This is a genomic window from Collinsella provencensis, from assembly GCF_900199705.1.
Taxonomy (GTDB): domain Bacteria; phylum Actinomycetota; class Coriobacteriia; order Coriobacteriales; family Coriobacteriaceae; genus Collinsella; species Collinsella provencensis.
The window spans coordinates 958559-1016229 of sequence record NZ_LT904908.1 but is presented as its reverse complement, the minus strand read 5'-3'; the positions used below and the strand labels follow the sequence as shown (position 1 = coordinate 1016229).

The window sequence follows — 57671 nt, the reverse complement described above, 5'->3', positions numbered from 1 at the left end:
ACGGCCGATGTCCAGCCCAATGGCGACTTGATCGTGAGCGAGAAGCGCACCTTCTCCTTCGATGAAGACGTGAACGGTGTGTTCTGGAGCATCCCCTTTGCAGACAATCAACAAGGGAATTCGTCCTCCATCGACATCCAAAGTGTTCAGGTTGAGGGAACGGCATACTGGCTCAACAGCCAGACGCTCGAATTTGACCAGGTGCGGGATGCGTATAACGGTGACACGGGCGTCTACACGGTGGACGAGAACGGCGAAGGTCTCGAGCTCAAGGTGTTCATGCCGCAGGAGGAAGACGACTCGGCTACGGTCACGCTGAGTTACACGTTGCGCGGCGCCGTGATGGCTTGGTCGGACACTGCAGAGTTGTATTGGCAGTTCATCGGCTCTGAGTGGGAAGAGTCTGCGCACGATGTGCAGCTTGAAGTTACCTTTTCCGGAGCGGCTTCAGGTTCACCGGCAATAACCGGCACAGATGACGCCACGCTGCGCGCGTGGGGCCATGGTCCGCTCGACGGCACGGTGGAGGTCAACGCCACCGCGGACGACCTCTCCGTTGTCCTTTCCGCGCCAAAGGTTGCCTTCGGACAGTTTGCCGAGGTACGCGCGTTGTTCCCAACCGATTGGGTTCCTGGGCTCGAAGTTGCCGGCACGTCGCGCATCGAAGATGTGCTTGCAGAAGAGCGTGTCTGGGCAGATGAGGCCAATGCGCGGCGCGAACGTGCGCGCACACTTGCCACCGTGGGTACTGTGGTGCTCGTGGGTGCATCAGCTATTCTGTTCGTGGTGGTCGCGGGCCTGCGCTTCACCAAGTACAAGAAGCCCAAGCCGGTGTTTCAGGAAACCTATTTCCGCGACCTTCCCTCAAGAGATCATCCTGCCGTTCTCTCCGCGCTCATAAACGGAGGTGAGGTACAGGATTGCGCGTTCGTGGCAACGCTCATGAAGCTCACGGACGACCATGTGGTCGAGCTCGTGCGGACCACGCGCAAGGAGAAGAAGTTCCTGCGCGGTGAGCGCGAGGTCACGGATTATGCACTGCGTTTGCTCAACAAGGCGGGCGTGCACAGTCGCATCGACCGAATCGCGCTTGAGCTGTACTTTGGAAAGAATATGCAGGATGGCGACCTGGTTTGCTTCGATGACACGTTCGAGGACGCCGATCCAGAAGACGACAGCTCGGTCGGATCGTTCAAAGAGGAGGTCAAAGCCCGGCTTGAAGCGCGCAACTTGACCAACCAGATTCCCGCGGCGTTGCCGGTGGCGACGACCTTCGCATCGGCGATCATATTCATCGCGGGCGTGTTCTTCCTCATCGCGACCGACGGCATGAATCTCCCGCTTATCCTGGCGAGCATCCTGCTCGCGCTCGCTGCGATTCCCTTGGCGTTTACGGCGAAGAAGTACACGCAGGAGGCCGTCGAGCTGCGCAATCGCTGCGTCGCCCTCAAACGCTGGCTCGAGGATTTCACACGCTTGAATGAGGCGGTTCCAGGCGACTTGATCCTGTGGAACAAGCTGCTCGTGATGGCCGTGGCGTTTGGCGTGAGTGAGGACGTGGTGCGCGAGCTTGCCGACGCGGTGCCTAGGGAGGCGTGCATCGATGACGACGGTAGGTACTATTACCCCAGCTATTACTGGTACTACTCCTATGGCGACCTGCATTCGCCCATGAATAAGCTGTCCGATTCCTATAGCACGTCCATGCGCTCGCTTATGCTGAGCTCCGATAGCTCGGGCGGCGGTTTTGGCGGCGGCTTCTCCGGCGGCGGAGGCGGCGGCGTTGGCGGAGGCGGCGGCGGAACGTTCTAACGCGCTAAAACGTTACGCGGAAAGGTCCAGCCCGTAGACGTACATCTCTTTGGCGAGTAAGCGGCGCTCATCGCGGGTGCTGCGATACGTGCATGCGCGCTTGAAGCCGTGATGCTCGTAAAAATCCCAGGTGCAGTCGGTGTCGGTGTACAAAAACGCCTTATGAGCGCCTATCGAGGCTAAATAGGACGTCGCCGCGTCGATGAGCACACTGCCCAGGCCCATGCCGCGCGTCGAACTGCATACGGCAAGCAGGGAAATCTCTCCGCTTTTGGCAAACCCGCTCTTCTCCAGGAGCTTGCTGTTTTTGGCGTTTTCCAGCTCCATAGTCTCCCAGTATTCCGCGGCGTCCAGCGGGCTCAGCTCGCGCATCTGACGCAGATAGTTTTCGGAAATCTTGCGCCAGCGGCTGCTGGTGACCGTGCGCTTTCCGTCGGGTCGGGCGAGCACGATGCCGCGTGCCGAATCGTCAACAAAAACAACTTGGGAAAATGTGGAGATGGAGAGCATGTAGGCGAGGTCGTTTTTCGCCGCGAGAAGGCCGACTTCAGGAGCGGACAAATGGTCGTACCACTCCCGATGGAGAATCTCAGCGAGATCCTCGAAGTCATCCTCCTCAAAGGGCCTGTACGTGACGCGCGAAACCATGGCCCTCCTTTCGTCTCCCACGTTTGTACCACCGCGGGACGCATATATTGTGGTGTATGCATGGAGCTATCCGCTCTCCGCGGATTCTACGCGCAACCACCATGGATTATCGGCGCGTTTGCTCAAAGTCGAGCGACTTATATGCTCCCGAGTTCGCAAGCTGCGGTACAGTAAGGAGGGTTTTATTCATGGCCGGCGGGCTTTTGCGCTGCGCCGCGTCATCAGGTGAAGGAGGGACCATGGCTTCCGTTGGGAAGATCACCCGCGCGTTGATTTCGGTGACGGATAAGACCGGTGTGGTCGAGTTCGCAAACGCGCTCGTAAACGAGTTTGGTGTTGAGGTTATCTCTACGGGCGGGACGGCGAAGGCGATTGAGTCTGCGGGTATTCCCGTCACCCCCATCGAGGAGTTCACGGGCTTCCCCGAGATGATGGACGGCCGCGTTAAGACGCTGCATCCCAAGGTCCATGGTGGCCTGCTGTGCCGTCGCGATTCCGAGCAGCACATGGCCGAGGCTGCCGAGCATGACATCAAGATGATCGACATGGTCGTGGTCAACCTCTATGAGTTCGAGAAGACCGTTGCCAAGCCTGACGTCACCTTCGCGGATGCCATCGAGCACATCGACATCGGCGGTCCCTCCATGCTGCGCTCTGCCGCCAAGAATGCCGCGGCTGTGACCGTGGTGAGCGATCCTGCCGATTACGACACGGTGCTCGCCGAGATGCGCGCCAATGACGGCGCCACCACGCTTGAGCTGCGCCGCAAGCTGCAGTGCAAGGTGTATGCAACGACCGCCGCGTACGATACCGCCATTTCCACCTGGCTTGCCGCCCAGGCCGAGGACACCGCTGCCGCGCCTGCCGCTGCCGGGCAGTTTGAGCCGCCTGCGGCGTTTGACCTGCACCTTGAGAAGGCTCAGGACCTGCGCTACGGCGAGAACCCGCATCAGACTGCCGCCGTGTATCGCTTTGCCGACGAGTTCGCCGCTCTGGGCAGCTCCTCCGCTCCGCTCGTGGGCGCCAAGCAGATTCAGGGCAAGCCGCTTTCGTACAACAACTTCCTCGACGCCGAGGCCGCTTGGAACGCCGTGCGCGAGTTCGACGAGCCGGCCGTGGTGATCCTCAAGCACCAGAATCCATGCGGTTCCGCTGTTGCGGGCGACGTGACCGAGGCGTACGACCGCGCGTTCACGTGCGACCCCAAGAGCGCCTTCGGAGGCATTGTCGCTGTCAACCGCGAGGTCCCCGCTTCGCTCGTGGAGCACTTCGCCGATCGCGACAAGCTGTTCGTCGAGGTCCTTATCGCCCCGTCCTTCTCCAACGAGGCCCTTATCCGCCTGGCAAAGCGTCCGAACCTGCGCGTTCTCGCCACGGGCGGCGCCGAGGGTCACGCCACGCTCGAGATGCGCACCGTTGACGGCGGTATGCTCGTCCAGTGCGTGGACACGGTCGAGGAAGACCCCGCCACCTTCACGTTCCCTACGGAGCGCAAGCCCACGGATGCCGAGATGCGCGACCTCATGTTTGCTTGGAGGGTCTGCAAGTCGGTGAAGTCCAACGCCATCCTGATTGCCAAGAACGAGATGGGCATCGGCATGGGTCCCGGCCAGCCCAACCGCGTCGACTCTGCGTTGCTGGCTTGCCAGCGCGCCGACGAGGTATGTGAGCGCACGGGTCAGGAGCTGGGCGGATACGCCTGCGCCTCCGACGCGTTCTTCCCGTTCCGCGACAATGTGGACACGCTCGCCGCGCACGGCGTGACGGCCATCATCCAGCCGGGCGGCTCCATCCGCGATGAGGAGTCCATCGACGCCTGTAACGAGTACGGCATCGCGATGGTGTTCACTGGTACGCGCCACTTCCGCCACTAAGCTGGTGGGGGTGCGATAGGCACTCGGTTTTACCTGCTACAATGACTCACTCGGGGCACGCGTTCCGGGTGAGTCGTTTTCTATGGGAGGATTTCGTGGCAAGCGAGCTTGAAGACTATTTCAATTCTGCGGAGGAATGCGCGAAGTACGAGACGTTTTGCGCTGAACAGGAGCGCGGGCTTGAGAAATTCGAGCTTGCCGATCCGGCGCTCGTGTGTCGCTGGCGCATGAGCAAGCGCCAGGTCCCGCTACTCAACCGTCACATCCGCGCGCTTTCCCATCGTGTGGTAAACGGGGCACCGCTCACGCATAACATGCTTTCATGGGCAAAACAGCACGTGGAGTGGTCGCTGTTCGAGGGATCCTACGAGGATCCGAACGGCGTGCTCATGCTGGTTATCGACGTGAACGGCGATGCGCTCATGAGTGTGGGGCCGTATGAGCCGCTGCCCGATTGCTCTCTCGCTGCGCTGGTTGCGCGTGCCGAGGCGAGTCGCACTGAGGCGGCGATGACGGGCGTAGCTCCCGAGTTGCTTGCATGGACGACGTGCGACGGCAGCATTTGCCTTTGCGCTACGCCCGATGAGCCGCTGTGCGGTGTTGCGACGCTGGTCGAACAACTCGCGCAGACCAAGGGATGTGCAGTTGAACGCATGCTTACGGATGACGTCCCGCTTTCCTGTGCACTCGACATGGCGGGTGAGGGTGCCGTGCCATTCCTCATTTCCGACGAGCACGGCGTTGCGCTTGCGAGCGAAATTTCCCTGGCGCAATCCGAGGCAGCAGATGTTGCCCGCGGGTTGTCCGAAGACGTTGCCAAGCTGTTCTCGTAGCTAGCACATAAGGAAATGCGCTCGGCAACATATGCCGAAGAGCGGACTTCTCGCCTTGCGCGTTTATTCAATTAACGGTCGTCGTTTTGCACGGTGAGCGCGAACGTCCTTCTTGTCATGCAGCTTGTCTGCCCATTCAGCTAGCGGCCGTCGTCCTGCTGCAGCTCGGACGTCTTGTGACGTCGCGCCTGTTTGGAGAGCAGACGCGCGGGTTTATCGGGATCGGGCACTGCGGCGGGAAGCGGCTCGTCCACATAACCGCCCCACCAGCCGCCCACAAAATCAAGCGTGTGGAACACGTTGATGACGGCATCGGGGTCGATGTGGGTGACGAGCCGAACGATGTCTTGACTCTCATAGGTTGATACGACGGTGTGGAGTAGGTACATCTTTTCGCGGCTATAACCGCCGATGACCTCGGCGCAGCTGATACCGTGCTGAAAATGGTTGACATACGCCGTCATGACCTCATCCGCTTTTCGCGTGGTGATCTGCAGGGTCACGCGGTCATATCGATGGTAGAAGCTGTCGATGGTTTTGGTGGAGATGAATTGGAACACGATGGAATACGCCGCGTTGTCCCAGCCGAACATCGCACCGAACACGCAAAGCACCGCGCAGTTAAATGCGAAGATCAAACCCCAGATGGTTTTACCGGTGCGGTTTGAAACCCACAGCGCGATAAAGTCGGTTCCGCCCGTCGAAGCGCCCGCCTTTAAGACGATGGCGATGGAGAGCCCTGAGATTACGCCACCAAAAATGAGCAGCATGATCTTGTCGCCCAAAAACGGGCCGAAATTGAAGATGTTGAGCATGATCGAGGACAGAGCGACCTGCAGCATCGAAAAGGCGACGAACCGCTTGCTGATGCCGTTGAGGCACAGGAGCGCAACGGGGATATTGAGCGCGAGCATGCCCAAAGAGACATCGATGTGGATGCCCCCGAGCGAGGTGATGCGGTCGAGCAGCACGGCGACGCCAGTAAAGCCGCTCGGAAGTAGGTTGATGGGATTGACGAACGCCTGGATGAGGAACGTCTGCATCAGCGCCGAGATCACGACGGCGACGGTCGTGATGATGCGGCGGACGATGGTGAGTTGGGCGAGCTCTATGAAGCGACCGAAAACGCGGTCGGTGATGTCGGCGGCGTTTGCCACAGGGGAATCCTTACTGTTTAAGACGATGCAAAAGCCCCTATGCTCGAAAGATGCTCGGGAGCATAGGGGCGAATACGGCCGGAAAGGCAGCTTGCACACGACGAATCGCCTTGTGTGCCCTCTAGGCGCTCGGGCGTCGAGGAGGCTCAACTAATGCGAGCGACGAGTCGTCGGGATGCTGTATTACCAGGTGCGCGAAGCCATGGCGCGGAACTGGGCAACGGTGGGAACGTGAGCGTTGAGTCCGCCGTCGACCGTGAGAATCTGACCCGTGAAGTACTCGCTCTCGTCAGAGCCGAGGTACACGCAGATGGCCGCGATGTCATCGGGGTTGCCATAGCGGTTGACTTCGATGTTGGACAGGAAGATGTCCTTGAGCGGCTGAGGAATCCTGGGCTCATTTTGCGGAGTGACAATCAGGCCGGGGCGCACGCAGTTGCAGCGGATGTTCTGCTTGCCGTATTGAAGAGCGGTGTACTCGGTGAGCTTGTCGACGCCCGCCTTGGCGCAGGCATACGCGGTGGAGCCGAGGTCGCCACTGCAGGCGGCCATGGAACCGATGTTGATGATGGAACCGCCCTCGCGCTCCTGCAGATAGGGCAGAACGGTCTTGATGCAGTAGAACGTCGAGCGGATATCGCTGGCAAACACGGCGTCCCAGTCCTCGAGCGAGAGCTCGTCAACACGGCCATCCTTGAGTGCCATACCGGCGGCGTTGTTCACCAGTACGTCGATGCCGTCCCAACGCTCTTTGGTGTCGGCGAATAGGGCGTCGATGGTCTCGGGTTTGGTGATGTCGACCTTTTGGAAAACAGCCTCGCCGCCGTTGGCGACGATGTCGTCGACTACGGCCTGACCGCGTTCCTCGTTGCGGCCGCACACGACGACCTTGGCGCCCTCAGCGCCGAACATCTTGGCGATGCCCGTACCGATACCGCTGGTTGATCCGGTGACGATTGCGACCTTGTCCTTCAGGCGATCCATAGTGTTCCCTTCTCGTAAGAGAATTGCCTTCATGCACGAATTCTAACAGCGTGCGGTTGCTTTCGATAACGTCGTGCAGGGAAATTTGCGCTTACATTTTATGGGCATCAACCAGGGTGAGCAGTTGCGTTTCGGCTCAAAAGCTCCACACGAGTACGTTTGCGCACGGGGAAAGGTGTCGTACTATGGGATGGCTTGTAACGAAAAAAGGAGCGCGCCATGCCCATCAGGATTCCCGACGCCTTGCCCGCAACAGCGGCGCTTGAGAGCGAGAACATCTTTGTCATGACCGAATATCGGGCTATTCATCAGGATATTCGTCCTCTGCGCGTGCTCATCCTGAACCTGATGCCCACCAAGATCGCCACCGAGACGCAGCTCATGCGCAAACTCTCGAACACGCCGTTGCAAATTGAGGTCGATCTGCTGCGCACGTTGAGCCACGAGGCGAAAAACGTATCGCCCGAGCACCTCAAAACGTTTTATCGCACATTTGAGGACGTGCGCAACGAGCAATACGACGGTCTGATCATCACGGGTGCGCCGGTGGAAAAGCTCGCGTTCGAGGATGTGGACTACTGGGACGAGCTCGTCGACATCATGGATTGGTCGAAGACCAACGTGCACTCGACGCTGCACATTTGCTGGGGAGCTCAGGCGGGGCTGTACCACCACTACGGCATCGACAAGTATGAGATGCCCGTCAAGCTGTCGGGTGTTTACGAGCATCATTTGGTCAAGCCGAGCTCTCCGTTGGTGCGCGGTGTGGACGACCGCTTTTATGCGGTGCACTCGCGCTACACCGGCGTGGATTTGGCCGAGGTCGAGGCGCACCCCGACCTTGAGGTGATCGCCGTTTCCGACGAGGCGGGCCTGTACCTGGCAAAGAGTGTGAACAGCAGGCATTTTTTCGTGTTTGGTCATCCCGAGTACGATGCGGACACGCTGCGTCTCGAGTACGAGCGCGACGTGAAGGCGGGCATCAACCCCGAGGTGCCGGCGAATTACTTCCCCGATGACGATCCCGCGCGCGAGCCTTTGTGCACATGGCGTGCGCAGGCGCAGCTCATCTACACCAACTGGTTGAATTATTACGTGTATCAGACCACACCGTACGATTTGACGCAGTTGTAAGCGAGCAGGGAGCGATGCGCGAAACTCGTTCGGAAAAAAGAAAGCCGCAGCTCGTTTAGGCTGCGGCTTTTGCGTTTGATGACAGGTGTGTTGTTCGTCTACGCCGTGATGAACTGCGGGATAACGCGGTCGTGCGGTTCGCAGGGCACTTCGTTCACCTCTTGCTCGGCGAAGGCGACGCCCAAGAGCTGGCAATCGGAACGTAGCTGCGTTAGATAGCGGTCGTAGGAACCGCGCCCGTAACCTAGGCGGTTGCCGTTTTCGTCGAAAGCGGTGGCCGGCACGATGAGCAGGTCGATCTCTCGAGGAGGAACCACGGGGAAGCGCGTGCTGTCCTTGGGGGGCACGCTGCCCTTCACGCGCGACGGGATGAAGCGGCGGGTGGCACCAGCGGGCGTGCTGGTGCGGGATTGGTGCTCTTCGGTTACCGCGGGACCCCATGCCTTGCGTGGATCCACGATGAACGGCACGTTTCCGCCCAGATAGTTGTTGCACGAAACCGAGCGCATGCAGATTGCCCCGGAGGGGGATTCATTGGGAATCATGCACGGGAACACGATGCGATAACCAAAGGCATAGGCGCCGCGGATGAAGCGGTCGAGGTCGACCTCAAAGCGAAGCGCCGCATACACGGCGACGGTGGGCGGCTGGCCGTTTTTGCCCTTGATGCCGCTGCTCCTCAATGCATTGAGGAGCTGGTTGCAGATGTCACGCGATTTTGCGGAACGCTCGGAGGGACGCAGCTCCTGACGGCGACTCAGCGCTTTGCGGCGAACGGCGTCCTTTTTCGCGCGGATTTCCCGGGCCGCATCGTTCGCATTGCCACTGGGCTGCTTGCCGGCGTCTGTCAGTGTGTCGTCTTTCGGACCGCTCGCGGCGGGGGTTTTATCGGCGCTGGGTCGCTTGCCTGCAAAAGTTGTTGCGCGCTTTTTCGTTGCCATGGCGAATATTCCTCTCAACGAATAATGTTTCTATTTTACGCCAGCAAATCGACGGGGGTGAGCCCGAGCGCGCTTGCCTCGATGAGATCGCGCCCGCCAAAGACACACAGCGGCGCCTCCTGCGCGATGCGCGTGACCTCGTTGCCCAGCGCGCGGAGTTGCTCGGGCGTGGTGGCGAGCATGGTCTCGCGCAGGCGCTCAAGGCGACCTGCGGGCCAATCGCTCAGATACATCATGTCCTGTCTGCGGGCGAGCGCATAGGGCTTGATGGGCGCGTCGTGGTCGGAAACGCAGCTCACGATAAAGCCCTCAAACGTATCTCGTTCGGGTTCAAACGCGCTAAGCCATGTACCAGCGCGGGCAATGCGCTCTTGCGAAGGGTCGATGGCTGGATCGCGGTACGTGTAGAAGCCGAGGCGCCGCGCTAATCCGGCTACGAAGCCGCAGCCGTACGCACCGCCTTTCACGCGGATTTCGTTCCACAGGTAATCGTAGGAAAGTGCGGTGCTGGCCACACCCCACGCGCCGTCCATGGTTATTCCCAAGCGGCGCGGGTCGATGGCGCGGGCGGCGTAGCACACGTCGCTCGGAATGATGAATGCCTCATGTTTGTCCTCAGGCATGGGGACGTAAAGTTCCTTGGAGGGAGCCGTGCGGGGCGTGAGCCCCAGCGTGCCTGCGGCGCTCCAGTAACGCGCGTAGTCCTCGTTCGAGCCGGTAAAGCTTGCAAGGGTGCCCGTGGAGGTGAAGATGCGCTGCTGAAGCTCGCACAGCTTGGCGCAGAGTTCATCTTTGCGCTCGTCGAAGTTGTCGAGCAGGTCGCGCACAAAACGGTAGAAGTCCACGCCTGAAAGCTGTTGTACCACCACCGATGCGGGGGAGACGTAGCTCATCGCGCGCACGAGTGCGGCTTGATGACCCGCCATGAGGAAGGACTGTTCCTGCCCGATGCGGAGCTGCGTGAGGACGTCGCGCATGCGGTCGGTGTCTTCAAAGATGGTTTCGGCCCATACCTCATGCGGAATGGTTGCGAGCGCGTCGATCTTTTCGGAGAGCGCGCCGGCACTTACGAGCAGCATGGGACGAGCGAGACGCCAATCCTGCTCGGGCATGTAGACCTCGGTACGGAAGGAGAGGAAGCCCAGGTTAGAGCCGATGTAGCTGTCGAGTTCGGCGGCGCTGTGGCGCGTGGTGGGGAGCTGCTGCATGAGTTTGGCGAGCACCGTGACGTACGGCAGCTCGGCGTAACTCAGGTGGCTCAAGTCGAAGTACGTGAGCGCGTAGGCGAGGCGATGGGTGGGAATGTCGTGCTTGAGGCAGGGCAGCGGCGTGTCAGTGTCAAGCGTACAGGCGGGCTCGGGACGCGCGGGGCCGATGTCACTCACGTGCAGGCGCGGCAGCGTCGCCTTTGCCTCGGGCGTGTCGTCCGCTTCTTGCGCGGCGCGAAGAGCGGCCACGTTGTCGAGGATTGTCTGGAGATCGGCATCGCTCATCGCAGCTTGGGCGGCAGCGAGCTCCGCAGCCTCGCCGGGGTCGGCGGTGTTGACGTCGAGATTGGCGGGCGCGGGAGCATCTTCGGCGTCGCTCGGTGCTCTGTCCGCAGCACTTTTCTGGTCTTCGGTGACCTCAATCGGCTCTGTTTCTGCGTTCGGCCCAACTGGCTTCAGCTCCACCAGCGCGTAATGGTCGCTTTCAAGCACGAGCTCGCGCAGCAGGTTCTCGAAGTAGGGGCCATCAAGTTCGCGACGCAGGTCGGCGTAGGTGTCACCGTATTTGAGCGCCCGCGTGGCGGCCTCGTCGGTGTCCTCGTAGAGCCACGTGGAGAGTGCATCGCAGCCGAGTGCCACGCCGTCGGCGGTGCCGAAGTCGCGTTGGCGCAGGTCGTACTCGTTGCTGGAAATCACTGCTTCCAGACGGTCACGTGGAATGCCGTGCTCAATGAGCTCGCGGCAGGTGTTTTCAACCGTTTCGCGAAGGCGACGGGCGACTTCGGGTTGGGCGTTCTGCAAGACGATGAATTCATACGGCTGAAGGCAATGCGTGGAGGTGTAGCTCATCACGTTTCCGCCGAGACCGGCGGCGAGGATGGCCTTCTTGACCGGGGCCTCATTGGAGCCCAGCAGTGCGTCGAATAGGATGTCGGCGGAAATGATGCGCTTGCGATCCTGCGCGTCGCCGATCACATAGCCCAGGCCGACGCTGGCGTTCTCGGGCGTCGTCTCCATTTCGATGGGCTTGTATTCGCAGGTGACGGGAGCCTGTTCGACCAAGGGGTTGGGTGCGCCGACGGTCGAGCCTTCTGCAAGGCCGAGCGCCGCGGCACGTGCGGAGGCGTCTTTTTCCCGCGCCGTTTGGCACAGATAGCGCTCGTCCAAAAACGTCAGGACGCGCTCGATGTCTAGGTCGCCGTACAGGGTGAGGTAGCTGTTTGCCAGATTGTAGTGGCGCGCATGCGTGTTGAGGAACTGCTCATAGGTGAGCTGGGGGATGGCGCGCGGGTTGCCACCCGACTCGCACGCGTAGGCGTTATCGGGGAAGAGCGCCTGGTTGATGGCGTTGTCCAGCACATCCATGGGATCGGACAGCGCGCCCTTCATTTCGTTGAAGACCACGCCGTTGTAGCGCAGTGCCCCCTCGCGCGGGGCGGCGCCTTCGGGCACGTCGAGCTCGTAGTGCCAGCCCTCCTGCTCGAAGATGCTACGTTTGGTGTAGATGGCGGGATTGAGCACCGCATCCATGTAGACGTCCATGAGGTTGAGCAGGTCTTGCTCGTTGGTGGTGGCCACCGGGTAGATGGTTTTGTCTGGATAGGTCATGGCGTTGAGGAACGTTTGCATCGAGCTTTTGATGAGGTCGACAAACGGCTCCTTGACCGGGAACTTTGCCGAGCCGCACAAAACCGAGTGCTCCAAGATGTGGAACACGCCCGTGTCGTCTGTGGGCGGTGTTTTGAAGCCGATGGAAAACGCCTTGTTCTCGTCTTCGCAGGCAAGGTAAAGCAGCCGTGCGCCCGATGCCTCGTGATGCAAGACGTAGGCGTCGGCGTCGAGCTCGGCGATTTTTTCGCGGTGAGTGACGGTGAAACCGGCGAGCGAAGTGCCCAGGGGGAGTAGTTGTTTGGCGTGCTCACGCGCGTTAAAGGCGTGGTCGGATGCGTTTGCCGTGGGTGCGTGCGAGGACGTGCCGTTTGCCGCCGTAGTGGGCGCGGGCATACCGTTGGTCGCAACCCCGTTGATCATGGGCTTGGTCGTGCTGTTGGCTGAAAATGCGTTGCTAGCTGCAGATACAATCATGGATACGGCTCCTTTGTGGGGCTGAAGTTGGTTTTGTTTTGCCCTGTTTCTGACGCGCGAGTCGGTTGGTTTTGCGCGAACTGCACACCGCCCGCATACAGGCGGTTTGTAGCATCGGGCTCGTGCGAACGGACGATTTCGTTGCGCCAGCGTAGGCAGTGTTGGGGAACTCGGGGTTTCCGCTGTTGCCCAGTATACCCGCTCAACCTCATGCGCTATGGTTGTAGGGCTTGTTGAAATGGAAAGGATAGAAGTGGCGAGTGAGTTGGAAGCATCTGACGAGCTAACAGAGCAAGAGCGGGATGATATTCCGGCGGATAATCGTACCTTCGAACAGGGTGAACCAAGTGGTGCTGCTGCCAAGACGGCCGAGCGCCAGCAAGGTGGGGCACCTCGCGGTGCTGTTGGACTTGCGTCGTCTATTCGTCCGGGTTCCGATGCAAGCGCCGAAGCGCGTGCCGCCCGTCGCTCGAATCGCAAGCGCCACAACGACGAATCAACGCGTCGTTTTGCACGAGGTGCGCTCGTCACGCTTACCGGCGGAACGTTTTGGGGCTTTTCGGGAACGTCTGCAAGCTACCTGTTTGAGCATTTCCAAGTCGATACGATTTGGCTTCTGTCGGTGCGTCAGCTGTGTGCCGGTGCGCTGTTTATGGCAGTTATTCTTCTGACTGACCGCAAACGCTTCGCGAAGCTACTGCACACGCCAAAGCATCTTGGTCTCATGCTGTTCTTCACTTTTGCAGGCGTGTTTGCGAACTCTCTGTTCTACATGCTGGCGGTACGTTACACCAATGCCGGTACGGCAACTGTTATGCAATGCCTGCAGTTGATACTCATCATGGGGTACACCTGCCTGCGTGCGCATCGCGCTCCGCGTCGCCGCGAGCTTGCGGGTTTGGCGTTGGCGCTTATCGGTGCGTTCCTTATTGCCACGGGCGGTGACCCCACGTCGCTGGTTATTCCTCCCGAGGGCCTGGTAGTGGGGCTGCTTTCCGCGGTAGGCGCCGCTTGCATCACAATTGTCCCTACGAAAATCTTGCCCATTTATGGGTCGTCGATTGTCACGGGCTCGGCAATGTTCACCTCGGGCGTGGTGCTCTCGTGCTTTGTGCGGCCCTGGAATGCCGTTCCGGCGTTTGACGCAGGCGGTTGGATTGCGCTTGCGATTCTCATCGTGGTGGGGTCGTTCTTGGCCTACAACCTCTATATGCAGGGCGTCAAGGAAATCGGCAGCGTGCGCGCGAGCCTGATCGGCACCGTCGAGCCGGTGTCTGCAACCGTGACCAGCGCACTGGTGCTGGGGACGGTGTTCGCTCCCACGGATCTTATCGGTTTTGCCTGCATCATCGCGATGGTGTTCCTGACGGTGTAGGTCTCGCAGGTTCATTGCTGCGCGTATTTGGCATGCCATCCGCCCGGGGGCACTCAGTTTTTCTTCACGATTGCGTTTTTGTGGCAACTTTTGCCAGATTATAAGGTCTGGCACTTGCTTCGAGGGATTTTTTGGGAAGCGCTGCGTCATTTGCCTGATACTGATTTAGCAAAACCGCAGGTCGCGGTGATTTGATGCCTCGCTGGGATTCACGCGCGCCTTGTTTTCCGCGTTCACGCGGTCGAGAGAACCTTACAATCTGGCAAAAGTTGCCATTGCGGGCCTGATTTTGCGAAAAAAGAGGGCGAGCATATGCTCACCCTCTTTTTGAATCGTTCGCACTGCCAGAAAACTACAGCTTGTACAGTTCGCTGAACTTCCTTGCCAGGTAATCGCAGTAGAACGTGGCGTCGAACGGCGCGCCGCAGGCGCCCTCGACGAGTTCCGCGGCATCCTTGCCGCGGCCCCATTGCCAGATGTTGGTGCGCAGCCATTCGAGTGCGCGCGTGAGGTCGCCCGAGGCGCACACATCGTCTAGATTCACGCCGTCACGTTGCATGGCGGGTACGTACTGCGCGTCGTAGGCGCTGCCCAGCGCGTAGGTGGGGAAGTAACCAAAGCTCTCGCTCCAGTGGATATCCTGCAGGCAGCCCTGCGCGTCGTTGGGCACGTCGAGACCCAGATACTGCTTGACCAGCTTGTTCCAGAGCGCTGGGACGTCCTTGGCGGTCGCCTCGCCCGAGAACAGCATGCGCTCGATGTCATAGCGTAGCATGATGTGCAGCGGGTACGTGAGCTCGTCGGCTTCGGTGCGGATAAGCGATGGTGTGGCGATGTTGGCTGCGCGGTACAGCTCGTCCTCGGTCACGTCGCCGTACACCTCGGGCGCGTGCGCGCGCAGCACGCCGAGCAGCGGCCCCATAAAGGCGCGGCTGCGTCCGACGGTGTTCTCAAAGAAGCGGCTCTGGCTCTCGTGGATGCCCATCGAGGTGCCGCCCTCCAGGCACGTGCGCGCGTATGCAGGGTTGACGCCCAGCTCATAGGACGCGTGACCCGACTCGTGGATGATGGAGTACACGTTGGAGAGCACGTTGTCCTCGTAGATATGCGTGGCAACGCGCGCATCGCCCACGGAGAAACCCTCGGAGAAGGGATGCTCGGTAAAGGCGAGCGTGGTATCGGCGGGGGCGAGCCCCATGAGCTTCATGAGATCGTACGAAAGCTCGCGCTGAACGGCGTCGGATACGTGGGCGGTAAGCCACGGCGCATCGGGTTGCTCTCCGCGCTCGCTGATGGCGTGGACGAGTGGGACAACGGTCTCGCGTACCTGGTCAAAGAAGCGATCGTACGCCGCGGCGTTCATGCCACGCTCGTACTGGTCGAGCCACACGTCGTAGGGGTCACGCGTGGAATCGATGTAGCTTGCATGGCGCTTGAGCGTCTCGACAAGGCGGTCGATGTAGGGCTCGAAGCTCACCCAGTCGTTCGTTGTCTTCGCTTTGTGCCACACGGCCTGCGACTCGCAGGTGAGGCGCGTCCACTCTTCGGCTTCCTCCGTGGGGATGACGCAGGCCTCGCGCTGGTCGCGCGCGAGCGTGCGGATTTCGGCAAGGAGCTGCGGATCGGATATATCTCCAGCCTTGACCGCGGCCGTTAGCTCGCCGAGGAGTTCCTGAGCCTCGGTGCCCGTAAGCAGCTCGTGGTGCTCGCCTGAAAGCGTGCCGAGCGCCTCGCCACGGGAGGCAGCGCTGTTCTCGGGTGCCACGGTGGCGCCGTCAAAGCTCGTGATTTTCATGAGGTACTCGCGCGTCCAGAGCTTGTGCTCAAGCTCGCGGAAACGTGTAGTGAGATCGTTGGTTGCCATGGTGGGGGATTCGCCCATGATGAGCCTCCTTCGTTGTTAAGACGGACCGCCTGTAAGTGTACCCGCTTGTTTGCCACGTTTACCGTGGCGGCGTAATGTCGACGGCAGTTTACAAGCCAAGCAAACGCTGCCTGTTTTTAGGTTGCGCTTTTTTCGTTCCTACGCGCGGCGTTACCCAACGACTCCGACTTTGAGGCGATGAAGAAGGTATATGGCTGGTTGCGGTGTGCTATCATACTGACCACTGCGTTGACGGAGAGGTTGCACCCTCACATGTTGCGGCACAGAGAGAGCGGGTCACCGGCTGAAAGCCCGCTTGCGGCGACGAGGATGCGAGTTCACTCCCGAGCTGCGACCTGAACGGTTGCCCCGCGTGCAGATCCGGGCTTCAATGCCCGCAAGGATGTGCAATCGCGCGGCGTCAGAAGCTGAGTAGGGGAGCCGCTTGCCTCGGCGACATGGGGCAAAAGAGGGCATGCTGGGCACGACATCCGGCAGCCAAACAAGGTGGTACCGCGGAATGTTATCCGTCCTTGGGTGTGCACAAGCACAAAAACCCAAGGGCGGATTTTTATTTTGAGAGGAAGGGAACGGATGAGTCTGATCGACGATTTGGAAGCGCTTGAACAGCGTGCAAGGGAGATGATTGAGGCAGCGGAGACACCCGAGAAACTCGAGATGGCTCGCGTTGCGCTCATGGGCCGCAAGGGCGAGATCACGGGCCTGATGCGCATGATGGGTCAGCTCGACCCCGAGGAGCGCCCCATTTTGGGTAAGCGCGCCAACGAGATGCGCCGCATGGCGGAGATGATGCTCGAGAGGCGCAAATCGGAGCTTAGGCGCGCGGCGATTCGCGAGCTCATGGCTATCGAGGCGGTGGACATCACGCTGCCCGGCGCTCGTCCCAAGATCGGTCATGCGCACCTCATCAACCAGATCATCGAGGAGATTGAGGACGTGTTCTGCGGCATCGGCTACACGGTCGAGTCTGGCCCGCAGGTCGAGAGCAGTTGGTATAACTTCACCGCGCTGAATGCCCCGCTCGACCACCCGAGCCGCTCCGCGCGCGACACCTTCTACGTGCAGGACAATGCCCCCGGTACGGCCGCTCACCCCGAGCAGCACGCTCACGGCGAGTCTGACGTGCTGCTGCGCACCCAGACCTCCGGCGTGCAGGTGCACACCATGGAGGCGCAGGAGCCGCCCATCTACATGATCGCCCCGGGCCGCGTGTACCGCCCCGACACCGCCGACGCTTGCCATCTGCCGCAGTTCCATCAGGTCGAGGGCTTGGTCGTTGACCGCGGCATCACGTTCGGCGACCTCAAGGGCACGCTCGACTACTTCGTCAAGTGCATGTTCGGCGAGGACCGCGCCACGCGTTATCGTCCGCACTTCTTCCCCTTCACCGAGCCTTCATGTGAGGTCGACGTGAGCTGCGGCGTGTGCGGCGGCAAGGGCTGCCCGTTCTGCAAGCATTCCGGCTGGATTGAGATTCTGGGCTGCGGCATGGTCGACCCCAACGTGCTCATCAACTGCGGAATCGATCCCAACGAGTACTCCGGCTTCGCATTCGGCGCGGGCGTGGAGCGCATCGCGGCGCTTCGCTACGACCTGCCCGACCTGCGTACGCTGGTCACAGGGGATATGCGATTCCTTGAGCAGTTCTAGGTTTCGGCTTGCCCGAGTACGGAACCTTGGCGCTCAATCGTCGCTTACGTACCTTGGTACGCTGCGTTCCTCTTTCACGCCAATCTTCCGCACTCGAACAACCCGAAGTTTTTGTAGTTCGCCCTTCTCTAAAAGAGGTTTGATATGAAGGTTTCATACGACTGGTTGAAGACCATGGTGGACGTTCCGGAGGACCCGACGGAGCTCGCCACCGAATTCATTCGCACGGGCACCGAGGTTGAGGCGATCGACACGGTGGGCGAGGCATTTGACAACATCGTGACGGCGCAGGTGCTCAGTAAGGAGCCGCACCCTGACTCGGATCACATGTGGGTGTGCATGGTCGACGTGGGCGAGCACAACGTAGACGCCGACGGCAATCCCGCGCCGCTGCAGGTTGTGTGCGGTGCACAGAACTTCGAGGCAGGCGATCACATCGTGACCGCTTTGGTTGGCGCCGAGCTGCCGGGCGACATTCACATCAAGAAGGGCAAGCTTCGCGGTGTGGTGTCGATGGGTATGAATTGCTCCGCTCGTGAGCTGGGGCTTTCGTCCGATCATTCGGGCATCATGATTCTGCCCGCCGACGCTCCGGTGGGCATGCCGATCGCCCAGTATCTGGGAACCTCCGACACGGTGCTCGACTGCGAGATTACGCCCAACCGTCCGGACTGCCTGTCCATGATTGGTATCGCGCGTGAGGTCGGTGCGATTTACGACCGCGATTACTACGTCGAGCTGCCGCAGATCAAGGCGGAGGTGGGACGTCCTACGGCCGACGAGGTGAGCGTCGAGATCGCCGACGCCGAGCTGTGCGACCGCTACGTTGCGCGCATCGTTCGCAACGTCAAGGTCGGCCCCTCGCCCGAGTGGCTGGTCCAGCGTCTGAACGCCTGCGGTGTCCGTCCGCACAACAACATCGTGGACATCACCAACTACGTGATGATGCTCACCGGCCAGCCGCTGCACGCGTTCGACCTTTCCACGTTCGCCGAGCGCGATGGTCGTCGTTCCGTGGTGGTTCGCGCGGCGCACGAGGGCGAGACGTTCCGCACGCTCGACGATGTCGAGCGCACGCTTGCCGAGGGCATGGCGCTGATCACCGACGGTGAGCGCCCCGTTGCGCTTGCCGGCGTTATGGGCGGCATGGATTCCGAGATTGAAGACGATACCGTCGACGTGCTGGTTGAGAGCGCGTGCTTCAACGCGGGTCGCACTTCTCACACGAGCCGCGACCTCGCACTCATTTCCGATGCCTCCATTCGCTTCGAGCGTCAGGTTGACGAGACGGGTTGCGTGAACGTGGCAAACCTCACCTGCGCGCTCATCGAAGAGCTTGCAGAGGGCGAGGTCGCTCCGGGTTATGTGGACGTGTATCCCGCGCCGCACACGATTGAACCCATTGAGCTGCGCCTTTCCCGCGTGCATCAGATGTGCGGTGCCCCCATCGAGGCTGCGTTCATCGAGACCGCGCTCACGCGCCTGGGCTGCACCGTCGTGTCACACGGCGAGGGTGAGGCCATGACCTTCACGGTGACGCCGCCGACTTTCCGCCCCGACCTTCCGCGTGAGATCGACCTCATCGAGGAGACTCTTCGCCTGTGGGGCATGGGTCGCGTTGAGGCCACGATTCCCGCAGCCAAGAATCACATCGGCGGCTTGACGCGCGATCAGCGCCTGACCCGTAAGGTCGGCCAGATTCTGCGCGCGTGCGGCATGAACGAGACGATGAACTTCTCGTTTGCCGCACCGGGCGACCTTGAGAAGATCAACATGACCGCCGAGGGCCGCGGTTGCCCTGTGGTGCTCATGAACCCGTTGGTTGCCGAGCAGACCGAGATGCGCCGCTCGCTCATTCCGGGCCTGCTGCAGTCCGTTGCGTACAACAACGCGCACGGCACCGCCAACGTGCAGCTTTACGAGATCGGCACGCTGTTCTTCGGCCGCGAGAACGCCAGTGCGCCCAAGGAGCGCGAGGCTGTGGCGGGCGTGCTTTCGGGTGCCATGGGCGATGTCTCGTGGAACAGGAAGCCGACGCCGTTGCGCTTCTTCGATGGCAAGGGCATTGTGGAGGAGCTGCTCGACCAGCTGCGCATCCCGAAGGTTCGTTTCCGTGTTGCCGAAGGTGAGAATTATGCGTTCCTGCAGCCCGGACGTTGCGCCGAGGTCATGAGCGGCGGCACCGTGCTCGGTTGGGTGGGCGAGATCCATCCCGATGCGCGCGAGGCCTATGACATCGACATCCCGGTGGTTGCGTTTGAGCTTAACCTCGAGGCGCTGCTCAAGAGCGCCGGCGAGCAGGCTGCCTACCGCGAGCTCTCCCAGTTCCCGAGCGTTGAACACGACCTTGCCATCGTGGTTGACGAGGCTGTGACCTGCGAGGATTTGGAGCGCAGGATTACGAGCGCGGGCGGCAAGCTGCTGTGCGGCGTGCGCCTGTTCGACGTGTATCGCGACCCGGTGCGCGTGGGCTTGGGCAAGAAGTCCATGGCGTTTGCGCTGACGTATCGCGCTGAGGATCACACGCTCACCAGCGAGGAAGTCGAGAAGGCCCATGCCAAGCTGATCGTGAAGGTCTGCAAGGCAACGGGCGGCGAAATTCGCAGCTAGTTTATTTGGACGCGCGGTCGTGATTTGCTGCGGCCGCGCGTTTTCACGCGCGAGTGTTTTGCGCGGGGGCGCGCAGCCTCTTAGCGGACGCGTTGTCTCCGCCGTGAGAGGGACACACGCCGTCTGTTGCGCAGGGGCTCGCTGCCCTTGTGTTCCCGAGCAAATCATTTTGGCGCACGAGTATTTGTCGATGGAGGTCGACTCGATGCCGAGTTGGAATATACATACCGCACATGCGGAACGCCTGCTCGCGGCGGACGGGGCGGTTTCGCGCATCGTGCACGACCGCAACGCCTTCCTGTTCGGCAACCTCATCCCCGACATTTACGTGGGCTACATGGTGCCGAGCATTGAGTGTCCCATCCCGTATCGCATCACGCATTTCGCCAATCCCGAACACATCCCTAAGCCTCGGTACGATGAGTTTTGGGAGCGCTACGTTGCCTCCGCGAATGGTGCTAGTGCCAGCTTATCCATGCGAAATGCTCCGCGTGTCAATCGTCCGTATTGGGAGCCGCTTTCTATCGTCGCCGAAGTTGCACATGTTTCGCCCTCACACGCGGCATCGTTTGAATTTGAAGTCGATCTTCAAGATGTGGCTTCTATACAGCGTGCTGTTTTTGATGAGCTGAACGAGCCGTTTTTGCCCGATGAGCTGGCGGAATCTCTTTTCGACATGTTATTGGGGACATGGGTCCACCTGCTTGCGGATTGCATTTGGAATCAGCGCGTGAGCGATGTGCTCGTTGCTCGCGGCGAGAAGCCCTCCAGCGGATTCAGGGTGAAAAAGCAGGCGGATTTTGACCTTTTTGGAAAATCGCTTTCGATTGATTTGGTCCCACGCGCGACGCCGCAGCTCATTGCAGCGGCGGCGGTATTTCCGCAGTATCCCATCGACGAGCGCTCCGTGTATCGAACCGAGGCGGTTGCACACGAAACCGTGCGCACGAACTTCTTGAGGATTGAGCCGGAATATCAGTTGCTCGACGCCGAGTTCTTTGACCGGACGTTCAACGAGGTCAATGCCACCGCCGATCGTCTGCTGGGAGAACGTCTGGCATAACAAGAGCACCTGCCTTTTGAAGGGGCAGGTGTTTCACACAGATTCAGTGCTTAAAGCTATAGGCCCAGCATCCCGCATCCGGTTTTGCTGAGGCGATAAGAGACGGGCCGCATGTTCGTGCGTTCCAACAGCCCCTTTTCGTCAGCAAGGTATTTCAGCAATCTGCGGGCTGTTGCTTCTGACACATTCAAATACGATGCAAGTTCCATGGGCTTGGTTTCGCCAAATATATCAAATAGCTGCATTTGCCCTGCAAAAAAGAGGGCGTCGATCGAACGTTTTCCAAACTTGGCTTCCAGTTCATTAAGTCTTGCGTTGAGGGTGTCAAGAGCAGAGCGTTTGGTTTCTAGGTCGGCAATGAGCTCTTCCTGAGCCTGTGCAATCAACTCAAGCATCGTAATGACGAAATGCGTTCCCTCGCCGCCGTTCAACTCTTCTTCGGTAATGCTGAAGGCCTTGTAGTATGCATTTTTATTTTCTGCAATTATGCGTGACAACGAGAGAACCGTTGCATCTGAAAGGGGAGCTGTTAGCTGAAGGGCGAGCAGATAGCGTCCGGTACGTCCGTTTCCGTCATAAAAGGGGTGGATGTATTCGAAGAGGAAGTGACAGAGAGCGGCGCTATAGAGTTCAGGAATCTCTTCGCTCGATGCAAGGGTGAGCCATTTGCTGAGTATGTCCTCAACCTGATTCCCCGGCACAGCAGTATGGACGATTTTTCCGCGTTGGTCTTCGATGATGACTGGGCCCGTACGGAACAAAGAATCCTTAGGGACATCGACATCATCGATTCCATCTGCAACTACGGCGTCGTAGATAGTTCGAATATCCTGGAGCTCACGCGGCATCGAAGGTGCTTTTGTCAAGTTGAGGTACAGATTTGCCATTTCATAGAAGGGCGTGTGCTTTAACTTGGATGTTTTGTCGGCTGAAGAGACAACGCGGTTGAGCGCGGCTTCGATTTGGCGGCGTGTGCTGTGGACGCCCTCCATCTCGTTGCTGTAAACCACTTCGTCAAGAATGAGCGAACGTATGAACGCTCCGAGCGCAATGGTGGGCAAGTGCCGCCAGAGGGCGGATACCTTTCTTTCGCGGCGAAGAACCTGCTCGTTGAGGAGGGAAAGTTCTCGAGGCACGGCGAGGAACAGTTCGTGATCATCGAGAAAAATACCCGTGCGAAACGTAGATTCCTGCGTGAGACGTTCTTTAAGGAGCGAATCATGAGCGGAAAATCTATCAGAGCTGACGTCACGATAGAACAGCTTTTGAAGAGTGGGATATGCCATGCGTGCTCCTCTCGCTCGATACTACGAATGGTTTCTTCATTATGTTCGCAAACGGCGTGAAATGGAATCCTAAATGAACAAAAAAGCCGATTTTGAACAATAGCTATCTGATTTAAGGGGTTAATTTTGCAAAAAATCGATATTTACACAATAGATGTTTGACACAGATGTCTTGCGCGCAAAAAGCGCGAATTTGCACAATAGGGTCTCAGCAGAAGTGTTCAGTGTTCAAAAACTCGTTAAACAAAACGTCCGCCAACGAAACTATTGTTCGTCAGCGGACGCTTGAATACGTCTATGTATGAGTGAGCGTGCCTAGCGCACCTGTGCGACGTAGGCAACGTTCGTCGAGGAAATCTTGCCCTCGAGCTGGACACTCATGCGGGGATCGCCAGCGGTGGCAACAGTCAGGTCGCCCTTTTTGACGAAACCGAGCTCCTTAGCGGTTTCGACAGCCTTCACAATCGTGCCGTTGACGGTGCCCTGCGTGATCTCGGCCTGACGGGGGATAACGCCCCAGTACATAAGCATCTGCTGGACTGCCCACTGATGGCGGGAGAACGCGCAGATGGGCATATTCGGACGGAAGTGCGAAATCAGACGCGCGGTGCGGCCCGTGGTGGTGGGCACGGTGATGCACTTGGCGCCAACGGCGGTTGCCATCTGAACGGCGGACATACCCACAACGTTGTTGACGATGCGCGTGCCATGTGCGCCTGCGGGCATCTTGAGGTCGGCGTGATCTGCCATGTGCTTCTCAGTTTCGATGGCGATGGACGCCTGCATCTTGACAGCCTCGACCGGGTACATGCCGGCCGCGGATTCTCCGGAGAGCATGACCGCATCGGTGCCGTCGAGGATGGCGTTCGCGACGTCGGTGACCTCGGCGCGCGTGGGGCGCGGGTTGTGCTGCATGGAGTCGAGCATCTGCGTCGCGGTGATGACGGGCTTGTACGCCGCATTGCACTTGGCGATGATTTCCTTCTGAATATGCGGTACGAGCTCAGGCGCAACCTCAATGCCCAGGTCACCGCGGGCGACCATGATGCCGTCAGACGCCTCGAGGATCTCATCGAACTTCTCGACGCCGAGCGCGCACTCGATCTTGGGGAAAATCGTGACGTGCTCGGCGCCGTTGTTGCGGCAGAGTTCGCGGATTTCCTCGACGGCCTTGCCGTTGCGGATGAAGGACGCGGCGATGTAGTCAATGCCCTGAGTAAGGCCAAAGAGGATGTCGGCGCGGTCGCGCTCGGTGACGGCGGGCAGTGAAATGTCGACGTTCGGGATGTTGACGCCCTTGCGCTCGCCGATAAAGCCGCTGTTCATAACCGTGCAATGCATGTCCTTGCCATCAACGGATTCGACCTCAAGGCCAACAAGGCCGTCGTCGATCAAGATGACGGAGCCCGCGGCAGCCTCGTGCGGGAGCTTTTCATAGTCGAGCGAGATGTGGGAGGCGTTGCCCAGCCAGTCCTCGGACGTGGTCTGAGCGGTTACGATGATCTTGTCACCAGCGTGGACCTCGACCTTTTCGTGGTTCTCGAGCAGACCCGTGCGCACCTCAGGACCCTTGGTGTCGAGCAGGATGCCAATGGGCCTTCCGACCTTCTCTGCACAACGACGGACGCGCGTAATACGCTCGGTGTGCTCCTCGTACGAGCCGTGGGAAAAATTAAAGCGAGCGATATTCATGCCCGCTTTAATCATTTCGCAGATTGTTTCTTCGTCGTCACAGGCAGGGCCCATGGTGCATACAATTTTCGTGCGCTTCTGTTCGTGCTTCATTCAGACCTCCATCTGATCGTTGCTGAGCGCCTTTCTTTCTCCATATTGTAGCGAAATGCAACCCCGTTTGCCGATATTTTTTGACTTTATACCGATGAAACGTTTCATTTGGCTTGATTTATTGCTTGCGTTTTGTATAGCGATGCAATTAATTGAAAGGGGTACTGATAGAAACACGTGCTCTGACCACTCGCTGAGATTAATCCACACCTGACGGGTACGATGGAATTTCCCCTACGGCGGTATGTATAATCGTTTTGAGAAGCGTGTATGTTGTAGCGCTTCAACCGAAGGGGATGATTCCATGATTTGCGACGGACTAAACGTAATTGAACGCTATCGCGGACTCTACAAAGGGCTCGACGCGCTTATCGATTGGCTTGCGGAGCACGATTCCGCGGAGCTGCCCGTTGGGTCAAATGAAATCGATGGCGCTCGTGTCTTTGCCAACGTCATGGAGGCGCACACGCGTCAGCCTGAGGATGCGCAGTTCGAGGCGCATAAAAAGTATATGGACGTGCAGATCGACCTTGAAGGCACGGAGGCGTTCAAGACGATTCCTGGCAAGCTTGCATGGGACGAGCAGGAAGAAGATGACTTCTTGCTCGAGTCGGCAGACATGGCCGATGCTATTGATGGCGTGCTCGGTCGCGGACGCTTTGTGATCTTCACAATCGGCGAGCCGCATATGCCCACGCTTGTTGCTCCTGGTGAGGAAGCCGGTCCGGTCAAGAAGATCTGCTTCAAGGTCGTGGGCGATCAGTTCTGGGATGAGGTCTAGCAGCGAAACACGGTTTAACTTACAACGACACAGCAGGATTGAGTTGCGGCGGCTGCACGGGCCGCCGCGATTTTTTTAAGATCGCGGGACAATGCTGCTGTGGATGGGTCCACAAGTTCGCCCGCATCTGTGACAACCTGTGGATTTCCGCTTGGAAGCAACGACAACTCAAGAGTATCTAGTTAAACGAACGGCCCGTATGGGGTACCATAGATACTTGTTGTTCAACGCTGCCCTGCATGGCAGTCTTGATGAGCCCTTGCCCTGTCTCCTGGGGAATTATTATCGGGCATCAATCTGCGGGGTAGCCTAACCCAGGAGGTAGTGCCAAGTGGAAAAAGAGTACTTAGCTTCGGCTGAGGAGGTGCTCGAGGACCAGTCCACGAGCGCTGAAGAGGGCCTGACTGTTGCCGAGGCGCAAAAGCGTCTGGCGAGCTTCGGCCCCAACAAGCTTGATGAGGAGAAGAAGACGCCGTTGTGGATCCGCTTCTTCCAGCAGATGGCGGACCCCATGGTCATCATGTTGCTCGTTGCGGCAGTCATCTCTGCTGTGACTGGCATGATCCAGGGAGAGTCCGAGTGGGCTGACGTCGTCATCATCATGACGGTCGTTATTATCAACTCCGCGCTCGGCGTGATTCAGGAAGCCAAATCCGAGGAGGCCCTCGAGGCGCTCCAGGAAATGAGCGCCGCACAGTCCAAGGTCATGCGCGGCGGCAAACTCGAGCATCTTGCCAGCTCCGAGCTGGTGCCCGGCGACGTGGTCCTGCTTGAGGCCGGCGACTCCGTTCCTGCGGACTGCCGCGTGCTCGAGAGCGCTTCCATGAAGATTGAAGAGGCCGCCCTCACTGGCGAGTCCGTGCCGGTTGAGAAGCATGCCAATGCAATCGTACTGGCCGACGGCGCAGATGACGTGCCGCTGGGCGACCGCAAGAACATGTGCTACATGGGCTCCACTGTGGTGTACGGCCGCGGCCGCGCCGTGGTTTGCGGCACGGGCATGAACACCGAGATGGGCAAGATCGCCGGCGCTCTCAACGACGCCAAGGAAGAGCTCACGCCGCTTCAGATGAAGCTCGCCGAGCTCTCCAAGATCCTGACCGTCATGGTTATCGTGATCTGCCTGGTTATCTTCGGCGTTGACATCCTGCGCGCGGGCATCGGCAACGTTGCCGCTGAGCCGCAGATGCTGCTCGACACCTTCATGGTCGCCGTGTCCCTGGCCGTTGCCGCCATTCCCGAGGGCCTGGTCGCCGTGGTGACCATCGTTCTTTCCATCGGCGTGACCAAGATGGCCAAGCGCCAGGCGATCATCCGCAACCTGTCCGCCGTCGAGACGCTTGGCTGCACGCAGGTCATTTGCTCCGACAAGACGGGTACCCTTACCCAGAACAAGATGACGGTCGTCAAGCACGAGCTCGCTGCTCCCGAGGACAAGCTCCTCGCCGGCATGGCGCTGTGCTCCGATGCCAAATGGGATGAGGCGGCTGGCGAGGCCATCGGCGAGCCCACCGAGTGCGCGTTGGTAAACGACGCTGCGCAGGCCGGTATGAAGACTCTTGACGCCGAGTACACACGCGTGGGCGAGGCACCGTTCGATTCCGGCCGCAAGATGATGTCCGTCGTGGTCAAGGCTGCCGACGGTACGCTTGTGCAGTACACCAAGGGTGCTCCCGACGTCGTTTTGGGACTTTGCACCAAGATTTACGAGAACGGCGCGGTCGTAGAGCTGACCGCCGAGCGCCGCGAGCAGCTGGTTGCCGCGAACAAGGCCATGGCCGACCAGGCCCTGCGCGTGCTCGCGCTTGCTTGCCGCGACCATGCCGAGCTCCCGGGAGATTTTGCTCCTGAGTCCCTCGAGCATGACCTCGTGTTCTGCGGCCTTTCCGGCATGATTGACCCCGAGCGTCCTGAGGTTGCTCCCGCAATCGTCGAGGCCCACGGCGCCGGCATCCGCACCATCATGATTACGGGCGACCACATCGACACCGCTGTGGCTATTGCCAAAAACCTCGGCATCATTGAGGATCGCAGCCAGGCCATCACCGGCGCTGAGATCGACAAACTCTCCGATGAGGAGCTCGACGCGCAGATTGAGAACTTCGGCGTGTATGCGCGCGTTCAGCCTGAGCACAAGACGCGTATCGTCGAGGCGTGGAAGTCCAAGGACAAGATTGTCGCTATGACTGGCGACGGCGTGAACGACGCTCCGTCCATCAAGCATGCCAACATCGGCATCGGCATGGGTATCACCGGCACCGACGTCACCAAGGGTGTGGCGGACATGGTGCTTGCCGACGACAACTTCGCCACCATCATTCACGCGTGCGAAGAGGGCCGTCGCATCTACGACAACATCCGCAAGGTCATCCAGTTCCTGCTGTCCGCAAACCTTGCCGAGGTGTTCTCGGTGTTTGCGGCCACGCTCATGGGCTTTACTCTGTTCCAGCCTATCCAGCTGCTGTGGGTCAACCTTGTGACCGACTGTTTCCCCGCGCTGGCGCTCGGCATGGAAGAAGCCGAGGGCGACGTGATGAAGCGCAAACCGCGCAACGCCACTGATGGCGTGTTTGCCGACAACATGGGTCTCGACACCGTGATCCAGGGCATCATCATCACCGTGCTGGTGCTTGCGAGCTTCATGTGCGGTGTGTACTTCGACCTGGGTACGATCGACCTCACGGCACTCGGTTCCTCGCTTGCCGACGAAGAGGGCGTCATGATGGCGTTTATCACGCTCAACATGGTCGAGATCTTCCACTGCTTCAACATGCGCAGCCGCCGTGCCTCCATCTTCCACATGAAGAAGCAGAACAAGTGGCTGTGGGCCGCCGCCGTGCTGGCTCTTATCTTGACACTCATTGTGGTCGAGTTCGATCCGCTGGCCGAGATTTTCTTCGGCGTCGAGGCGCTCGAGCCCAAGGGCATGATTACGGCCCTCGTGCTCGGCTTCATGATCATTCCGCTGGTTGAGATCTACAAGGCCATCATGCGCAGCGTTGAGAAGAACCAAGCGTAAGGGATCTCGTGGCTGACGTCTCAGATTACATTCCGAGCTTTGGAGACCTGCGTGCTACGTGCGCGCAGGTCTCTGCGTTTGAAGCGGCGCGTGCCGAGCTTATCGCTGCGGGCGATGTTCCCGCTGAGGATATCGAGCTGGGTTGCGTGGTGCGCCTCGACCGCGGTTTTCCGCTGGTTGCCACTGCTTCGGGGCTGTGTTTTCGTGCTGAGCATGCGGTCGATTTTGCCAAGGGCAAACGCAAGAAGCGTGGCGGTGCTGCCGCTCGCGGTGCCGACTCCGCTTTGAAGCGCAAGGGATCGCGTAAGGGCAAGGGCGTTGTTGCGGCCCGTGACGCGGAGGATGCTGCCTCTGCACGCGCGGCGGTTGATGAGCAGATGCTTCCATGCGTGGGGGACTTCGTTGTTGTGCGCGTGCCGTCAACGCACGATATGGGTGTGATCTTGCGCGTTCTGCCGCGCCGCAGCTCATTTGAGCGTTGGCGGGGCAAAAACCGCGGTGAGCGCCAGGTTTTGGCGGCTAACGTGGACGTGATTTTTATCGTCCAGCCGCTGGGTGCCGATCATGCCGCACTGCCGATTATGCGTGACCGTGTGGCGCGCTCGTTGGTGCTTGCGCGCGATTGTGGCGCTGAGCCCGTGGTGATGCTCACGAAGGCCGACCGCTGCCCCGAAAGCGAGGTTGCCGAGGTCATCGACGACCTGCAACGACTCGTTGGTCCGGGCGTTCGCGTGATTGCCACGTCGTCGCGTGAGGGCCGCGGTATGGATGAGGTGCGCGCCTGCGTTCCGCGCGGTATATGCGCCATGATTTTGGGCGAGTCCGGAGCGGGGAAATCCACGCTGCTCAATACCTTGTTGGGCGTTGAAGCGCTTGAGACGAATGATGTGCGTGAACGTGATGACGCGGGCCGTCATACCACGGTGGCGCGCATTATGGTCGCGCTGCCCGGTCCTTGCGGTGTGATTGCCGATTGCCCCGGCTTGCGCTCACTGCCTTTGGTGGGGCATGAGCGTGGACTTGCGCGTGCATTCCCCGAAATCGTCGAGGCATCGCATGCGTGCCGCTTTAACGACTGCACGCATACACACGAGCCGGGTTGTGCCGTGCTCGAAGGCGTTGAAGAAGGCGAAATCGAGCAGGTGCGCGTGGAGGCATTTCTTGCCCTTGCCCGCGAGATGCGCGTGAGCGCCCAGAGCCTTGATCCAGACATCCATTTGCCATAATCGCTGCTACATAGCTTGTTTTGAAAACCGTTCTCCACCGGAGGGCGGTTTTTTTCTTATCTGAATCCGGGGCGTTCGGACTTCAATCCCCCTTCTATCTAAAACCCGTTTCCAGCCGGTGTTGGGGAGTTGACCAGGTCATGGTCCACTTTCTTGTTTTCATTCCCTTGGCATTCCCGCGCGCCAGCACAATTGAAGTGCGCACCGGTTTGCGATCAAGGGAGGGGCCGTGAAGCGAAGGAAACGATTGGCACTGAGCGCACTTGCTGGCTTTGCTGCCGCGGCGATAGCCCTGATGGCGATCGGGGACGTACGGGCAGAAGCTGCCCGAGTTGAGCAGGAGGTGCTCGCGCGCTACGGGGGAGACTTGACGTCGGTATGCGTTGCGACGCGCGACATCGATCCGGGAGAGAAGATCGACGAGGGAAACGTAGAGGTAGTGGAGTGGGTGTCGAGCATGCTGCCGGTTGACGCGGTGACGTCGCTCAAAGATGCCGTTGGAAAGATCTCGACCTCGCGAATACCAGCGGGAGCGCCTCTCAGCTCGGTTTATTTTGAACGGCGCGAAAGCGCTTTGGAAATACCGCACGGAAAGGTGGCGGTGAGCGTTGCGAGCGATGCCGAGCATGCGGTTGGCGGTGTGCTCGAGCGCGGGGAGATCGTGGATATTTACCTCTCGCGTGACGCGCTTGCCGACAGGTTGACCCAGGCCGAGGTTCTCAATACGAGCGCATTGGCAACCGGAGGAGGCGACGTGAGTTGGGTAGTACTTGCGGTCGATCAAGGGGCGGTAAAGGAGCTCCTTACCGCGGCGTCTCAGGGAATGGTGTGGCTCGTTATCCCAAATGTTGAAAGCGAAACGAGAGATGAAGGGGACACCGAGGAGGGTGTCGAGGGGGATGTCGTCGGTCAAGATGCCAATGAATCTGAGGATGGGCAGGTGGGTTCGAGTTTCCCGGGAGCTAGCGATGCCGATTTGGGTGCGTCGCCTGACGAGAGCGAGTCGGACGTGTCGTGAAGGATTGTTCTGCACATGTGACGAGTGATGAGGGACGAGGGGCATAGACGATGGGCGATATTTGGCTGATTTGGTGTGAGGATGCGGCGTACCGTCGGATACGCCAGGAGGTCAGGGAGCGATATGGTGCGCAACGCATTATTCGACTGCACGACGAAGATCGTGTCGCAGCTCTGCTTGCTGGCTTTTCGGATGAACGTTTGTTTGCGGCAGTGGGCGTACATGCAGGAGTGGATGACTCTTTGCGCACGGACCGTATGTTGAGGGCGCTTTCGAGTTTGGATGGCGTTGTGGAACTACTGGCATGCGTGTCCAAGCTCGATGCGGGCGTTGTGGCACGTTGTTTTGACGCGGGAGCAACAGAAGTCATAGCGGTGGGAGAGGCTGATACCTCAGGAGATAAACGTGCGGGGGCAAGCATAGTCGAAGAGGAATGCGTTTTAGGCGTTCAAAGCGAAGGAACGCATTACAGCCCTTCCACCTGCGAGGACTTTTGGGAGGAAGCAGATATTCCTTGGGAGGAAGTGCCACCTTGGGATGAGTGTATGGGCGAAGAGCGGGAGTCATGCCCGCGGATGCATGAGAAAACAACTGATGTGAACGAGGATGGGGGCGCTTGTTCGGAAGGATGGCAACGTTGGCTCGACTCTGAGAGGGCTGCCGATCAAACGGGGAGTCTGGCCCAAGAAGCACCTGGAGAGCATTCAGGCGCGCCGATGATTACGGTCATTTCGGGCAGGGGAGGAGTGGGCAAAACGACGTTGGTGACTGCCATGGCGGCGTATGCGGCCCATGCCGGACTTCGTGCCGCGGTTCTCGACCTTGATTTGATGTTCGGTAATGCCTGGGAGCTGATGGGAGCAGCGGGATTTCGCGGTATTGAGGGCGTGGGCCTACATGCCGACGAACGGGGCTTGGCAGAGCGCGACATTGAGGATGCTGCCATGCGCATCGGGCCTGGATTGACGTTGTGGGGACCATGCGAGCGCCCTGAACAGGCGGAGTGTTGTGCGGATTCAATTGAACGGCTGGTCGACGTATTGCGGGAGGTTGCCGACGTGATCTTCGTCGACACTTCGGGACAGTGGGGTGATGCGGTTGCGATGGCAGTTGCAAAGTGCGATCGATGCTTGGTTTTGGGTGGGCCAGGGACCTCTTTGGCATCTTCTGGCAAACGCGCGGTTTCTTTGGCGACTCGATTGGGGGTTTCGCATACGCGCATGACGTGTGTGGTCAATCGTTTTGGAGCACATGATTGCAATGAGGAGCGCGCGCTTTCGTTTGAAATGGCGACGGCATTGCACTCGCGTGTTCGCATTGCAGACGGTGGGGATGAAGTGCAAAACATGCTCGCATTTGGCAAGGTGAACAGTTTGATGGAGGGCCCGAGCGCGTTTGCAAAAGACGTCCGTCTCCTCACCGCTTCGCTGCTGCAGGAGTTGGGTTGCCCCAACGCACAATGGCTTCTTGAGGAAGAGCATAAGCGCGCTGGTGGAGATAATCGTTTGCGGTTGCGCTTGCCGTGGAAACGCAGGGCGAGTGATGCCCTATGAGCTTGCATGATCGCATTGCGGAGGCTCAGGTTGAACAGAGGGAGACGGAAGGGTTTTCAGATTTCGGTGGGCCTGTCAACGAACGGAGGATTGCCCAGGTATGTGATCAAGCCAAGCATTCGCTTTTCGAGCGAGTGGGATTTGCAGAAATTGCGCGCATTACCTCGGCATATGACGCTCCACACGCTCGAGAGGAATTGCTCCCCGCATTAGAAGCGGCTCTGAACACCGATGTGCAGGCGCATCTTTCGGCGGAGGAGCGACGGCGTGTTTTTGAGGTGGTGTTGAACGACATTGCAGGGCTGGGACCGCTGCAACCTCTTTTGGAAGATGACAGCGTGACGGAAATCATGGTTAACGGCAAAGATTCGACGTTTGTGGAACGAGAGGGTGTGCTCGAAGGACTCGGGAGTTTGTTCGATACCGATGAGCAGATACGCATTGCGATTGATCGAATCATTTCCCCCTTGGGAAGACGTGTGGACGAGCGCAGCCCTATGGTCAACGCCCGTTTACCAAGCGGATATCGCGTCAATGCGGTGATTCCTCCCATTGCCCTCGATGGCCCGACGCTGACTATTCGCAAGTTTTCCGATCGCATCAGCTCGTTGGACCATTTGGTCCGCTTGGGGTCATTGCCACCGTGGTATGCGACATTGCTCTCGTTTGCGGTTCGGCTCAGACAAGATTTGGCAGTTGCGGGAGGTACTGGCTCGGGCAAGACCACGCTGCTGAACGCGCTCTCATGCGAAATACCTGTTGGTGAGCGCATCGTGACCATCGAGGATTCGGCCGAACTCAAGTTTACGCAGCATCCACATGTGGTTCGTCTTGAGGCACGAGAAGCTTCGATTGAGGGCGAAGGGGCGGTGAGCATCCACGATTTGGTGGTTAACGCGCTGCGAATGCGCCCCGATCGCATCGTGGTGGGCGAGGTTCGCAATCGCGAGGCGATTGACATGATAGACGCCATGAACACGGGACACGACGGGTCGCTCACAACGCTCCATGCAGGAAGTGCCGAAGAGACGATTGTTCGTCTGACGCTTCTTGCTCGGTACGGCGTTGACCTTTCGAGCGATTTGATTGAGGACCAGATTGCCATGGCTCTCGACGGAATCGTGATGTCCGTACGCATGCCAGGCGGTGCGCGATATGTGTCTTCTTATACGGGGGTTACTCGACGCGCTGGAGGCGGTGTTGACTTGGAGGAATACGTTTCATTCGATGCGGCGAGCGCCACGTGGTCGCTCGTTCGGGAACCGCCGTTTATCAGTGAGGCCCTACGGCTTGGTGCACTTGGGGAGGAGGAGGTTGAACAATGGAGGCGCTCGTGTCCGGATGCGTAGGGACGCTTTGCGCGATGAGCGCGAATTTGCTACTTGTCGCGATTGCCGAGGGCGAAATCGCTACCTGGAAAAGTGCGTTGCAAGAGAGGTATGTGCATGCACGCGATGCGGTACTCAATGAGTTTTTGCGTCTAGAGAAGATCGCCTCAGAGCATGGGATCGTTTCACCACGACTGCGTGCTCGTCGAAATCGGATTGAGAGACTTTTGCCCGAGGCGTTTGGGACGTTGGCGATTTCTTTGGGTTCGGGACTCTCGCTGACGCAGGCGATTCGGTATGCGGGAGTTCACGCGGAAGAGCCGATTCGGTCGGAGTTTTTGCATGCGGCTTCGGAGATGGACTGCGGGGTTTCGGCGACAGGGGCATTGAATGGATTGGTTGAGCGCATGCAGGCTCCGGGTCTGGAGCTCGTGGTGCTGGCGCTCAATGTGTCTCGTCGTACGGGTGCGCCATTGGCTGGCTTGTTAGCCGAGGCGGCGCAACTTGCAAGTGACCGTGTCGAATTGTCTCGTAAGTTGGATGTCAAAACTTCGCAAGCTCGCATGTCGGCACGGCTTGTTTCGTGTATGCCGGTGGGGATGATTACGTTCCTCTCGCTCTTATCAGGTGATTTTAGGGCAGGTGTTGCCACGGTTGCGGGCATGACCTCAATCGTCGTCGCCCTCGCGTTCAATGTGGTTGCGGGAGTGATTATCCATCGCATTATGCAGGTGAGGCTCTAATGGACGCTGTGCTTGAGGGCCTCTTTGATGTTATGGAAGTGCGAAAGGTGTCCGTCGCGCTTGCGTCTCAGTTGGCGTTGATGGGCGTTTTGACTGCTGGATGCATTTGGCTGCTCTTGGGATGGGATCGCGAGGACGCGCTGAAGTCCATGCGCTCAGTGGCGCGGTTGATCAGGCAAGAAGCGGAGCTTTTGGTTCGAGCACTGTCCCAACTTGTTGAAAAAGCTACGAAATCTTTGGGGTTGTTTCGTGCCGACGATTCGCGCGTGAGACTGGGAGATGTGTCGGAGATGATTGATATTGTGCGATTGGGTTTGAAAGCGGGTCTTTCGTTTGATGCGGCTTTGGGCCTGTATTGCGAGGGACGCCTATGCCGATTATCCGAGGCGATGGCAGAAGCACGCTTGTCTTGGCAGACGGGTTTGATGCCACGTGAGCGCAGCTTGCTCAATGTGGCGCAGGAGCTGGGGGTAAAGCCGCTTGAGCCATTTGCGGTTGCGGTGTCCCAATCGTTGGAGCTGGGAGCTCCACTCGCCGACACGCTCGAAGCACAGGGCAAAGAGATTAGGGCGGCACATCGAGCGGAAGTGGAGCGGCAGATTGAGCGGGCACCCGTCAAGTTGCTGATTCCCACGGGCACGTTGATTTTGCCCGCGCTGCTGCTTTCTATTGTTGGGCCGCTGGTTGCTGCCGGCGGCATGATGTAAGGAGGAAACATGCAAGATTTGATGGTTTACGTGAATGAAGTGATGGAAGAGATTCGAGGGCGCTGTGCCGGTGTTTTTTGTTCAGCTTTAAGCGTTGGGTGTGAGGAGTCGGCTCAGGGAACGACCGAGTACGCAATTCTCGTCGGCGTGTTGGTTGTAATCGCAATTGTGGCAATCGTGGCGTTTCGCGATCGTGTGAGTGAGCTGTGGGATGCGATTTCCTCGGGAATCAACAGCCTGTGAGTATGAGGAGCGCGGGTGTTTGGCAGCGCTGGAAAACGCGCATCGCCCCATTTCTTTGCTTTGCGGTAGTTCTAGTTTTGCTGTTTGCGATGTATGGAGAAGGAGATCCCGCCTCGCGCGAGAGAGGGGAAGGCGCTGCAGAAGATCGCGTTGAGAGCTCGTTGCACGGCGAATCGAATGAGTCGAATGAACGGATGCAACATGTCGTGAACAGCATTGCCGGAGCAGAGAGCGGAGAGGTTGAGCAGAGTTCTCTCGACACGTTTTTGGACGATTTGGCTCGGCTGTCGCGTTCTGAAGACGGCGCGGAAGGTGTTGTTGCGGTTGTTTGGACTGAACGCGATGCGTTGCCTGTTGCTGCCGAGCGTGTGCTTGATTCGTATCGGGATGCGGGGGGCGTGAAGCTGGTTTCAGCGGGATACGTTGACATGAAGGGGAGGGTATGGGCGGCGCTTTTACAGGGCGAGGGCGCATGGGTTGACGTAGTGGCGGTATCTACGGACGACGATGCGGTAAGTGAGGTGCGTATAGCACGATTGATTGGCGAGGGGGATATGGGGTGATGCTGCGTGAGTTGCGAGCGGCGTGCCATGTGGGTCAAAGCGAGGAATGCGCACAGGCAACAGTTGAATACGCCGTGGTTGTCATTGCGATGCTCTCGATTGTTGTGGGCTGTGCGGCAGTGTGGCGAGCGGGTACGTCGGGTATTTTTGCCGAGATTGCACAAGAGGCGGCATCGCACGCACTTGGTGCGGCGGGAGCGATTGACATCTCACTGTATTGACGCCCTCACCGAGAACGATGCCCAGGCAACTATAGAGGCAGCGTTTTTGCTTCCGACGTTTTTGCTGTTGATGCTGCTTGCGTTACAGCCGGTATGCATGTTGTATACGCGCGCGGTAATGGAATCTACCGCAGCCGAGACCGCACGATTGATGGTGACGGCGGAAGGCGATGAAGATGAGCCGTATCGCGATTTTGCATTGCGACGTTTAACTGCCATACCGAATGTCTCGATTTTCCATGCGGGAGGTTGGCGTAGTTGGGACATCGAGTTGGTGCGTTCAAGTGATACGGGAGGCGCCGTGAGCGTTTCGATTGAGGGGTTCGTGCGTCCACTTCCTGTATTGGGTGCATTTGCGGGGGCTTTTGGTGAGACGAATGGCCAGGGCGATGTTCGCATGCGAGCTGAAGTTGCATATGAGGGGAGACCCGCATGGCTGGAGGAAGGCTATGAGTCGTGGATTGCGCAATGGGGCTAGTTGGCAAGGGCGCATGGTGTGTGAGGCTTGCATGGCGAAAGAGGGAAAAGGGCGACACGTGAAGGGGTGCCGCGAGAAGGGCCGCGAGCAGTGGGGCGTCGGTCTATTTATCGAGGATGGAGCGTATACGACAATTGCTTCCGCCGTCACTATGTTAATGGCCCTTACACTGGTTTTTTCTGCTTCGTTGGCGATTTGGAGTGCGGGTCGTTCCGCTGATGTTCAGGTGAGCGCCGATGCAACCGCGCTGGCGGGCGCAAATGTTGTTTCTTCGTACCATACGGCGGCAACAGTGGTGGATGCGTGTTCGCTGAGTATGGGGTTGGCGGGGTTTGCCATGGCAGGTGTCGGTCTTGTGGGGACTTTGGTGCCCGGGGCACAGGACCTTGCCGGAAAAACTTTGGATGCCGGCATTCGCATGCTACGCCTGCGCAACCAATTTGTATCTTCCGCTTCAGAAGGGCTGCAAAAACTCGAGCAGGCGATTCCTTTTTTAGTTGCCGCTCAGGGGACGCGTGCCTGTGATGCACAGGATGCCGGGCGGATTGACTATAGCGGCACAGCGATCGCGCTGCCCCGAACCTCTGCGTCTGAGTTCCCGGCAATTGAAGAGGACCAGATTGACGTTTCCGAACTGGAGGGTGCAAGCGACGAGCTTGAGGCTGCGGCGGAAGACCTTGCCGAAGCATCCAAAGAAACGGCTCGGGCAAAGGAAGCAGCTTGGCTTGCCGATTGTGGCCGCAAGGGAATGGACATGCAAGAACGCGCGGGAAAGCTTTCGGGTATTTCGGCGGAAGACAATCCTGTTTTCGCGTCGAGCTTGACATGGGATCCAAATGTCGCTCTTGATCGGACGCGCGCCTATTACCGTTGGCGTTTAGAACACGATACTTCTCAGGGGTCGGGTGTTGAAGCTCGTGCTGACGCGGCTGCTCGTCATGCATTTTACGGATATGCGGTTGACCAGTTCGAAAATGCCCATGTTGCGGAGCGTGATGGAATCGTCGTGTCGAATGTAGAGCTGCTTCCCAAAAACACCGCTGAGGTACGCGGGACGCGGCTTTACACCGATACTGTATGGCCATCGACCTTTGAACCCGAAGGACTTACGCTTCATTTTGATTCGAGTTGTCCAGGAGTTCGCGGTTCCGCGGGGGCAAAGTTGGCGCTGTCTTCGATTGATGCGGGCATGGCGCGCGAGTGTCCAGTGTGCCACTTTAGCGTGGGCGATGTGGGGAAGGTCCCAGCCGCCTCGACATCGATCGATAATGGGTTTGAGTATCACTTGCGCGAGTTTACGCAGGCACTTGATGAGTATGTGGCTGCGCGGAATTACGAGCTCGAACTTGAACGGCAGGCAAAAGAAGAGGCCGAGCAGGCGGGCGACGTGTTTGAAGACGCGATTCAAGCCTTGTCGGGCAAGCGCCCCCGTATCGCTCCTCCGGGAAGAAACGGATGCATCGCGCTTGTCGCGGCAGATGAGCTTGAGCCCCCGGAGAGTTTGAAAACGGCGTTCTCGGCGGGAAAGGACGTTCCGCGTCGTGGAGCTATTTCCGCAGCGGTTCTCGCTCCTGAGCAGGCGTCGGAAGAAAACAATGTGCTTTCACGTTTTTGTAGTGGTTTGGAAGAGCGCGTGGGAAGCGGCGGCGCGGCGGGGCTCATTGACGGCGTTATGGATCTATGGGGAAAGCTTCTAGTTGCGTACGGGGACATGGCCGATGGTTTGAGCGAGATTTTTGATGAGCTGACAGGGGGCCTTGAGTCATTTGGGATGGGGCCTTTGGCCGAGTGGATGAGGGGTCGATTACAGGGCGTCGTACGCGGGCTTGGGTTTGAGCAGGTTGACCTGAGACTGCGGAAGCCAGTTTTAACGGACAGCTCGAATGTGTTCGAGCATTCGGATATGGCCGGATTTGCCGATGCACAGAAGCTGTTGAGAAAGATACCGACAGGCTTATCCGACCCTGCCGCTTTGCTTGAGGCAGTTGGTTATGGAGTGGATTCCTATGTCCAATCACTTGAAATAACGCTCGTCGAGATTCCTTTGCCCGGAGGCGGTTCAATTCCGCTCACGGTTCGGCTGCGTGATGTGACGGGTGCATGGGGGAAGGGGTAATGGCCGTGGGAAGCGGTGCGCGCACGTGTGGAGTCATTGCCGAGGAGCGTGCACAGGCAACGGTTGAGATGGCTGTTGTGACTCCGGTTCTGCTCGTGATGGCGCTCATCGTTTACAACTTGATGGTCTTTGCTTCCGCGACTGCGCGCTTTGATCGAATTGCCCCAGATATCGTTTTGGCGCATGGTGTCGCGCCGTCAGGAGATGGTGATGAAGGGACGGGGGTGACCGCCGCCTCGATTCAGGGGGAGATTGCTGAAGCGATGGGAGATTACGACGTGGAGGTCGAGGTTTCGGTGGAACAAGGAAGCGAACAGACGGAAGGCCTTTTGTCATTGGTGGGGGCGATGCGTTCGTATCGTTGCGAGATGAGGTACCGGCCCTGGCCGAGCAACTGGTCGATTGCGGGCGTTTCTTTGGGCGCGCCGTTGGAGTTGGCGCATGTGCGAGACGTTGTTGTTGACCCGTGGCGATCGGGGGTAGTTGTCTAGGCTGGTTGTTCGGGCGTTTTGGGCCAAAAGACGGGAAGTTCGGGACCCATGTTCGATGGCGGGGCTGCGTCCGATGGCGCGGTAAAGAGATGGGGTGGCAAAAGGATGGGAAGGAAGTTGGGAGTTAAGGGCTCAACGGTAAGGAGCGCATTATCGAGTCTTGGCTGGAGCGGAAGGTTGCTGTGGGCGGATGGGTTTTGGAGTCGTTTACTTGGCATGATGATTGAGCCACCATGCAATGAAACGGGGATTCCGCCCGTAATGGTTTTGCCAAGGTGCAAGTCAGTTCATACCTGCGGAATGCGGTATTCCTTAGACATAGCGTTTGTCGATCGAGATGGTGCGGTTCTCTCTACGTATGAAGAGGTAAAACCGTGGAGAGTTTTGTTTAATCCTCATGCGAGCTTTGTAATTGAGCGCGCCTCGACGTGCGGATGCAAGTAAGTCGTTGTTTTGTTCAAGGGGGTGTGCCCGTAGTGTGTTTTGCAGTTTTGTCTCGATGGGTCGGTATACTAATGCGGCTAAGAATTACGTTGCACCGTGCGGTGTTGCGCACGCACCAGGAGATTGACCTATGCAAGACACCTTGGACCTTTTTGGGGAAAATGCCGAGCCGATGGCGCCTCAGCCCGTTCCAGAGCCGGATCTCGTGCCGCTCGATGTGTACGACGCTCCGTCGCTGCCTGTAGATCAGGTTAAGACCTCTTCGATTGATATCGATTCTCTCAATCCCGCCCAACGCGAGGCGGTGCTCACAACGGAAGGGCCTTTGCTGGTACTCGCCGGCGCGGGTTCGGGCAAGACGCGCGTTTTGACGTATCGCATTGCGCATATGATCGCCGACCTGGGCGTTCGCCCGTGGCAGGTGCTTGCCATTACTTTTACCAATAAGGCAGCGGCAGAGATGCGTGAGCGTTTGGGCGCTTTACTGCCCAACGGGGGCACGCGCGGCATGTGGGTTTGTACATTCCACGCCATGTGCGTGCGCATGCTGCGCGAAGATGCAGATTTGTTGGGATACACCAGCCAGTTCAGCATCTATGACGATGATGATTCGCGCCGTATGGTTCGCGACATCATGTCCTCGCTCGGCATTGAGCAAAAGCAATTCCCCATCAACATGATTCGCTCGAAGATTTCGGCGGCGAAAAACGCGATGATCGGGCCCGAGGAGTTTATCGAACAGGCGAACACCGACCAGGCACGTAAGGCGGGACAGGTGTATCTGGAACTCGAGCGTCGTTTGCGAGCTGCCAATGCCATGGACTTCGATGACCTGCTTGTGCGTGCCCTTGAGCTCTTGCGCAAGCGTCCAGAAGTGCTCGAAAAATATCAGGAGCGCTTCCGTTATATTTCGGTGGACGAATATCAGGACACGAACCACGTTCAATACGAGATTGCTAATTTGCTTGCGGCGAAATACCAGAATCTCATGGTGGTGGGCGACGACGATCAATCCATCTATTCGTGGCGCGGTGCTGACATCTCCAATATCCTCGACTTTGAGGAGGATTTTCCCAAGGCAAAGGTGGTCAAGCTCGAGGAGAACTATCGTTCCACCGGGCACATTTTGGCTGCGGCAAATGCGGTCGTGCGCCATAACTCGCAGCGTAAGGACAAGAAGCTGTACACGAGCTCGGGCGACGGCGAGAAGATTCAGGCATATCAGGCGAGCGATGAACGCGATGAGGGCAGGTGGATTGCCTCCGAGATTGAGAAGCTTCACCTGGGCGGCATGAGTTATGACGACATGGCGGTGTTCTATCGCACCAATGCACAGTCGCGTATTCTCGAAGATATGTTCTTGCGCGCGGGCGTTCCCTACAAGATCGTGGGCGGCACACGATTCTTCGATCGTGCGGAGATTCGCGATGTGATGGCATATCTCAAGATGATCGTAAATCCTGCCGACGAAATGAGCGTCAAGCGCGTTATCAACACGCCTCGTCGCGGCATCGGTTCGACCTCGATTACAAAAATCGATCAACTTGCCCTTATGAATCGCTGCTCGTTTTTCCAGGCATGTGAAATCGCGACGGCAGAGACGGGCATGTTTACCGCGAAGGTTCGCAACGCCCTGGCTGATTTTGTGAACATTGTTCGCGAGGGTCGTCGTATGGACGGTGAGCTCAAAGACGTCGTTGAGACGATTGTCGATAAGACGGGATTGGTCCAGACGTTCCGCTCCGAGGCAACGATGGAGGCGGAAAGCCGTGCGGAGAACGTCCAGGAATTCCTGGGTGTCGCCGCTGAATTTGAGGAGACGCACGAGGATATCGAGGGAACGCTTGAAAGCCTGGCTGAATTGCGTGAAGCCGGTGTTGTTCGTGCATCCGAGGAACCCTCTTTGCCGCAATCTGGGGAGTCTGCTTCAGCTAACCTCATGACTGAAGGCGCCGCCCTACCATCTTCTGCTGCGGCGATTATGGCTGCAGAAATTGAGCGCACGTATGGACCGCTTGCCTGTAAGGCGCTTCCCGCCCTGCTCGAATGGCTTGCCCTGCGCTCCGATCTTGACGCACTTGCAGGTGAGTCGCACGCCATCACGATGATGACCGTTCACTCTGCCAAGGGCCTGGAGTTTCCAGCGGTCTTTGTGGCTGGCATGGAAGAGAGCATTTTCCCACACGGCGCAAATTGGTCCGACGATCCGGCGAAAATCGAAGAAGAACGTCGTTTGGCGTACGTTGCGATCACACGTGCCCGCAAGCGGTTGTTCCTCACTTATGCGGCAACGCGCCGAACCTTTGGTTCCACCCAGGCGAACCCTCGCTCTCGCTTTGTAAACGAAATCCCCGATGCTGACATCGAGTTTTCCGGAATCGGTTCTTCGGGATTCTCCGGCACTGGTTGGGAAAAGCGCGGCGATCGCCGCGGTACCTTTGGTTCGGGCCAGGGTTCTGATATGTATGGAGGTCGCGTATTCGGTTCGTATACGCGCTCGACCCCCGGCACCCAGCGTCGTACGTCGATTAGCCCCAACGCGGGGCGCCAGCCCGCAGCGAATGAATCGATGTCCTCGCGACCCAAAAAAACAAGCGCATCGGCTACGGTCGAGCGTACGCGTGACGTCGCTGCAGCTTCGACGGAGTTCGTGGCGGGAGATCGCGTGAGCCACAAGACATTTGGCGCAGGTACGGTCGTCTCTGCTTCGGGCGACATGATCGAGGTCCAGTTCGAGCGCAGCGGTCAAACCAAAAAACTCATGAAGGGCTTTGCGCCCATCGTGAAATTGGCGTAACAGCGCAGGGCCTGCGTTTTGTTCGACGTGTGCCATCTGGTGTCTTTCGAACAAAGCGGCGCACTCATACCGGCAATCGACGCGCCGTCCCCACGCGTCGTCTGACATCTTTCGAACAAGGAAGGCAAGCGGGGCAGAGCGCGATACGCCCTCGCTTCAAAGAGCGAGCGCGGCATCCATTTGAAAGCGACCATTGAAATGTGCGATAGGTAGCCATATCGCACATCCCTTTCTGCTAGAGTTAAACATTACTAAAAACGCTGAGCGGAGAAAAATCGTGCAAAATAAGCTGACATCCCAACAATCCCTATTCGTGGGTGTGACCCTGTTCTCCATGTTCTTCGGCGCGGGAAACCTTATCTTGCCCCCGTTGCTTGGTTTGAAGGCTGGCGTTGACACCGTACCGGCTATGGCGGGCTTTCTCATTACGGGCATCGGTCTGCCCATGCTGGGCATCATTGCGGTGGGCTTGGCGGGAACGGCGCGCAATCTTGCCGGACGTGTTCACCCCCTGTTCGCCCACGTGTTCGTTGCGGCGGTGTATCTGGCGATTGGCCCATGCCTTGCTATCCCGCGTACGTCCTCGACCTCGTTTGAAATGCTGCAGCCCCTGCTTCCTGCAGGCATATCGCTCGAGACGGCTCGCTTGGCATTTTCGGTGATTTTCTTTGTGGCTGCGTACCTGCTTGCGTTGCATCCCAACGCGCTGACCAAGCTGCTTGGACGTATTACTGGTCCCGCTCTTATTGCGTTAATCGTGTTTGTGGTTGCGGGCTCGCTCGTTAACCCAGGTGGTTCTCCCACACCTGTACAGGCGCCGTACAACAATATGCCTGTAATCCAGGGCTTCCTCGTCGGCTATCAGACCATGGACTTGCTTGCCTCGCTGACATTTGGCATTGTGATTGCCGCAAACATTCGCGAACTCGGTGTAACTGGTGAGTCGGGTCTTACGCGCGAGGTTTCGCGTGCGGGTGTTTTTGCCGGCGTGCTCATGGGCGTGATTTATTGCGGATTGGCGTACGTGGGCGTCACGATGGCGGAGAGCATGCCTGAGGCAACGAATGGTGCTGCTATTTTGACTGCTGCCGCCACTGCGCATTACGGTTTGATTGGCACCGTGGCAGTTGCCGTCATTTTCTTGCTTGCGTGCCTGAACGTGTGTATCGGTCTTATCAGCTGCTGCGGCACGTACTTTGCCGACGAGTTCAAGTTCATGCCGTATCGCGCTTGGGCCCTGGTATTTGCCGCGTTTTCCTGCGTGGTATCCAACTTCGGCCTTGACGCTATCCTTACCTTCTCGGTGCCGCTACTCAATGCGTTGTATCCCATGGCGATCGTGCTGGTCATTATGGGTGCTCTGCACAAGCTCTGCGATCGTTTCCTTCTTGTATGGCCCTTGACCGTGGGCATTACGGGCGCGGTGAGCGTGGTTACCGCCGTTCGCGACGCGTTTTTCCCGCATGTGAATCTGGTGTTCGACATCATTCCGCTGGCAGAGATCGGTATGGGCTGGGTGTTGCCCGCCCTTTTCGGCTTGCTGGTCGGTTTCTGTTTGTCGCTTGCAAAGAAAGATCGTTCCTAAGGAGGGCACATGGCTGAGAACAGTCTTTACTACATCGGTATCGATGTGGGCGGTACGTCCGTCAAGGAAGGCTTGTTCGACGAAGAGGGGAACTTGCTGGGCAAGGTAAGCGTTCCCACGCCACCGCTTACCGACGAGGCGGGTTTTGCCGCGGTGACCAACGGAATTGAGCAGCTCATGGCGGCCGCTCAGCAGTCCATGCTCTTTGTTCGCGGCATTGGTTTGGCGGTTCCGTGCCCCGTTCCGGCAAGCGGCCTCATTACCATGGCAGCCAACATCACCATTGATCCAACGGGGCTCAAAGAAGCCATCGAGGAGCGTTGCCCTCATGCAACGGTTCGATATGTCAACGATGCGAATGCTGCCGCCATGGGCGAGCTTTGGCGCGGTTCTGCCGAGGGACATCGAAGCATGGTGATGGTGACCATCGGAACGGGCCTTGGCGGCGGCGTGGTTTTGAATGGCGATGTGGTTGACGGTGCGTTTGGCGCCGGTGGAGAAATCGGTCACATCCGCGTCAATCCCGACGAGACGCGTATCTGTGGCTGCGGGCTGCGTGGCTGCTTGGAGCAGTACGCATCTGCTACGGGTGTGGTGAACAATTACCTGCTCGAATGCGAGGCACGCGGTGTTGAGCCGCTCGAATTGACGGGTCCGAGCGATTCGCTCACGGTCTTCAATGCCTGCCGCGCAGGTGATGAGGTGGCACGTGCGGCCATCGATACCATGGTTGAGTATCTGTCGCGCGGCCTGCAGATCGTTTCCGCCGTTGTCGACCCCGAGGTCTATGTGCTTGGCGGTGGTACCTCGGCCTCCGCCGACCTGTTCCTCGAGCAACTTTGCGATCGCTACGCCGCGCGCGCCTTCCCTGCGAGTGCCAACACGCCCATTGAGGTTGCAAAGCTCGGCAACGATGCGGGCATCTTCGGCGCTGCGTATGTGGCGCTCCGCTCTGTTGTGCGCGAGGCGTAAAAGCTCTCAAGCGCGTATGCGCAAGAGGGCCAGTAGCTAAAAGGGTTTATAGCTCGCAGAACATGGGCTCCATGTGATTGAACGTGCAGAACTGGGAATAGCCCAGCGCGCGTACACGGTCGTGGACTTCGGGGATGTGGGCGCCCAAATGCTTGGGTTTGTGCGAATCGCTGCCAAAGGTGAGGATGCGCCCGCCCAAGTCACGGTAGAGGCGCAGGATTTCCGTACTCGGCTGCAGGTCGGGCAGACCGTAGCGGAACGACGACGTGTTGACTTCGATGCCCTTTCCCTTGCGAATGACGCACTTGAGGATTTCTGCGACGATGTCGCGCGTGTTGCTGTCGGGCCAAATACCTGCGGGATCGTAGCGCTTAATGAGGTCGAGATGGCCAAGCACCGACCAATTGTCAAAGTGCTCCGCCACATAGAGCATCTCTTCGTAGTATGCCATGTTGTATTCGGCTTGCGTGCGCCCCTTTTGGAAGTCTCCGGACCAAAACTCCTGGTCGTCCACTTGATGGATGGATAGGATGATGAAATCCCACACGCTGGCATAGCGCTCGAACAGCGCGTTGAACTGTTCGAGGGTATGGGACTGTGCTCCAAATTCCATGCCCGTACGTACAACGAGATTGGGTGCAAACTGCTCACGCATTTGCTCGATGCGGGGGAAGTAGTGCTTATAATCCACGTTTGTAACGGGGATGCCGTTCTCGATGCGCACGCCCTTCATGTCGCTCGGGATGTTATCGAAATCGGGTTTTACACCGTAATCCACATGATCGGTGAAGCAAAGCTCGGTGATTCCCAGTTCACATGCGTGTGCGCAAACTTCATCCATGGGATAGCTTGAGTCATCGGAAAACTCGCTGTGAACGTGGTAATCAGCAAGCATGGACCGCTCCTAACGTATAAAGCTCCGCGCCTGTAAAGTGTCAATGGGCGATGCGTTGCGGTAACGGGTTCTGGTCGAAATGTTGACGGCAATCATGATAACGCGCCCGTATGCCGCCAACGGTTTGGTTCGTGCTACGATGGTTCGCACGATAATACCTTCAAAAGGGAGGAACCCCATGAGCAACGTGTTGGTCTTTGGCCATCAAAACCCCGATAACGACGCAATCATGTCTGCCGTTGTGCTGTCTCAGCTGCTTAATCAGCTCGAGTACGCTGGCAACACCTATACCGCTTGCTGCCTTGGCCCGCTGCCCGCAGAGTCTGCCAAGCTTCTTGAGGACAACGGCGTTGCCGCCCCTCAGCTCATCGAGGCGATTGAGCCTGCGGCCGAAGGCGAGGAGGCCCAGAAGGTCGTGCTGACCGACCACAACGAGCCCGGCCAGTCCGTTGCCGGTCTTGAGAATGCCGTGATTGCAGGCGTTGTCGACCATCACCGTTTTGGCAACTTCACCACTGCCGCCCCGCTTCACATCGTTGCACTGCCTTGGGGCTCTTCGTGCTCCATTGTTGCCAAGCTTTTCGACATCATGGGCGTGGAGCCTACCGACACCCAGGCCAAGCTGCTGCTCTCTGCCATGATGACCGATACCCTCATGCTCAAGAGCCCCACCACCACCGCTGTTGACGCCGTGATCGCCAAGAAGCTCGGCGATCAGATCGGTGTCGATCCGGTCAGGTTCGGCATGGAGGTCTTCCTTACCCGTCCGTCCGGCTCGTTCACTGCCGAGCAGATGGTGGGCAACGACATCAAGATGTTTGACGTTGCGGGCAAGAAACTCCTTATTGGCCAGTATGAGACGGTGGACAAGAGCCGTGCTCTCGGCATGATCCCCGAGATCCGCGAGGCCATGCGCGCTTACCAGGCCGAGAAGAAGGCCGACGGCATCGTTCTGTGCCTGACCGACATCATGGAGGAGGGCTCCCAGGTCCTGCTCGAGGGCGATACCGCTTCCGCGCAGAAGGGCCTCAACATCGCCGACGAGGCTGACGGCGTGTGGATGCCCGGTGTCCTTTCCCGTAAGAAGCAGGTTGCCGCTCCGATTCTTGCTGCCAACTAAACACATGGTCGCAAGGCGCTGTTGTCTTGCCATGTCTTGCATTCGCTTTGCAAAAGCCAACGGCTCGCATCACGTACATGGTGCGAGCCGTTTTTGTAAGGCAACTTACGGGGCAGTGCGAGGCGTGGGGCAAGCGTTCTCTAATTCGACGCCTTGCCGGCGGCCTTCTTTCCAGGCTTCTTCTTGCATACGATTGACATGTGAACCATGCCCAGGATTGCAGCGGTAACGGATGCCGCCAGGATGGCTGCCTTGGCGGCGAGCACTTCGAACGGCGCGGCGGGGAATGCCAGGCCCGAAATCAGGATGGACATGGTAAAGCCGATGCCGCCAAGCAGACCGACGCCGACGATGTGGGCCATCGTCACGTTGCGCGGCAGCTTACAGACTTTCGTCTTGACCAAGATAAAGGTTATTCCCACGATGCCAATGGGCTTGCCGAGCACCATGCCAAAGTACGTGCCGAGTGCCACAGGGTCGAGCAAGAGCTGCATGAGGTCGATATCAACCAAGCGAACCTGTGCGTTCACAAATGCGAACAGCGGCAGAATGAAGAAGTTTACAAGCGTGGAAATCATGCGCTCCAAACGAGTGATTGGGGGAGAGACGCGATGCATGACGCGCTCAACTTCCACGGCGGCATGCGTGAAATCGTGCTGGCCCAGAACGTGAACGTCCTCGTCGTAGGTATCGGCAAGTTCGGTTTCGCGGTCGTTGAGCCAGTCGGTTAGATTGCTCAAGCGCATGCCGCTTTTTGACGGAATGCAGAATGCCAAAATCACACCCGCGAGCGTGGCGTGCACGCCGCTTTGGTACAGGCAGAACCACAGGATCAGGCCCTGGACCATGTAGGGTGCAAGGCGATAGCGCTGCGAGAGATTGAGGCCCACGAGCAGGAGAACGACCACGCCCGCCGCGATGAGCCACTCGATTTTGGGGCTCTGACCATAGAAAATGGCGATGGCGGCAATGGATACCAGGTCGTCGGCGATGGCGAGTGTGGAGAAGAAGACGCGAACGCCCGAAGGAACGCGGTTTCCCAGCAGCGCCAAAACGCCGAGGGCAAAGGCGATGTCGGTTGCCATGGGGATGGCCCAGCCGTTAATCGCGCCGCCCTTGTTGAGGAATGCGTAGATGCAGGCGGGAGCCACCACGCCACCGACAGCGGCGAGCATGGGCAAAAGCGCCTGGCGTGGGCGCCTCAGCTCTCCCACGGTCATCTCGTATTTGAGCTCGATGCCCACCAGCAGGAAGAAAATCGCCATGAGGAAGTCGTTGACGAACGCTTCGAAGCTCATGGATGCCACGAAATCGCCAAATCCGATTGAGACAGGGCTCATCAGGAAATGATGGATGGCCTCATAGGCATCGGTATTTGCGCAGATTACCGCGGCGACAGCGGCGATTACCATGACGGCGGCGGAAATGATGCCGTTTTCGGTGATGCTTTCTCTAATGTCGCGCCGTTCGAGCTGCTTGCGCTGGGCTTCGGGGAAAATTTGATTACGTGCGTCCATGCAACCTCCAACATGCGTGAAGAAAGCGGTTCGGGTCACGAACGTGATGCGAACCGCTTCAGTATCAGATAAAACAAGTGCTCGATTTATAGTACCCGCAGGGAATATTTCCCGATAACGAGCGCGGGTGCGGCTACAGACCGAATGCACAATTGCCTGCACCCAAAGGGACGGCAGACTGCACGGCCCGAGGGTGCGGTGTGTTGCCCGATCCAAAGCGGGTGTGGGCTACTTAGTCCAAAGGGGCGCGTCCGGTCCAAAGCTCGAGAACCCAAAGGGACGGGCCGGCTATTCCACGATGCCGTACGTGGCCCCCCACCCGTGCGCCGCAAGCGCGGAGTTGATTTGATCGCATAAGCGCACGCGGTCATATTCCCCCGAAGGCACAAGATTTACGATTTCAATCATATCGGGCGAGAGGTCGAGCACTTCTGCCTGGACAATCAAATCGAGGCGATCGACGATTTTACGGTCTGCAAATAGTCCATCGATCAGGCGCTGCAGGTCGTTGAACTCTTCGGAAAATGCATGGTTAGGTTGCATGATGACCTCCTAGTCCCACGCCGAGCGAATGCGGTCGATGACGGCATCCATGGTGGCGTCGATGTTGTCGCGTTTGAGTTCGCATTCCCAAATGGTAATCGCAGTCCAGCCGAGCTGCTCGAGTTCCCCGAGCGCACGCTTATCGCGTTCCACGTTGCGCCTAAATTTAGCTTCCCAAAACGATACGTTTTTCTTGGGCATGCTGGGATTGCAATGGGGGCATCGATGCCAGTAGCAGCCGTTGACGAAAATGGCGATCTTGCGTCCGGGGAAGGCGATATCCGGACGACCCGGCGCCTTTGCCCAGTCAAGGCGATACCCCGTATACCCCGCCTCGCGCAGGCGTTTGCGTACGAGCAACTCGGGCTTGGTGTTCTTGCGTTTGTTTCCCTGCATGGATTTGCGTACTGCCGCGCGTCGCCGCACCAGTTTCGTCTTTGCCTCATCAATGCTCGGGGCATCTTCACCCTCGGTTTCATCGAGTCCCTCAAGTACGTTGACGAGCTCGACATCAGCGGGCATCCATTCGAGCGTGGCGAGAGAGGAGCGATGGACCCAACGCAGTTCACGTTGCTTGTCGTTGCGCTGAGGTTCGTCCGAGTTCTCGTCAAGGTTGCAAAAGAAGCAGTTCATGGAGAGATGAAACTCGGGGTAGTCGTATTCCAGCGTGTAAAAATCCTGCAGGTTGGTGATGCTCACTTGGAGCTCTTCGCGCAGTTCACGCGCACATGCCTCGGCTGCAGTCTCGCCCGATTCGATTTTCCCACCGGGGAATTCCCACATGCCGTCCATGTCTCCATAGCCGCGTTGCGCGGCGAGCAGTTCTTCCTGCCCGTCGCTTCCGTCACGTTGGATAATTCCCGCAGCTACACGCACTGTCTTCAAAACTGGTCACACCTCTTTAGCCAGCGAGAAGCGATGTGAGGTAGCTTGCGACACCAGACTCGGAGCAGCTTGTTGTCACATGGTCGGCGGCCGCCTTGCACGAGGGTAGGGCGTTTTCCATTGCCACGCCATCTCCTGCGGTCGAAAGCATAGTGATGTCGTTGTCGTTGTCCCCAAATGCGACAGCGTTGCAAAGTGGGATGCCCAGCTCGTTGCAAAGCCACTTGACAGCCGAGCCCTTGTGAGCGCCCACGTCCGTCACCTCGACGTTGCAGGGAAGCGAGGTCGTCCTTCTCAGGCTGGGCACAGCGTCGATGATCGACCAAACCGCCTCGGCTTCCTGCGCGTCATGATAAAAGAAGTTAAGGCGTGTGATGCTGTGCACTTGGTCGAGCAACTCTTCGGCGGAAAGGTCATGAGGGATTCTGCTTGACTTGATGAAATCCCGTGTGGGAGCGCTGAGGTTGACTTCGTCGATGCGGCGGAAGCGGCTCCGTTCGATATAGACGTGTCCGTCGGCGAAGATGTCAAAGACGACGGGCATGTCGCAAATCTGATGAAAAATGTCGAGCACGAGCTGTTTGTCGATTTCCAAGACATGAAGCACGGCGTGAGTTTTGACATCGACGATGAGTGCGCCGTTGCAGCAAATTGCATGCTTGACGGCGGGATGGGCTACAAGCTCCGGGGGAAGGGCGTCTTCGTTTCGTCCCGTGCAGGGCACGAACTCTATACCACGACGGTACAGTTCATCGAGTATGGCGAGATTGTCGGCAGTGATGGTCTTCTCAGGGGTGAGAAAGGTGCCATCCATATCGGAAAAAACGATGCTGACCATGGGCGATACGGTCTCCTTCCAAGATGTGGGCTTAAATCCATTCGCTTCGGCACTGCATATTGTGAGCTGTTACACGGCGCTCTTCAGCGCTTCTTTAGCAATCTTACGAGAATGAAATAGTAGCGTAAGCCAAATCGATGGTTGTCCCGATGTGTTCCTGCGAGTATACGAGTCGAGGAATTCAAACTCCGCTCAACGGTGGAGTAGGCGAAAGGAGCACATCATGAAGGACATCATGGATCAAAACATCGTGCAGGCGAACATGGGCCAGGTTGAGATGACTGTTTGGTTGGGAATCATGGCCCTTATGGGCTCGGGAATGATTGCTCTGCTGGCGATTTTCTCCAATTGACGACCCAGTCTCTATCGCATGGAGGCGCATGCGCTGAACTTGGCGAGTGCGAACCGCTCGTCGAATTGCGAGCAATGCGCAATACGAACGATGCCGAGCAACAACGGGCGAAGACGAACGAACAAAGCAGGTCGAAGCAGGGTATCTTGCTATCAACAACGTGAAATGAGGGAAAACATGACGCAGGGTATTTCGGGTTTGGGCAGCACCGCGCCGGTGCTTGCCGCACAGCATGTCGAGAAGGTGTACGGCGGGCGCAGCAATGTGACCCGCGCACTCACCGACGTGTCGTTCACGGTGGAAAAGGGCGAGTTTGTGGGCATCATGGGCGCATCAGGCTCCGGCAAGTCCACGCTGCTCAACTGCGTGAGCACCATCGACTCGGTTACGAGTGGCAGCGTGCTCATCAACGGGGCGGATGTCACGCGCATGAAGTCCGACAGGCTCACCCGATTCCGCCGCGAACAGCTCGGCTTTATCTTCCAGGACTCCAACCTGCTCGACACGCTCACCGCTCGTGAGAACATCGCGCTGCCGCTCACCATTGCTCGCGTTCCTGCGGCGCAAACGCTCGACCGCGTGGAGCAGGTGGCGCAGCGCCTCAACATCACGGGAGTGCTGGGCAAATATCCCTATCAGCTTTCCGGTGGTCAGCAGCAGCGCGTTGCGGCGGCGCGAGCCCTCGTTACCGACCCTGCAATCATCATGGCCGATGAGCCCACGGGCGCACTCGACTCCAAGAACGCGCGACTCCTTCTTGAGAGCTTTGAGACCATGAACCAGCGCTACCAGGCTACGGTCCTCATGGTCACTCACGACAGCTTTGCGGCGAGTTATTCCAACCGCGTGTTGTTCATCCGCGACGGGCGCCTGTTCACCGAGCTCAGGCGCGGGTCGACCTCGCGCCGCGAGTTCTTTGACCGCATTATGGAAGTTGTTGCGATGATGGGCGGTGAGGGTTCCGATGCTTTGTAAACTCGCATGGGGCAACGTGCGCCGCGCAGGCCACGATTACCTGGTTTACCTGCTTACGCTCACTCTCGCCGTCATCGTGTTCTACGCCTTTAACACGGTTTCGATCCAAATTGATTTTGCGACGATGGAGCAAGGGCTCTCCGAACTTCTCGGGGGCATCATCCGCGGCCTTACGGTGTTCCTGGCGCTAGTGATGGGCTTCTTGATGGTGTACGCAAATAACTTCATCATGAAGCGCCGCAAAAAGGAATTCGGCTTGTACCAGGTGCTTGGCATGAGCCGTGGACAAGTTTCGCGTATCATGGCGCTCGAAACCGCCATCGTGTCGGGCTGCGCGCTCGTGCTTGGCATCGCGTTTGGCGTCGCGCTTTCCTGGCTTATGACGTTCTTTACGGCATCGCTGTTCAAGGCGCAAATCTCGGGCTTCCATTTCTTCTTTTCCGTGGATGCGTTTTTGTGGACGGCGGGCTGTCTGGTAACGATTTTCCTGGTCACGCTTCTGTTTAACCTGCGTGTGGTGCGTCGCGCCAAGATCATCGACCTTATGCATGCCGAGCGCCAAAACGAGCTCATCAAGGTTCGCAATCCGTGGATTTCGGCCCTTCTTTTTATGGCGGGGGTCGTGCTCATCGGCGTGGCGTATTATCGCCTGCTGCGCGACGGCTTACCTGTTGATGCCGTGCCTGAAGAACTCGATACCAAAATGTTGGACTTTTGGATCACCACGCTTATGGTGACGATCGGCACGATCTTGTTCTTCTTTGGCCTTTCGGGCTTCTTACTTAAGGTTCTTCAGAGCGTGCGCGCGTTGTATTGGCGCGGATTGAATATGGTGACGATGCGACAGCTTTCTGCCAAGGTCAACACGGTGAGCTTCTCGATGGCCGTTATCGCCATGATTTTGTTCCTCGCCATCACGAGCGTGACGGGCGGCATGTCAATCGCCAGTGCGATGAATTCGAACCTGGAGCGCTGGACCCCGGCGGATTATTGTTGCACGCTCATCTACTATCGCGCGCCTTCAAGCGGCGAGGACTCCATAGGAAGAATCGCGGCTGACGAGGGGGAGACCACGGTGAGCGAGCCGGTCGACCTATTTAAGGAGAGTGCGAATAATACAATCGTATCGACAGGGGAACCGTTTGACCTGTCGCGTATTGCGAGCAAGCACGTTCAGACCAACTTCTACGATTCGACTCCCGACGATTCTTCCGAACCGCTCATCTCACTGAACGACTTATGCCTGGCTGCGGATTTGCCGCTGCCCGTCGGTATGGAAAACGCCGATTCAAACACGATGGGTTTGATGGTTATCAAAGAGAGCAATTACAACGAGTACCTGAAATTTCGCGGCATGGATACGGTTGATTTGGGTTCGGATGGTTACCTGCTCACATGTGATATGGGCTCTACTATCACTGGGATATACGATCAAGTCATGCATAAAGGCACCTTGCTCGAAATGGGCACCTTCCAACTGCATCCCAAGGCGGACCAGGTTGATATAGAGGCAAGCGCGTTTATGATTTCCGGCATGGGAGGTAACTCCGGCACCATCGTGGTTCCCGATGAGGTCGTCGATGCATGCAATCTGCCGCTGTACGTGAGCGACCTGCTTGTCGACTATAAGAAGGGCCTGCCTTATGGGGAGGCAGAGCAGTATGTGCAGGAAAAGCGCGAATATAACGATCCGAGCACTTCCGAGGGCAAGGTGTATGGTCTATGGGGCGTCGAAAATACGCGTCTCGAAGCGTATGAGGGTGCCAATAACATGAATGGCCTTGTCAGCTATCTTGCAATCTACATCGGATTCGTGTTGGTCGTTGCCTGCGCAGCTATTCTGTCCATTCAGCAGCTCTCGGGCGTTGCGGACTCTGGGAAGAACTGTCGTATTTTGTCCGAGTTGGGTACTGCGCGTCGAGAAATCATGCATTCCGTGTTGGTGCAGCAGGCCATCTTCTTCTGCGCTCCGCTGGTGGTCGGCATCGCCCATTCTCTTGTGGCGCTTCGGGTGGTCATTGAGATTGTGGAGCTGTTCGGCGGTCTGTCTATTGGCGGAACGGTGGGTATGACCTGTGCGATCTTCCTGCTTTCCTATGGCGGGTACTTTTTGGTTGCCTACGCTATGAGCAAGGGCATCGTGCGCGACGCCATCAGTTTGCGACATGCGGCGTAAGGATCGGTGTAGGAGCCGGTAGAAGGCTTCGCTGCTCCTATCGTCGCGTTGCGAGTCGTCCAGCGAGCTGCCCGCTAAATTAGGCCAGTAAAAAATCCCCCGGCTGAGCATTCAACCGGGGGACTATTCGCTTCCGAAGCGTCTGTGCGTTAGCTCCGCACTACGTTACTTAACGCGTGCCTTGGGCTGCTGCTGGGTGATGCAGTGGATGTTGCCGCCGCCGTAGATGATTTCGCGCGTCATGATGCCGATGACCTCACGGTCGGGGTAAGCAGCCTTGATGTCCTCGAGGGCCTGGGCGTCGTTGACATCGCCGAACTGGGGAACGAGTACGGCGCCGTTGATAGGCAGGAAGTTCAGGTAGCTCGGCTCGAAGGCATCCTCGGGCGTGCGGGGCAGGCTTCCCTCAACGAGGGCGATGGTCGAAGCCTCTTCCTCGGTCATGTACACCGACTCGCTCGGCATAATCACCTTGTGAATCTTGAGCTTGCGACCGCGTGCGTCCGTTGCCTCGGACAGCGTCTTGTATGCGTCCTGGCACTCCCTATAGAACTTGTGGTTGGGGTCGTCGGTCCACATGCAGCACACCTCGCCGGGGGCGCTGAAGCACGCAACGTCGTCCACGTGGCCGTTGGTCTCGTACGGATCGATGCCGTCCTTGATCCAAATGACCTTCTCAATGCCCAGGTACTCGCCCAGGAGCTCTTCAATCTGCTCCTTGGTGTACTGCGGGTTGCGGTCCTCGTTGAGGAGGCACATTTCGGTGGTCACCACGGTTCCCTGGCCGTCGCAGTTGAACGATCCGCCCTCGAGGATGTAGTCCTCGGGACGATAGCGGCGCACGCCTTCGATCTGGCTGATCTGCATGCCGAGTGAAGCGTCCTTATCCCACGGGAAATACAGGCCGTCGATGAAGCCGCCATATGCGTTGAAGTGGAAGTGCGACAGGGCGACTTCGCCGTTGTCATTGACGAGGAACGCGGGACCCGGGTCGCGGATCCAGGAGTCGTTGTACTCCATGAGCAGCACGCGGACGTTTTCCTCGGAGTCGAACATCTCACACACGGCCGGATAGTCCTCGGAGTTCACGCCGACGGTGATGGGCTGGAAGCGAGCAACGGTGCGGATGATCTCGGCAAAGACCTTCTGCGCCGGCTTGGCGCCACCGCGCCACACATCGGAGCGGTGCGGCCACAGAATCCAGGTGCGCTCCTGCTCCTCGTATTCGCCTGGCATGTAGAAGCCGTCGGCCTTGGGCGTGGATTGGGATTGGTAGACAGTGCTCATGCTCGCTCCTTTTCACGAGGTCTTGAGTTCCCGGAAGACCGTGGCGTTCGTTTTGAGCGAACGTAAGCCTTCCCTACAGTGTCCATAATCCGCCATCCCAACGGTCGCGGCAATTGAACGAGATGGTCTTTCCGCACCCGTTTGTTCCGCAGTTTTGACCAAAAGTTCTAGATGAATGATTGAATTTTACGCGTGGGGCTATACTCAAAGAAAGCCGCGATTAAGCGGGGTTGAACTGCTGTCCAAAGCAGGCGGAGCTGTTGAGGTGGGGCGAACACATGGAGCCAACGGAAAACATTGACGCGGCCCAGTCCGTCTTGCGTGCCGAGCAGTGGGAGCTCGTCAACGAGATGGCGCTTTGGCTGCACGGCGAGCGCGTGTGTTCGAGCTTGCAAAAGGGGATACTTGAGCGGCTCAAGGCGATCATTCCGCATCAGACGTCGATGTTTGACCTGTGCCGCGAGCGCGAAGGGCGTGTGGAGTGCTTCAGCCCCGAAGCGCTGGGCATCTCCGATTCCGCGCTTGAAGAGTACTACCGCACTTATGCGGCGCAGGATTACACGGCGTGGGGATTTACGCCCGATCATGCGATCGTCTATCGCGACCTTGATGTCATTGCACCAACCTTGCGGGACACCACGTCGATCTACCGTGAGTGGATGGAGCCCTTGGGCCTGTACTACGGCATGGGATGCACCATCGTCCAAAATGGTGTGATTTACGGCACGGTCACGCTGTTCAGGTCGCGTGAGGACGGCGATTTTTCCGAGGAAGACGTGGCGATATTGGCGCAGGTTGGCAAGCACTTGGGTGTTCACTTTGCGTTGCTGTGGCCGCATGGGTTTACTACAGCTGGCGAGGCGAATGCACTGGAGCAGCTCGCACGCGAGCACGGCATTACGGGGCGCGAGCAGGAGGTTTTGAACCTCATGGCAGGCGGCGCAACTAACCAGGACATCGCGCGGACGCTGTTCATTTCAGAGTCGACGGTCAAGAAGCACATCAACGCGCTCTATCGCAAGCTCAGCGTGCAAAATCGTGTCCAATTTGCGCAGGTAGTGTACGCGCCCGAGGATTGACGGGAAGGTCCGCGCGGCGGTCGTCCAGTCCGTTTAAGCTGCCGTTTCTCCAAAAGAAAAGTTTCGCCAAAACAAAAGGCGCGCACCGATCGGAACACGCCTTTTGCGGTTGGTGGCGTGTGGGGTTACACCGCGGGCTGCTGCTGGGTGGCGCAGTGGATGTTGCCGCCGCCGAGGAACATCTCATGGCAGGGCACGCCGACGACCTTGCGATCGGGGAAGGCCTCCTTGAGGACCGCCTCGGCCTCGGCGTCGTACTTCTCGTCGTCGAACAGCGGGAAGACCACGCCGCCGTTGCAGGTGTAGAAGTTCACATAGGAGGCAGGGAGGCGCGAACCAACCGCGGGAGGCCAGAACTCGCACACGTCATCCATGCCGTCGTGCTCCTCCTGCGTGAGCAGGATGGGATCGGGGATGTGCAGCTTGCGGATCTTGAGCTTGCGGCCCTTGGCGTCGGTGGCGTTCGAGAGGGTCTCGTAGCAATCGTGGCTGATCGCATACTGGGGATCCTCGGGGTCGTCGGTCCAAGCCAGGACGCACTCGCCGGGAGCGGTGAAGTTGAAGATGTTATCCACGTGGCCGTTGGTCTCGTCCTCGTAGATGCCTTCCTTCATCCAAATGACCTTTTCGACGTTCAGATACTCCTTGAGCGTGTTCTCGATGTGCTGCTTGAGCTCATCGGAGAAGGCCTCATATTCGCCAAAGGAGGCGTTGCGTCCCTCGGAGAGTAGACAGCACTCGGTCACCACAAGGGTGCCCTCGCCGTCGACGTGGATGGAGCCGCCCTCGAGGATGAAGTCGTCCAGACGATAGCGGTCGCAGCCAACCATATTGCACATCTTGGAGGCAACACGGTCGTCCTTGTCCCACGGGAAGTACAGGCCGTCCACCAGGCCGCCCCAGGCGTTGAAGGACCAGTCCACGCCGCGGAGCTCTTTGCCGTTGGTCACGAAGGTGGCACCGGTGTCGCGAATCCAGAAGTCGTCGTTGGAGAGCTCGACGATCTGGGCGAAGTCGCCGGCTGCGCGGTAGGCAACCTCGTACTGCTCGTCAGAAACGCCGATGGTGACGGGTTCGAACTCGGAGATGGCGCGGGCAAACTGCAGGAACTGCTTCTGTGCGAGCTTGGCGCCATAGCGGAACGTGTCGCGGCGCTGGGGCCAGATCATCCACGTGCGCTCATGCGGCTCAAACTCGGCCGGCATACGGAAGCCGTCAGCCTTGGGGGTGGTGGTCAGGGATTTCATGGATTACTCCTCTTCCTCAGCAGCGGTTTTTGCTGCGTGGTTAATGACAAGTTCACCGATGATCTGGGTAATGATGACGCCGCCCACCACAACGATGAGGTACGTCATGGGATCCTCGCCCTCAGGTGGGATGGTGAAGCCG

At 58.4% G+C, this 57671-nt stretch carries 47 protein-coding genes (2 of these 47 running past the window's edge); 31 read left to right on the top strand and 16 right to left on the bottom strand.

Annotated elements, in window-relative coordinates; all coding sequences use genetic code 11:
- Nucleotides 1-1812, top strand: the 3' portion of a protein-coding gene (locus tag C1711_RS04615) for a DUF2207 domain-containing protein (RefSeq protein ID WP_102337999.1). It extends 111 nt beyond the left edge of the window; only the last 1812 of its 1923 coding nucleotides appear in the window; its start codon lies off the left edge, out of view; it ends in the stop codon at nt 1810-1812.
- Nucleotides 1813-1824: 12 nt separating this feature from the next.
- Here C1711_RS04615 and C1711_RS04610 read toward each other — a convergent pair whose 3' ends face one another.
- Nucleotides 1825-2460, bottom strand: a complete 636-nt coding sequence (locus C1711_RS04610; protein WP_102337998.1) for a GNAT family N-acetyltransferase — start codon at nt 2458-2460, stop codon at nt 1825-1827.
- A gap of 239 nt (nt 2461-2699) precedes the next feature.
- Between C1711_RS04610 and purH the strand changes: the two genes are divergently transcribed.
- Together purH and C1711_RS04600 are read left to right on the top strand one after the other, a co-directional pair.
- Entirely contained in the window at nt 2700-4334 is a 1635-nt protein-coding gene (purH, locus tag C1711_RS04605) for a bifunctional phosphoribosylaminoimidazolecarboxamide formyltransferase/IMP cyclohydrolase (RefSeq protein WP_102337997.1), read from the top strand.
- Between the two features lie 95 nt (nt 4335-4429).
- Complete coding sequence (locus C1711_RS04600; protein WP_102337996.1) at nt 4430-5167, top strand: hypothetical protein; 738 nt, start codon at nt 4430-4432, stop codon at nt 5165-5167.
- Nucleotides 5168-5307: 140 nt separating this feature from the next.
- On the opposite strand, the gene C1711_RS04595 is transcribed toward C1711_RS04600, so the two are convergent.
- Entirely contained in the window at nt 5308-6324 is a 1017-nt protein-coding gene (locus C1711_RS04595) for a YitT family protein (RefSeq protein WP_102337995.1), read from the bottom strand.
- 183 nt (nt 6325-6507) lie between these two features.
- Nucleotides 6508-7308, bottom strand: coding sequence for an SDR family NAD(P)-dependent oxidoreductase (locus C1711_RS04590; protein WP_102337994.1), 801 nt, complete (start codon nt 7306-7308; stop codon nt 6508-6510).
- Nucleotides 7309-7527: 219 nt separating this feature from the next.
- Here C1711_RS04590 and metA point away from each other — a divergent pair, with 219 nt between their 5' ends.
- On the top strand, nt 7528-8442 hold the full coding sequence (metA, locus tag C1711_RS04585) for a homoserine O-acetyltransferase MetA (protein ID WP_102337993.1): 915 nt from the start codon (nt 7528-7530) through the stop codon (nt 8440-8442).
- Nucleotides 8443-8540: 98 nt separating this feature from the next.
- On the opposite strand, the gene C1711_RS04580 is transcribed toward metA, so the two are convergent.
- Nucleotides 8541-9383 carry a 5-formyltetrahydrofolate cyclo-ligase gene (locus C1711_RS04580; protein WP_102337992.1) on the bottom strand — a complete coding sequence of 281 codons (843 nt, stop codon included), beginning with the start codon at nt 9381-9383 and terminating at the stop codon, nt 8541-8543.
- Between the two features lie 35 nt (nt 9384-9418).
- A complete protein-coding gene (locus C1711_RS04575) occupies nt 9419-12676 on the bottom strand; it encodes an insulinase family protein (protein WP_234346246.1) in 3258 nt (1085 codons plus the stop codon).
- Nucleotides 12677-12929: 253 nt separating this feature from the next.
- Between C1711_RS04575 and C1711_RS04570 the strand changes: the two genes are divergently transcribed.
- On the top strand, nt 12930-14051 hold the full coding sequence (locus C1711_RS04570) for a DMT family transporter (protein WP_324761443.1): 1122 nt from the start codon (nt 12930-12932) through the stop codon (nt 14049-14051).
- A 352-nt stretch (nt 14052-14403) separates the two neighbouring features.
- Here the strand turns inward: C1711_RS04570 and C1711_RS04565 are convergent, their stop codons facing one another.
- A complete protein-coding gene (locus C1711_RS04565; protein ID WP_234346244.1) occupies nt 14404-15933 on the bottom strand; it encodes a carboxypeptidase M32 in 1530 nt (509 codons plus the stop codon).
- A gap of 576 nt (nt 15934-16509) precedes the next feature.
- Between C1711_RS04565 and pheS the strand changes: the two genes are divergently transcribed.
- The 3 genes from pheS (at nt 16510) to C1711_RS04550 (ending at nt 21259) form a co-directional block, all read left to right on the top strand.
- Entirely contained in the window at nt 16510-17586 is a 1077-nt protein-coding gene (gene pheS, locus C1711_RS04560; protein WP_102337990.1) for a phenylalanine--tRNA ligase subunit alpha, read from the top strand.
- A gap of 144 nt (nt 17587-17730) precedes the next feature.
- Nucleotides 17731-20196 carry a phenylalanine--tRNA ligase subunit beta gene (gene pheT / locus C1711_RS04555; RefSeq protein WP_102337989.1) on the top strand — a complete coding sequence of 822 codons (2466 nt, stop codon included), beginning with the start codon at nt 17731-17733 and terminating at the stop codon, nt 20194-20196.
- Nucleotides 20197-20365: 169 nt separating this feature from the next.
- The gene (locus C1711_RS04550) at nt 20366-21259 is read left to right on the top strand and encodes a hypothetical protein (protein WP_234346243.1); all 894 of its coding nucleotides are present in this window, start codon (nt 20366-20368) and stop codon (nt 21257-21259) included.
- A gap of 56 nt (nt 21260-21315) precedes the next feature.
- Here the strand turns inward: C1711_RS04550 and C1711_RS04545 are convergent, their stop codons facing one another.
- Nucleotides 21316-22545, bottom strand: a complete 1230-nt coding sequence (locus C1711_RS04545) for a Fic family protein (protein ID WP_102337988.1) — start codon at nt 22543-22545, stop codon at nt 21316-21318.
- A 315-nt stretch (nt 22546-22860) separates the two neighbouring features.
- The gene (pyk, locus tag C1711_RS04540; RefSeq protein ID WP_102337987.1) at nt 22861-24330 is read right to left on the bottom strand and encodes a pyruvate kinase; all 1470 of its coding nucleotides are present in this window, start codon (nt 24328-24330) and stop codon (nt 22861-22863) included.
- Nucleotides 24331-24634: 304 nt separating this feature from the next.
- Between pyk and C1711_RS04535 the strand changes: the two genes are divergently transcribed.
- From C1711_RS04535 to C1711_RS04450, 18 genes are all read left to right on the top strand, one after another.
- A complete protein-coding gene (locus C1711_RS04535) occupies nt 24635-25111 on the top strand; it encodes a YhcH/YjgK/YiaL family protein (RefSeq protein ID WP_102337986.1) in 477 nt (158 codons plus the stop codon).
- A 331-nt stretch (nt 25112-25442) separates the two neighbouring features.
- Nucleotides 25443-28130: a cation-translocating P-type ATPase gene (locus tag C1711_RS04530; protein WP_102337985.1), complete on the top strand. Its 2688-nt coding sequence runs from the start codon at nt 25443-25445 to the stop codon at nt 28128-28130.
- A gap of 8 nt (nt 28131-28138) precedes the next feature.
- Complete coding sequence (rsgA, locus tag C1711_RS04525; protein ID WP_199824840.1) at nt 28139-29356, top strand: ribosome small subunit-dependent GTPase A; 1218 nt, start codon at nt 28139-28141, stop codon at nt 29354-29356.
- Nucleotides 29357-29603: 247 nt separating this feature from the next.
- A complete protein-coding gene (gene cpaB / locus C1711_RS04520; protein WP_234346241.1) occupies nt 29604-30374 on the top strand; it encodes a Flp pilus assembly protein CpaB in 771 nt (256 codons plus the stop codon).
- A 716-nt stretch (nt 30375-31090) separates the two neighbouring features.
- Nucleotides 31091-31927, top strand: coding sequence for an AAA family ATPase (locus C1711_RS07850; protein ID WP_234346239.1), 837 nt, complete (start codon nt 31091-31093; stop codon nt 31925-31927).
- On the top strand, nt 31924-33276 hold the full coding sequence (locus C1711_RS04510; RefSeq protein ID WP_102337982.1) for a CpaF family protein: 1353 nt from the start codon (nt 31924-31926) through the stop codon (nt 33274-33276). Before C1711_RS07850 ends, C1711_RS04510 begins: the two co-directional genes overlap by 4 nt.
- The gene (locus tag C1711_RS04505) at nt 33249-33998 is read left to right on the top strand and encodes a type II secretion system F family protein (protein ID WP_102337981.1); all 750 of its coding nucleotides are present in this window, start codon (nt 33249-33251) and stop codon (nt 33996-33998) included. Before C1711_RS04510 ends, C1711_RS04505 begins: the two co-directional genes overlap by 28 nt.
- A complete protein-coding gene (locus C1711_RS04500) occupies nt 33998-34705 on the top strand; it encodes a type II secretion system F family protein (protein WP_234346237.1) in 708 nt (235 codons plus the stop codon). The genes C1711_RS04505 and C1711_RS04500 overlap by 1 nt, the downstream gene beginning before the upstream one ends.
- A gap of 9 nt (nt 34706-34714) precedes the next feature.
- On the top strand, nt 34715-34948 hold the full coding sequence (locus C1711_RS04495) for a hypothetical protein (RefSeq protein WP_407641522.1): 234 nt from the start codon (nt 34715-34717) through the stop codon (nt 34946-34948).
- A gap of 206 nt (nt 34949-35154) precedes the next feature.
- Complete coding sequence (locus tag C1711_RS07725; protein ID WP_159060051.1) at nt 35155-35511, top strand: hypothetical protein; 357 nt, start codon at nt 35155-35157, stop codon at nt 35509-35511.
- A complete protein-coding gene (locus C1711_RS04485) occupies nt 35508-35732 on the top strand; it encodes a hypothetical protein (RefSeq protein ID WP_407641534.1) in 225 nt (74 codons plus the stop codon). The genes C1711_RS07725 and C1711_RS04485 overlap by 4 nt, the downstream gene beginning before the upstream one ends.
- The gene (locus C1711_RS04480; protein WP_267892311.1) at nt 35698-36210 is read left to right on the top strand and encodes a TadE/TadG family type IV pilus assembly protein; all 513 of its coding nucleotides are present in this window, start codon (nt 35698-35700) and stop codon (nt 36208-36210) included. Before C1711_RS04485 ends, C1711_RS04480 begins: the two co-directional genes overlap by 35 nt.
- A gap of 31 nt (nt 36211-36241) precedes the next feature.
- The gene (locus tag C1711_RS04475; protein WP_102338567.1) at nt 36242-38326 is read left to right on the top strand and encodes a hypothetical protein; all 2085 of its coding nucleotides are present in this window, start codon (nt 36242-36244) and stop codon (nt 38324-38326) included.
- On the top strand, nt 38326-38817 hold the full coding sequence (locus tag C1711_RS04470) for a hypothetical protein (protein WP_102337978.1): 492 nt from the start codon (nt 38326-38328) through the stop codon (nt 38815-38817). The genes C1711_RS04475 and C1711_RS04470 overlap by 1 nt, the downstream gene beginning before the upstream one ends.
- 48 nt (nt 38818-38865) lie before the next feature.
- The gene (locus tag C1711_RS07970) at nt 38866-39261 is read left to right on the top strand and encodes a DUF192 domain-containing protein (protein ID WP_102337977.1); all 396 of its coding nucleotides are present in this window, start codon (nt 38866-38868) and stop codon (nt 39259-39261) included.
- A gap of 130 nt (nt 39262-39391) precedes the next feature.
- The gene (locus C1711_RS04460; RefSeq protein ID WP_234346231.1) at nt 39392-42058 is read left to right on the top strand and encodes an ATP-dependent helicase; all 2667 of its coding nucleotides are present in this window, start codon (nt 39392-39394) and stop codon (nt 42056-42058) included.
- 277 nt (nt 42059-42335) lie between these two features.
- The gene (gene brnQ / locus C1711_RS04455; protein ID WP_324761442.1) at nt 42336-43643 is read left to right on the top strand and encodes a branched-chain amino acid transport system II carrier protein; all 1308 of its coding nucleotides are present in this window, start codon (nt 42336-42338) and stop codon (nt 43641-43643) included.
- Nucleotides 43644-43652: 9 nt separating this feature from the next.
- A complete protein-coding gene (locus C1711_RS04450) occupies nt 43653-44615 on the top strand; it encodes an ROK family protein (protein WP_102337976.1) in 963 nt (320 codons plus the stop codon).
- Nucleotides 44616-44661: 46 nt separating this feature from the next.
- Here the strand turns inward: C1711_RS04450 and C1711_RS04445 are convergent, their stop codons facing one another.
- Nucleotides 44662-45510 (bottom strand): histidinol-phosphatase HisJ family protein, encoded by an 849-nt coding sequence (locus C1711_RS04445; protein ID WP_102337975.1) that lies wholly within the window; start codon nt 45508-45510, stop codon nt 44662-44664.
- Between the two features lie 178 nt (nt 45511-45688).
- Here C1711_RS04445 and C1711_RS04440 point away from each other — a divergent pair, with 178 nt between their 5' ends.
- A complete protein-coding gene (locus tag C1711_RS04440; RefSeq protein ID WP_102337974.1) occupies nt 45689-46630 on the top strand; it encodes a DHH family phosphoesterase in 942 nt (313 codons plus the stop codon).
- A 140-nt stretch (nt 46631-46770) separates the two neighbouring features.
- On the opposite strand, the gene nhaA is transcribed toward C1711_RS04440, so the two are convergent.
- The 4 genes from nhaA to C1711_RS04420 form a co-directional block, all read right to left on the bottom strand.
- A complete protein-coding gene (gene nhaA / locus C1711_RS04435; protein ID WP_102337973.1) occupies nt 46771-48147 on the bottom strand; it encodes a Na+/H+ antiporter NhaA in 1377 nt (458 codons plus the stop codon).
- 288 nt (nt 48148-48435) lie between these two features.
- A complete protein-coding gene (locus C1711_RS04430) occupies nt 48436-48690 on the bottom strand; it encodes a hypothetical protein (protein ID WP_102337972.1) in 255 nt (84 codons plus the stop codon).
- Nucleotides 48691-48699: 9 nt separating this feature from the next.
- Nucleotides 48700-49566 (bottom strand): DNA mismatch endonuclease Vsr, encoded by an 867-nt coding sequence (gene vsr, locus C1711_RS04425; protein ID WP_234346365.1) that lies wholly within the window; start codon nt 49564-49566, stop codon nt 48700-48702.
- 25 nt (nt 49567-49591) lie between these two features.
- Nucleotides 49592-50413: a Cof-type HAD-IIB family hydrolase gene (locus tag C1711_RS04420; protein ID WP_102337970.1), complete on the bottom strand. Its 822-nt coding sequence runs from the start codon at nt 50411-50413 to the stop codon at nt 49592-49594.
- 223 nt (nt 50414-50636) lie between these two features.
- Here C1711_RS04420 and C1711_RS07920 point away from each other — a divergent pair, with 223 nt between their 5' ends.
- The 3 genes from C1711_RS07920 to C1711_RS04410 all read left to right on the top strand — a co-directional run bounded on the left by C1711_RS07920 (nt 50637) and on the right by C1711_RS04410 (nt 53916).
- Nucleotides 50637-50765 (top strand): hypothetical protein, encoded by a 129-nt coding sequence (locus C1711_RS07920; RefSeq protein WP_267892298.1) that lies wholly within the window; start codon nt 50637-50639, stop codon nt 50763-50765.
- Nucleotides 50766-50942: 177 nt separating this feature from the next.
- Nucleotides 50943-51740, top strand: a complete 798-nt coding sequence (locus tag C1711_RS04415) for an ABC transporter ATP-binding protein (protein WP_102337969.1) — start codon at nt 50943-50945, stop codon at nt 51738-51740.
- Entirely contained in the window at nt 51730-53916 is a 2187-nt protein-coding gene (locus tag C1711_RS04410; protein WP_102337968.1) for an ABC transporter permease, read from the top strand. Before C1711_RS04415 ends, C1711_RS04410 begins: the two co-directional genes overlap by 11 nt.
- A 165-nt stretch (nt 53917-54081) precedes the next feature.
- On the opposite strand, the gene aguA (C1711_RS04405) is transcribed toward C1711_RS04410, so the two are convergent.
- Nucleotides 54082-55203: an agmatine deiminase gene (aguA, locus tag C1711_RS04405; RefSeq protein WP_102337967.1), complete on the bottom strand. Its 1122-nt coding sequence runs from the start codon at nt 55201-55203 to the stop codon at nt 54082-54084.
- A 278-nt stretch (nt 55204-55481) separates the two neighbouring features.
- On the opposite strand from aguA (C1711_RS04405), the gene C1711_RS04400 reads away from it, so the two are divergent.
- Nucleotides 55482-56282, top strand: a complete 801-nt coding sequence (locus C1711_RS04400; RefSeq protein ID WP_102337966.1) for a helix-turn-helix transcriptional regulator — start codon at nt 55482-55484, stop codon at nt 56280-56282.
- Between the two features lie 125 nt (nt 56283-56407).
- Here C1711_RS04400 and aguA (C1711_RS04395) read toward each other — a convergent pair whose 3' ends face one another.
- Nucleotides 56408-57529: an agmatine deiminase gene (aguA, locus tag C1711_RS04395; RefSeq protein WP_102337965.1), complete on the bottom strand. Its 1122-nt coding sequence runs from the start codon at nt 57527-57529 to the stop codon at nt 56408-56410.
- Nucleotides 57530-57532: 3 nt separating this feature from the next.
- Nucleotides 57533-57671, bottom strand: partial view of an APC family permease gene (locus tag C1711_RS04390; protein ID WP_102337964.1) — the 3' end only. It continues 1226 nt past the right edge of the window; 139 of the gene's 1365 nt are visible here — the last part of the coding sequence; its start codon lies off the right edge, out of view; it ends in the stop codon at nt 57533-57535.

Excerpts from the sequence above, each read along its gene's own strand:
- C1711_RS04610 (WP_102337998.1), bottom strand. The coding sequence starts at position 2,460 with ATGGTTTCGCGCGTCACGTACAGGCCCTTTGAGGAGGATGACTTCGAG.
- purH (WP_102337997.1), top strand. The coding sequence starts at position 2,700 with ATGGCTTCCGTTGGGAAGATCACCCGCGCGTTGATTTCGGTGACGGAT.
- C1711_RS04590 (WP_102337994.1), bottom strand. The coding sequence starts at position 7,308 with ATGGATCGCCTGAAGGACAAGGTCGCAATCGTCACCGGATCAACCAGC.
- metA (WP_102337993.1), top strand. The coding sequence starts at position 7,528 with ATGCCCATCAGGATTCCCGACGCCTTGCCCGCAACAGCGGCGCTTGAG.
- C1711_RS04580 (WP_102337992.1), bottom strand. The coding sequence starts at position 9,383 with ATGGCAACGAAAAAGCGCGCAACAACTTTTGCAGGCAAGCGACCCAGC.
- C1711_RS04575 (WP_234346246.1), bottom strand. The coding sequence starts at position 12,676 with ATGATTGTATCTGCAGCTAGCAACGCATTTTCAGCCAACAGCACGACC.
- C1711_RS04565 (WP_234346244.1), bottom strand. The coding sequence starts at position 15,933 with ATGGGCGAATCCCCCACCATGGCAACCAACGATCTCACTACACGTTTC.
- pheS (WP_102337990.1), top strand. The coding sequence starts at position 16,510 with ATGAGTCTGATCGACGATTTGGAAGCGCTTGAACAGCGTGCAAGGGAG.
- pheT (WP_102337989.1), top strand. The coding sequence starts at position 17,731 with ATGAAGGTTTCATACGACTGGTTGAAGACCATGGTGGACGTTCCGGAG.
- C1711_RS04545 (WP_102337988.1), bottom strand. The coding sequence starts at position 22,545 with ATGGCATATCCCACTCTTCAAAAGCTGTTCTATCGTGACGTCAGCTCT.
- pyk (WP_102337987.1), bottom strand. The coding sequence starts at position 24,330 with ATGAAGCACGAACAGAAGCGCACGAAAATTGTATGCACCATGGGCCCT.
- C1711_RS04535 (WP_102337986.1), top strand. The coding sequence starts at position 24,635 with ATGATTTGCGACGGACTAAACGTAATTGAACGCTATCGCGGACTCTAC.
- C1711_RS07850 (WP_234346239.1), top strand. The coding sequence starts at position 31,091 with ATGATTACGGTCATTTCGGGCAGGGGAGGAGTGGGCAAAACGACGTTG.
- C1711_RS04510 (WP_102337982.1), top strand. The coding sequence starts at position 31,924 with ATGAGCTTGCATGATCGCATTGCGGAGGCTCAGGTTGAACAGAGGGAG.
- C1711_RS04505 (WP_102337981.1), top strand. The coding sequence starts at position 33,249 with ATGGAGGCGCTCGTGTCCGGATGCGTAGGGACGCTTTGCGCGATGAGC.
- C1711_RS04500 (WP_234346237.1), top strand. The coding sequence starts at position 33,998 with ATGGACGCTGTGCTTGAGGGCCTCTTTGATGTTATGGAAGTGCGAAAG.
- C1711_RS04495 (WP_407641522.1), top strand. The coding sequence starts at position 34,715 with ATGCAAGATTTGATGGTTTACGTGAATGAAGTGATGGAAGAGATTCGA.
- C1711_RS04475 (WP_102338567.1), top strand. The coding sequence starts at position 36,242 with ATGGCGAAAGAGGGAAAAGGGCGACACGTGAAGGGGTGCCGCGAGAAG.
- C1711_RS04470 (WP_102337978.1), top strand. The coding sequence starts at position 38,326 with ATGGCCGTGGGAAGCGGTGCGCGCACGTGTGGAGTCATTGCCGAGGAG.
- C1711_RS07970 (WP_102337977.1), top strand. The coding sequence starts at position 38,866 with ATGTTCGATGGCGGGGCTGCGTCCGATGGCGCGGTAAAGAGATGGGGT.
- C1711_RS04460 (WP_234346231.1), top strand. The coding sequence starts at position 39,392 with ATGCAAGACACCTTGGACCTTTTTGGGGAAAATGCCGAGCCGATGGCG.
- C1711_RS04450 (WP_102337976.1), top strand. The coding sequence starts at position 43,653 with ATGGCTGAGAACAGTCTTTACTACATCGGTATCGATGTGGGCGGTACG.
- C1711_RS04445 (WP_102337975.1), bottom strand. The coding sequence starts at position 45,510 with ATGCTTGCTGATTACCACGTTCACAGCGAGTTTTCCGATGACTCAAGC.
- C1711_RS04440 (WP_102337974.1), top strand. The coding sequence starts at position 45,689 with ATGAGCAACGTGTTGGTCTTTGGCCATCAAAACCCCGATAACGACGCA.
- nhaA (WP_102337973.1), bottom strand. The coding sequence starts at position 48,147 with ATGGACGCACGTAATCAAATTTTCCCCGAAGCCCAGCGCAAGCAGCTC.
- C1711_RS04430 (WP_102337972.1), bottom strand. The coding sequence starts at position 48,690 with ATGCAACCTAACCATGCATTTTCCGAAGAGTTCAACGACCTGCAGCGC.
- C1711_RS04420 (WP_102337970.1), bottom strand. The coding sequence starts at position 50,413 with ATGGTCAGCATCGTTTTTTCCGATATGGATGGCACCTTTCTCACCCCT.
- C1711_RS07920 (WP_267892298.1), top strand. The coding sequence starts at position 50,637 with ATGAAGGACATCATGGATCAAAACATCGTGCAGGCGAACATGGGCCAG.
- C1711_RS04415 (WP_102337969.1), top strand. The coding sequence starts at position 50,943 with ATGACGCAGGGTATTTCGGGTTTGGGCAGCACCGCGCCGGTGCTTGCC.
- C1711_RS04410 (WP_102337968.1), top strand. The coding sequence starts at position 51,730 with ATGCTTTGTAAACTCGCATGGGGCAACGTGCGCCGCGCAGGCCACGAT.
- aguA (WP_102337967.1), bottom strand. The coding sequence starts at position 55,203 with ATGAGCACTGTCTACCAATCCCAATCCACGCCCAAGGCCGACGGCTTC.
- C1711_RS04400 (WP_102337966.1), top strand. The coding sequence starts at position 55,482 with ATGGAGCCAACGGAAAACATTGACGCGGCCCAGTCCGTCTTGCGTGCC.
- aguA (WP_102337965.1), bottom strand. The coding sequence starts at position 57,529 with ATGAAATCCCTGACCACCACCCCCAAGGCTGACGGCTTCCGTATGCCG.